Origin of the sequence: Pseudomonas sp. ICMP 10191, assembly GCF_001467335.1 — a bacterium.
Taxonomy (GTDB): Bacteria; Pseudomonadota; Gammaproteobacteria; order Pseudomonadales; family Pseudomonadaceae; genus Aquipseudomonas; species Aquipseudomonas cerasi.
The window spans coordinates 57,672-99,757 of record NZ_LKGW01000107.1 but is presented as its reverse complement, the minus strand read 5'-3'; the positions used below and the strand labels follow the sequence as shown (position 1 = coordinate 99,757).

Below are 42,086 nucleotides of genomic sequence, written 5' to 3'. Positions count from 1 at the left end.
ACGAGCGAAGGCAAGACAAGGCAAAAACAGGCGAAAACGGCCGGGGTCGCGACCGACCTTAGGTGTTCTAAATGAGCATTTTTCGCCTGTTTTTAACGCAGTATTGCCAAGCGCAGTAGTTTTTACACAGTCTGGGAAGGACGCTGCCCGAGCCTCTAAGGAGCAACCATGAGCCTGCCCGATCCCGCCGAACTGATTCGTCAGATGGCCACTGACCTGAACGCTCACCTGAGCAAGCGCGGCATCAGCGACCCTCGTTTCATCGGCATCCGCACTGGCGGTGTCTGGGTTGCCCAGGCGCTGCTCAAGGCACTGAACAACCCCGCTCCGCTGGGCACGCTGGACGTTTCGTTCTATCGCGATGATTTCAGCCAGAACGGCCTGCACCCTCAGGTGCGCCCTTCTGAACTGCCGTTCGAGATCGAAGGCCAGCATCTGGTGCTGATCGATGACGTGCTGATGAGCGGCCGCACCGTCCGCGCCGCGCTCAACGAACTGTTCGATTACGGACGCCCGGCCAGTGTCACGCTGGTCTGCCTGCTGGACCTGGACGCCGGTGAACTGCCGGTGCGTCCGAACGTGGTCGGCGCCACCCTGTCGCTGGCACCGAATGAACGCATCAAGCTGTCCGGCCCCGAGCCGCTGGCGCTCGAACTTCAAGACCTCTCCACCGCCCTTTAAGAGTCCATTGCGATGACGCCTCTCGACGCCAAGCGCCCGCTGCAGCTCAACCACTTGGGCCAGCTGCGCCATTTCCTGTCTCTGGACGGCTTGCCCCGCGAGCTGCTTACCGAAATTCTCGACACGGCCGACTCGTTCCTTGAAGTCGGCGCCCGGGCGGTCAAGAAAGTCCCGTTGTTGCGCGGCAAGACGGTGTGCAACGTGTTCTTCGAGAACTCCACGCGCACCCGCACCACCTTTGAGCTGGCAGCCCAGCGCCTGTCAGCCGACGTGATCACGCTGAACGTCTCGACCTCGTCCACCAGCAAGGGGGAAACGCTGTTCGACACCTTGCGCAACCTCGAAGCGATGGCCGCCGACATGTTCGTCGTGCGCCACGCCGACTCGGGTGCGGCGCACTTCATTGCCGAGCACGTATGCCCGGACGTCGCGATCATCAACGGCGGCGACGGACGCCATGCCCACCCGACCCAAGGCATGCTCGACATGCTGACCATCCGCCGTCACAAAGGCGGTTTCGAGAACCTGTCGGTGGCCATCGTCGGTGACATCCTGCATTCACGGGTCGCACGCTCCAATATGCTTGCGCTCAAGGCGCTGGGCTGCCCGGATATCCGCGTGATCGGGCCGAAAACCCTGCTGCCGGTAGGCGTCGAGCAATACGGGGTCAAGGTCTACACCGACCTCAACGAAGGTTTGAAGGACGTGGACGTGGTCATCATGCTGCGTCTGCAGCGTGAACGCATGACCGGCGGCCTGCTGCCCAGCGAAGGCGAGTTCTACCGCCTGTTCGGCCTGACCACCGCGCGCCTGGCGGCTGCGAAGCCGGATGCGATTGTGATGCACCCCGGCCCGATCAACCGAGGCGTGGAAATCGAATCGGCAGTGGCCGACGGCGCGCATTCGGTGATTCTCAATCAAGTGACTTACGGTATCGCGATCCGCATGGCGGTGCTGTCCATGGCCATGAGCGGACAAAACGCACAACGCCAATTCGAACAGGAGAACGCCCAGTGAAGCTCAGCATCCTCGGCGCTCGCGTCATCGACCCGGTCAGCGGGCTGGATCAAATCACTGACCTGCACCTTGAAGCAGGCAAACTCAGCGCCATCGGTTCGGCCCCGGCGGGTTTCGAGCCCACTCAGACCATCGACGCTACCGGGCTGGTCGCAGCACCGGGCCTTGTCGACCTCAATGTGTCCTTGCGCGAACCTGGCTACAGTCGCAAGGGCAGCATCGCCAGCGAAACCCGCGCAGCGGTGGCAGGCGGCGTGACCAGCCTGTGCTGCCCGCCACGTACCAAACCGGTGCTCGACACCTCGGCAGTGGCCGAGCTGATCCTCGACCGCGCCCGTGAGGCCGGGTTCAGCAAGGTGTTCCCCATCGGGGCGCTGAGCAAGGGCCTGGAAGGCGAACAGCTGGCAGAACTGATCGCCCTGCGCGACGCAGGTTGCGTGGCCTTCGGCAATGGTCTGAGCAGCTTCAGCAACACCCGCACGCTGTGCCGGGCACTGGAATATGCGGCGACCTTCGACCTGACGGTGATTTTCAACTCGCAGGATCGTGATCTGGCCGAAGGCGGTCTGGCACACGATGGTCCGACGGCCAGTTTCCTGGGTCTGGCGGGCATTCCCGAGACGGCCGAAACCGTAGCGATGGCTCGCGACCTGTTGCTGGTCGAACAGAGCGGTGTACGTGCGCACTTCAGCCAGCTGACCAGTGCCCGTGGCGCGGCGCTGATCGCCCAGGCACAGGCGCGCGGTCTGCCGGTGACGGCGGATGTGGCGTTGTATCAGTTGATTCTGACTGACGAGGCGCTGATCGACTTCTCCAGCCTCTATCACGTCCAGCCGCCGCTGCGCACCCGCGCTGACCGCGATGGTCTGCGTGAAGCGGTGAAGAGCGGTGTCATTCAGGCGATTTCCAGCCATCACCAGCCGCACGAACGCGATGCCAAGCTGGCGCCGTTTGGCGCTACGGAGCCGGGCATCAGCAGCGTCGAACTGTTGCTGCCGCTGGCCATGACCCTGGTGGATGACGGCCTGCTGGACCTGCCGAGCCTGATCGCCCGCCTGAGCAGCGGCCCTGCCGCCGCGCTGCGCCTGCCGGCCGGCAAGCTGAGCGCAGGAGCGCCTGCAGACATCGTCCTGTTCGACCCTGCCGCCTCGACGGTTGCCGGCGAGACCTGGCTGTCAAAAGGCGAAAACTGCCCCTTCATCGGTCACTGCCTGCCCGGTTCGGTACGCTACACACTGGTGGATGGACGGATCAGCTACAGCCGTTGAGCCCGCTCCGGGCTCTCGCTCCCACGTTCCTCGTTGCATCACTGTGGGAGCGAGCCGGGCGACGCTCTGCGTCAGCCCCTCTGCCCAAGCCTTACCTGCGTCGGGCGTTCTTCATCGAGATCTGGTCATTCAATGTCCAGAAGTCATAGAGGATGCCCACCAGAAACAGCCCGCCGGTAAACAGGTAGATAATCCCGGTAATCCACTTGCCCTGGTACATGCGGTGCACGCCGAACAGGCCGAGGAAGGTCAGCAGCACCCACGCAACGCTGTAGTCGGTGGAGCCGGGGGTAAAGCGCAGGTCGGCGTCACGGTCCATCGACGGGATCAGGAACAGGTCGATCAGCCAGCCAATGCCAAACAGACCGAACGTGAAGAACCAGATGGTCCCGGTGACCGGTTTGCCGTAGTAGAAGCGATGCGCTCCCAGGAAGCCGAAAATCCACATCAGGTAACCCATGACCTTGCTGTGTGTGTCTGAACGATAGGCGTTCATTTTTGCCCTCTTTGCGCTGATAGAAAAAAATACATAACAAAATTGTGACTTGGTTTCCCTATTCCGACGTATGGCACATGAGGCGGTTTAATGCCGCCAAGCCCTTGTCGCTAAAGGGATTAGCCCGAAAAAAGAAAGAGTCTGTCGCATAAAACGCAATGATGCCACTGTGATGCGCTCGACAAATGGGGTCAGTTTTTTTGAAAAAGCTGTTATAAAGTTGCGCGCTGACCACCATGAGCCCTGCCGAATGCGTCCTTTTTTCAAGACATGGCTAACCATTTGCCTATTTATGCCACTGGCCGCCCACGCCACCAATCGTGAGCAACAACTTCCTGCGAGCTTCACGGGCTACACCGCCAAAAGCCACTCTTCACCGGCACTCGCGACTCGCAATGCACCCAAGGAAGCCACCACCACCCGAACTCAGTACGGCGCTACCAGCGCCGTCCAGAAGCCGCTTTCACGCAAGAACGCCAAAAAAATCGCGGCCTTGCAGGCTTCTGCACCTGCCAAGCAAGGCAGCGCCGTTGTAAAACGCGCCTTGCAGGCTGTGGGCACGCCTTATCGCTGGGGCGGCACCACGCCCGGCAAAGGCCTGGACTGCAGCGGACTGGTCAAATACGCCTACACGGATGTCCGTGAGGTCGACCTGCCACGCACCTCCAATGCCATGGCCCAGGGTCATGGTCAGACGGTGGATCGCAAGGATCTGAAACCCGGTGACCTGCTGTTCTTCAATATCAAGAGCCGCAACATCAACCACGTCGCCATTTACCTGGGCGACAACAAGTTCGTTCATGCGCCGCGCCGTGGCAAGGCCGTAACTGTCGATACGCTGAACAAACCGTATTGGAACAGTCACTACAAGATCGCCAAGCGCGTGCTGCCCAAGCAACCAGGACAGATGCGTGTGGTTCAGCGCTGATCCTGGTGTGAATCCGCGGTCCGCAAGCCGCATCTGAAAAAAAGGGNCTGCAGCCTCCCTGCGATCAGAAGTTATCCGGCACCTTGGCACGTTCGCGCGCGCTTTCGCGGGTGATCAGCCCCTTCTTCACCAGATCGGCCAGGCACATGTCCAGCGTTTGCATGCCCATCGAGCCGCCCGTCTGGATCGACGAATACATCTGCGCCACCTTGTCCTCGCGGATCAGGTTACGGATCGCCGGGGTGCCCATCATGATTTCGTGTGCCGCCACGCGTCCGCCGCCGACCTTCTTGAGCAACGCCTGCGAAACCACGGCGTGCAGCGATTCGGAGAGCATCGAGCGAATCATCGATTTTTCCTGAGCCGGAAACACATCGACGATCCGGTCGATGGTCTTGGCTGCTGATGTGGTGTGCAGCGTGCCGAATACCAGGTGGCCGGTTTCAGCCGCGGTCAGCGCCAGGCGGATGGTCTCCAGGTCACGCATCTCCCCGACCAGAATCACGTCCGGGTCTTCACGCAACGCCGAGCGCAGCGCCTCCGAGAAGCCCAGTGTGTCGCGGTGCACCTCGCGCTGGTTGACCAGGCACTTCTTCGACTCGTGGACGAATTCGATCGGGTCCTCGATGGTAAGAATGTGGTGATGCTTGTTGTTATTCAGGTAGTCGATCATCGCCGCCAGGGTGGTCGACTTGCCTGAGCCGGTCGGACCGGTGACCAGAATCAGGCCACGCGCCACGTCGGTAATCTTCCGAAACACACTGCCCATGCCCAAGTCTTCCATGCTCAGGATTTTCGAAGGGATGGTCCGGAAGACCGCGCCAGCACCGCGGTTCTGGTTGAAAGCGTTGACCCGAAACCGCGCCACGCCCGGCACTTCGAAGGAAAAGTCGGTTTCCAGCCGTTCTTCGAAGTCCTGCCGTTGCTTGTCGTTCATGATGTCGTAGATCAGCGCCTTGACCTCCTTCGCGTCCAGCGGAGGCAGGTTGATACGCCGTACATCGCCGTCGACGCGGATCATTGGCGGCAGACCTGCAGAGAGGTGCAAATCCGACGCGCCCTGTTTGGCACTGAAGGCCAGCAGCTCGGTAATATCCATACAGCTCCTCAATCACATAGAATGCCGCAGACTTTAGCCCTGCTGGCGCAAATCAATGTCCACGATAGCAGCGAACATTTCAACGCTCGAACAGCGAATTCGCGACGCAGCGCTTGCTGCTGAGCGCGATCCAGCGTCCGTCGGCCTGCTGGCGGTGAGTAAAACCAAGCCCGCCAGTGACCTGCGTGAAGCTTACACCGCAGGTTTGCGCGATTTTGGCGAAAATTATTTACAGGAAGCACTGGGCAAACAGCTCGAACTGAGCGACCTACCCTTGTGCTGGCACTTTATTGGCCCCATTCAATCGAACAAGACGCGAGCTATCGCCGAGAACTTCGACTGGGTACATTCCGTGGACCGCCTGAAAATCGCTCAACGCCTGTCCGAGCAACGCCCCGAAGCGCTTGAACCGCTGAACATCTGCATTCAGGTGAACGTCAGTGGCGAAGCCAGCAAATCGGGCTGTACGCCTCAGGACCTGCCTGCGCTGGCCGCGGCCATCAGCGCCCTGCCGCGACTCAGGTTGCGCGGCCTGATGGCTATCCCCGAGCCTACAGACGATCCTGCGGCGCAGAACGCATCCTTCGCCGCAGTGCGCACGCTGCAGGAGCAATTGCACCTGCCGCTCGACACACTTTCCATGGGCATGAGCCACGACCTGGAAGCCGCCGTTGCACAAGGCGCGACCTGGGTGCGCATCGGCACCGCTCTTTTTGGCGCCCGCGACTATGGCCAGCCATAACCTCTTCATAAGGACCCCTTCATGAGCAAGACCCGTATTGCCTTCGTTGGTGCCGGAAACATGGCCGCCAGCCTGATCGGCGGCCTGCGCGCCCAGGGCGTGGAGGCGGCACTGATCAGTGCCAGTGCGCCGGGTGCCGAAACCCGCGAGCGCATCGCCAACGATCACGGCATCCAGGTATTCGCCGACAACGCCGACGCGATCAATGGCGCCGACGTGGTGGTACTGGCGGTCAAGCCGCAGATGATGAAAAACGTCTGCCAGGCCTTGAAGCCCAGTCTCGAACCTCACCAGCTGATTGTTTCGGTCGCGGCCGGCATCACCTGCGCCAGCCTGACGCAATGGCTGGGCGAGCAGCCGGTGGTGCGCTGCATGCCCAATACGCCCTCACTGCTGCGTCAGGGTGCCAGCGGGTTGTACGCGACCGACAACGTCACGCCAGAGCAGCGTGAGCAGGCCGAGGCGTTGCTGGCCGCAGTCGGCATCGCGGTCTGGGTCGAGCAGGAAAAACACATGGACGCTGTCACGGCAGTGTCCGGCAGTGGCCCGGCGTATTTCTTTCTGATGATGGAAGCGATGACTGCGGCAGGCGTGAAACTGGGTCTGCCGGAGGACATTGCTAAAAAGCTGACCCTGCAGACAGCGCTGGGCTCGGCCTTGATCGCGACTGGCAGTGATGCAGGCGCTGGCGAACTGCGTCGTCGCGTTACATCGCCGGGCGGGACCACTGAGGCGGCCATCAAGGCATTTCAGGCGGGCGGCTTCGAGGCACTGGTGGAAACGGCACTGACCGCCGCAGACCATCGTGCAGCCGAGCTGGCTGAACAACTGGGCAAATAATTTTCGGGTTTTCTGGAGCAGATCGATGATCGGATTGAACACCGCTGCAATTTACGTCCTGCAGACGCTTGGCAGTCTTTACCTGCTGATCGTGCTGTTGCGCTTCGTCCTGCAACTGGTACGGGCCAACTTCTACAACCCGCTGTGCCAGTTCATCGTGCGCGCCACCCAGCCGCTGCTCAAGCCGCTGCGACGCATCATCCCCAGCCTGTTCGGGCTGGACATGTCGTCGCTGGTGCTGGCGATCATCGTGCAGATGATCCTGATGGCCCTGACCCTGCTGCTGATGTTCGGCACCACGGGCGACCCGCTGCACCTGCTGCTGTGGTCGATCATCGGCGTGACCGCGCTGTTCCTGAAGATATTCTTCTTTGCCCTGATCATCAGCGTGATTCTGTCGTGGGTCGCACCGGGCAGCCACAACCCTGGCGCGGAACTGGTCAACCAGATCTGCGAACCGGCACTGGCACCGTTCCGCAGGATCGTCCCGAACCTGGGCGGCCTGGACATCTCGCCGATCCTCGCATTCCTGGTGCTCAAGCTGCTGGACATGCTGGTCATCAACAACCTCGCCGCCATGAGCGACATGCCGGATGTGCTGCGGCTGTTGATGTAAGCCACCTTGTTCCCGCGCTAGAGGTTCCCGCGCTGGAGCGTGACGTTCGAAAGAACGCCTATCGTGCCCATGCTCCGCGTGGGCATGCCGTTCTGGACGCTCCGCGTCCTGTCCGGAGCATGCGGCACGGCGCAGATCTGTGACGCGGAGCGTCACCCTAGGCATTCCCGCGCTGGAGCGTGAGGAACGATCACCTCGTAACTATCGTGCCGTTGATTTACGTCTCACAATATCCCTTATTGCCGCTGCACCCCGCGGTCTTTAGACTTACGCCTCATTTATGCGAGAGCAGGGTCGATGCCCACGGTATTCCCTCACGATTCTGTCGGACTGGTCACACCGCAAACGGCGCATTTCAGCGAGCCTCTGGCGCTGGCCTGTGGTCGTTCGTTGCCAGCCTATGACCTGATTTACGAAACCTACGGTCAACTCAACGCCGCACGCAGCAATGCCGTGCTGATCTGTCATGCGCTGTCCGGGCACCACCATGCCGCAGGCTTCCACAGCGCCGATGACCGCAAACCCGGTTGGTGGGACAGCTGTATCGGTCCCGGCAAGCCTATCGACACCAACAAGTTCTTCGTCGTCAGCCTTAACAATCTGGGCGGCTGCAATGGCTCCACCGGGCCGAGCAGCATTGACCCGGACACCGGCAAGCCGTTCGGTGCCAATTTCCCGGTGGTGACCGTGGAAGACTGGGTCAACAGTCAGGCCCGGCTGGCGGATCTGCTGGGTATCGACACCTGGGCAGCGGTCATTGGCGGCAGCCTGGGCGGCATGCAGGCGCTGCAATGGACCATCAGCTACCCGAATCGCGTGCGCCATTGCCTGGCAATCGCCTCGGCGCCCAAGCTGTCGGCACAGAACATCGCGTTCAACGAGGTGGCGCGCCAGGCCATTCTCACCGACCCCGAATTCCACGGTGGTTCGTTCCAGGAACGCGGAGTGATCCCTAAACGCGGCCTGATGCTCGCGCGGATGGTCGGGCACATCACTTATCTGTCGGATGACTCGATGGGCGAGAAATTCGGCCGTGGTCTGAAGAGCGAAAAACTCAACTACGACTTCCACAGCGTCGAGTTTCAGGTCGAGAGCTACCTGCGTTATCAGGGTGAAGAATTTTCCGGGCGTTTCGACGCCAATACCTACCTGTTGATGACCAAGGCACTGGATTACTTCGACCCTGCGGCGAACTTCAACGACGACCTTGCCAAGACCTTCGCCAACGCCACCGCCAAATTCTGCGTGATGTCGTTCACCACCGACTGGCGCTTCTCACCAGCCCGCTCGCGGGAACTGGTGGACGCGCTGATGGCCGCGCGCAAGGACGTCTGCTACCTGGAAATCGACGCACCTCAAGGCCACGACGCCTTTCTGATCCCGATTCCGCGCTACTTGCAGGCTTTCGGTAATTACATGAACCGAATTTCGTTGTGAGGACGCCATGAGAGCCGATCTGGAAATCATTCAGGAATGGATTCCCGCGGGCAGCCGCGTGCTCGACCTGGGTTGTGGCGACGGCGAATTGCTGACCTGGCTGCGTGACCACAAGCAGGTCACCGGCTACGGGCTGGAAAACGACGCCGCCAACATTGCCGAGTGTGTCGCCAAGGGCATCAACGTCATCGAGCAGGACCTCGACAAGGGGCTGGGCAACTTTGCCAGCAACAGCTTCGACGTCGTGGTCATGACCCAGGCCCTGCAAGCGGTACATTACCCGGACCGAATCCTCGACGAGATGCTGCGCGTCGGTCGCCAGTGCATCATCACCTTCCCGAACTTCGGTCACTGGCGCTGCCGCTGGTACCTGGCGAGCAAGGGCCGCATGCCGGTGTCCGAATTCCTGCCGTATACCTGGTACAACACGCCGAACATTCACTTCTGCACCTTCGGCGACTTCGAAGAGCTGTGTCGCGAGCGCGATGCGCAGGTGCTCGACAGGCTGGCGGTCGATCAGCAGCATCGTCATGGCTGGGCCAGCAAACTCTGGCCCAATCTGCTCGGCGAGATCGGCATCTACCGCGTCACCAGCCCTGGGCTGACGGACCACAGGATTGCCGTTTAACCGACCGTTTCCAAGCACCACGACAGGCCAACCATGAACCTCACACAACTCGTACTGGCCAGCCACAATGGCGGCAAACTCAAGGAACTCCAAGCCATGCTCGGCGGCAGTGTAACGCTGCGCTCGGTCAGCGAGTTCAGTCTGGTGGAGCCGGAAGAAACCGGCCTGTCATTCGTCGAGAATGCAATCCTCAAGGCACGCAACGCCACGCGTCTGTCCGGTCTGCCTGCGCTGGCCGACGACTCAGGGCTGGCGGTGGACTTTCTCGGCGGTGCGCCGGGTATCTATTCCGCACGCTACGCCGATGGCCAGGGCGATGCCGCCAACAACGCCAAGCTGCTGGAAGCGCTCAAAGACGTGCCGGACGACCAGCGTGGTGCACAGTTCGTCTGCGTATTGGCGCTGGTACGCCACGCCGACGATCCATTGCCGATCCTCTGTGAAGGGCTGTGGCACGGGCGCATCCTGCACGCCGCCAGCGGTGAACACGGCTTCGGCTATGACCCGCTTTTCTGGGTGCCGGAGCGCAACTGCTCAAGTGCCGAACTGGGCCCGACCGAGAAGAACCAGCTCAGCCACCGCGCCCGCGCGATGGTCCTGTTGCGGCAACGCCTGGGTCTGCAATGACCCACGATTCGCCTGCGCAGCCGCTGTTTCTCGGCGAGAGCGGCTTCTCGTCAGAGAGCCCGCGCCCTGCACTGCCGCACCTGCCGCCGTTGTCGCTGTACATCCATATTCCGTGGTGCGTGCGCAAATGCCCGTACTGCGACTTCAACTCGCACACTGCCAGCCCGGTGCTGCCGGAACAGGAATACGTCGACGCCCTGCTCGCCGACCTGGACCTGGACCTGCCGCACGTCTACGGCCGCGAGCTGCAATCGATCTTCTTTGGTGGCGGTACGCCGAGCCTGTTCAGCGCCGATGCGCTGGGGCGCCTGCTGCAAGGCGTCGAACAGCGCATCCGCTTTGCCAGCGATATCGAGATCACGCTGGAAGCCAACCCAGGCACCTTCGAGCAGGTCAAGTTCAGCGCCTATCGCGGCCTGGGCATCAATCGACTGTCGATCGGCATTCAGAGCTTTCAGGAATCCAAACTCAAGGCGCTGGGCCGCATTCACAACGGCGACGAAGCAATTCGTGCCGCCGATATGGCGCGTCAGGCCGGTTTCGACAACTTCAACCTGGACCTGATGCACGGCCTGCCGGATCAGTCCCAGGACGAGGCGCTGGCCGATCTGCGCCAGGCCATTGCCCTCGCGCCGACCCACCTGTCCTGGTATCAACTGACCCTGGAGCCCAACACGGTGTTCTGGAATCAGCCACCGGTGCTGCCCGAAGACGACATTCTTTGGGACATTCAGGAAACCGGACAGCAGTTGCTGGCCACTCATGGCTACGCGCAATACGAAGTGTCGGCTTATGCACAGCCCGGAAAACCGGCGCGGCATAACCTCAACTATTGGGCGTTCGGTGATTTCATCGGCATCGGCGCAGGCGCACACGGCAAGCTGAGCCACCCGGACGGGCGCATCATGCGCACCTGGAAAACCCGGCTGCCCAAGGATTACCTGAACCCGGACAAGCCGTTTCAGGCCGGTTCCAAGCTGTTGCCGCTGGATGAATTGCCATTCGAATTCCTGATGAACGCACTGCGACTGACAAATGGTGTGGACGCTGCGTTATTTCGCGAAAGAACCGGTCTAAGCCTCGATTCGCTGGCCGAGGCGCGTCGACAGGCTGAACAAAAGGGGTTGCTGCACCAGGACCCGACACGCCTGATCGCCACGCCACAAGGCCAGCTGTTCCTCAACGACCTGCTGCAATACTTTCTGATCTAAGGACCCTGCATGGATTTCGTACTCGATTTGCTCGCCACCGTCTCGCGCTGGAGCCGCAGCAATCTCTCGGAAATCGCGCTCGCGCTGGTGGGCTGCCTGCTGGTGCTGTTCGGCTCCGACATCAAAGGCTGGCTGGAACAGCGAATCAGCGGCATCACAGGTGCTCTGCGCATCCCGCTCATCGCCCTGCTGTGCGCCGTGGGCAGCGGCGCGGCGCTGATCTATGCCACGCCTTGGGTAGTGCGCGGCCTCAGCCAGTTCAACAACTACAGCCTGGCGCCGGTGCTGTTGGTGGTGCTGGTGCTGATCGGGGTAATTGCGGACCGCAAGTAAGCGCTGCTTTTTCAAACGCAGCAAAAAGCCCGGCATCTCTGCCGGGCTTTTTTGTGTTGCCGATGCAGATCAAGGCACCAATTTGTCCAGCAACGCCTTGTCACGCACCGCGCCCTTGTCGGCGCTGGTCGCCAGCAGGGCGTAGGCCTTGAGGGCGGTGGTCACTTTGCGTGGACGCGACTCGACAGGTTTCCAGCCTTTCTTGTCCTGTTCGGTGCGACGCTCGGCCATCTCGGCATCGTCGATCAGCAGGTTGATCGAGCGATTGGGGATGTCGATCAGCACCTTGTCACCGTCGCGCACCAGACCGATCGCTCCGCCTGCCGCAGCTTCCGGTGAGGCGTGGCCGATGGACAGGCCGGACGTACCGCCCGAGAAGCGGCCATCAGTCAGCAGTGCGCAATCCTTGCCCAGCCCCTTGGACTTCAGGTAGGACGTCGGGTAGAGCATTTCCTGCATGCCCGGGCCGCCTTTCGGGCCTTCGTAGCGGATGATGACAATGTCGCCCGCTTTGACTTCGTCAGCGAGAATCCCGCGCACCGCGCTGTCCTGGCTTTCGAAGATCTTCGCGTTGCCTTCGAAGACGTGGATCGACTCGTCGACGCCAGCGGTTTTCACCACGCAGCCGTCCAGTGCGATGTTGCCGTACAGCACGGCCAGGCCACCTTCTTGCGAATAGGCGTGCTGGACGCTACGGATGCAGCCGTTTTCACGGTCAGCATCCAGGCTGTCCCAGCGGGTCGACTGGCTGAACGCGGTCTGCGTCGGGATGCCCGCCGGGCCTGCCTTGAAGAAGGTGTGCACGGCCTCGTCGTCAGTCTGGGTGATGTCCCATTTGGCGATGCCTTCAGCCAGAGTCTTGCTATGTACGGTCGGCAGGTCGGTGTGCAGCAGGCCGCCACGAGCCAGCTCGCCGAGGATGCTGAAGATCCCGCCCGCGCGGTGCACGTCTTCCATATGGTACTTCTGGATGTTCGGCGCGACCTTGCACAGCTGCGGCACCTTGCGCGACAGGCGGTCGATGTGGCGCAGGTCGAAGTCGATCTCGGCTTCCTGAGCAGCGGCCAGCAAGTGAAGGATGGTGTTGGTCGAACCGCCCATGGCGATGTCCAGCGTCATGGCGTTCTCGAACGCCTTGAAGTTGGCGATGTTGCGCGGCAACACCGAGTCATCGTTTTCCTTGTAGTACTGACGGCACAGGTCAACGATGGTGCGGCCGGCCTGCAGGAACAGTTGCTCGCGGTCGCTGTGGGTGGCGAGTGCGGAACCGTTGCCCGGCAGGGCCAGACCCAGTGCTTCGGTCAGGCAGTTCATCGAGTTGGCGGTGAACATGCCGGAACACGACCCGCAGGTCGGACAGGCGCTGCGCTCGTACTCGGCGACTTTTTCGTCACTGGCTGTCGAGTCGGCGGCGATGACCATCGCATCGACCAGATCCAGGCCATGGCTGGCCAGTTTGGTCTTGCCCGCTTCCATTGGCCCGCCGGAGACGAAGATCACCGGAATGTTCAGGCGCAACGACGCCATCAGCATGCCCGGGGTGATCTTGTCGCAGTTGGAAATGCACACGATGGCGTCGGCGCAATGCGCATTGACCATGTACTCGACCGAGTCGGCAATGATCTCGCGGCTCGGCAGCGAATAGAGCATCCCGTCGTGGCCCATGGCGATGCCATCGTCGACCGCAATGGTGTTGAATTCCTTGGCCACGCCACCGGCGCGCTCGACTTCACGCGCGACCAGCTGGCCCATGTCCTTGAGGTGGACGTGGCCGGGTACGAACTGGGTGAAGGAGTTGGCGATGGCAATGATCGGTTTCTTGAAGTCTTCGTCCTTCATGCCCGTGGCGCGCCACAGGGCACGGGCGCCGGCCATGTTACGGCCGTGGGTGGACGTTTTCGAGCGGTAATCAGGCATTGAAACACTCCGGCAAAAATAAGGCTGATCAGGAAGGGAGTGAGCTTCTATTGACGTCGCGGACGAGCGGTAGTGACCGCAGGCAGCGAAGAAACCGAACACCACGGGATCACCGTGTATTCGGCCTGAGCTCATAAACCCGCCGGGGATGACTGGCGATGAATAGCGCCGATTCTACACCGCCGGGTGGTTTGGTGGGGTCCGAATATCGGTCTTGGCACGGCGTTGAAAATCCCGATGGACAAAAGGCTGTCAGCCCATCTATCTTCCTCGGCAGGCCGCCTCATGTGGCCACGTCGCTCGGACGGTTCCGGGCGCTTACGTACGCGAGATACTCATGGCAGACCAAGGTTCGCCGCGCCGCTTTGCGCGCATCGATCGACTCCCCCCTTACGTGTTCAACATCACCGCCGAGCTGAAAATGGCTGCTCGTCGTCGCGGTGAGGACATTATCGACCTGAGCATGGGCAACCCCGACGGGGCCACACCGCCGCACATTGTCGAAAAACTGATCACCGTCGCCCAGCGCGAAGACACCCACGGCTACTCCACCTCGCGCGGCATTCCACGCCTGCGTCGGGCGATTTCCAACTGGTACAAGAAGCGCTACGAGGTCGACATCGACCCTGAAAGCGAAGCGATCGTGACCATTGGTTCCAAGGAAGGCCTGGCCCACCTGATGCTCGCCACGCTGGATCAGGGCGACACGGTGCTGGTGCCCAACCCCAGTTACCCGATCCACATCTACGGTGCCGTGATTGCCGGCGCCCAGGTGCGATCGGTGCCGCTGGTGCCAGGCGTGGACTTCTTCGACGAGCTGGAAAAAGCCATTCGCGGCTCGATTCCCAAGCCGAAGATGATGATTCTGGGCTTTCCGTCCAACCCGACTGCGCAATGTGTGGAGCTGGATTTCTTCGAGCGCGTGGTGGCTCTGGCCAAACAGTACGACGTGCTGGTGGTGCATGACCTGGCGTACGCCGACATCGTCTACGATGGCTGGAAAGCCCCGTCGATCATGCAGGTGCCGGGCGCCAAGGACATTGCCGTGGAGTTCTTCACCTTGTCCAAGAGCTACAACATGGCAGGCTGGCGGATTGGCTTCATGGTCGGCAACCCCGAACTGGTGAATGCACTGGCGCGGATCAAGAGTTACCACGACTACGGTACCTTCACGCCACTGCAGGTGGCGGCGATTGCCGCGCTGGAAGGCGATCAGCAGTGCGTGCTCGACATTGCCGAGCAGTATCGCCAGCGCCGTAACGTGCTGGTCAAGGGCTTGCACGAGCTGGGCTGGATGGTCGAGAACCCCAAGGCCTCTATGTACGTCTGGGCGAAGATTCCACAGGCTTATGCGCACCTGGGTTCGCTGGAGTTCGCCAAGAAGCTGCTGGCCGAAGCCAAGGTGTGTGTCTCGCCGGGCATCGGTTTCGGTGAGTACGGCGACGATCATGTGCGCTTCGCCCTGATCGAGAACCAGGACCGCATCCGCCAGGCCGTTCGTGGCATCCGCAGCATGTTCAGGGCCGACGACAAGCTCAAGTCCTGAGTTCCTTCTGAGACACCGCGCCTGCTGACCGACTGCGCTCGGCAGGCGTGGACGCTGCAACCAACCGCCTCTCCACACCTGACCGACAGTCGCCTCGGCAATTTTTGATTTCTGCAAATCGCTGCAGACCGGTATGATCGCGCGCCCCGATACACCCGGAAGCCTGACCTGAAATGAAACCCACCTTGATCGCCGCCGCAGAACTCGATCGCATCGACACCTGGGCCAAATACTCCAGCCACATGTGCGGGGGCTGCGTGTCCAGTTGCTGCACGTTGCCGGTAGAAGTGAAGATCAAGGACCTGATCCGCATCGGCATCGTCGATGAGTTCGAACGCGGCGACCCGGCCAAGAACATCGCCAAGCGTCTGCAGAAAGAAGGCATCGTCGAGCGCTACAACCAGAAGTCCGAGATCTTCACCTTGCAGCGCATGAGCAACAACGACTGCCTGTACCTGGACCGCAAAAGCCGCCTGTGCACCATCTATGACAAGCGCCCGGACACCTGCCGCAACCACCCGAAAGTCGGGCCGCGTCCCGGTTATTGCGCGTACAAGCCCAAAGAAGTCGTGCGTCAGGAAAGCGGCTCACTGAGAAACGCCACCAGCGCGCCAGTGCCAAAATTCTGATTCGTGAAAGGCGACGCAGCACGCCGGACATCATCGCTATCAATCAAGCCCCGCACAGGGGCTTTTTTGTGCGCGATGGAAAAAGCCTATCGATGTTAATTTTTGTGAAAAATAAAAATACTTCACATTATTTACTCATTGATTCACTATCAGATTCACAGATCAGAACAATAACGTCCGAATGTCGGCTTCACAGGCATCGGCACTGACTTCGAGGATTACTGCATGACTGGCAAAAACGTTGGCGTTATCGGCCTGGGTGCGATGGGTCTGGGCATTGCCCGCTCGTTGCTGCGTAGCGGCTTCACTGTGCATGCCTGTGATGTGCGCACCAGCGTGACCGAAGCATTCGCCCAGGAAGGCGGGTTTGCCTGTGACTCTCCGGCCAGCATGGCCGCTGCCTGCGATGTGATCATCACAGTCGTAGTCAACGCCGAGCAGACCGAAACCGTGCTGTTTGGCGAAAACGGCGCCATTGCCGCCCTGCGCCCAGGCTGCCTGGTCATCGGTTGCGCCACCGTCGCGCCTACCTTCGCCGTCGAACTGGGCGAGCGTCTGGCCGCACAGAACCTGCTGTACCTCGATGCGCCTATCTCCGGCGGTGCCGCCAAGGCTGCCGCAGGTCAGATGACCATGATGACCTCCGGCCCTGCCGAGTCCTACTCCAAGGCAGAAGCCATCCTCAACGGCATGGCCGGCAAGGTCTATCGCCTGGGCGACGTCCACGGTCTGGGTTCGAAAGTCAAAATCATCAATCAGTTGCTCGCTGGTGTACACATCGCCGCCAGTGCCGAAGCCATGGCCCTCGGCCTGCGGGAAGGTGTCGATGCTGACGCGCTGTATGAAGTGATCACCAACAGTGCCGGTAACTCGTGGATGTTCGAAAACCGCGTGCCGCACATCCTCAATGCCGATTACACGCCGCTGTCGGCCGTGGACATCTTCGTCAAGGACCTGGGTCTGGTGCTGGATACCGCACGCAGCAGCAAATTCCCGCTGCCGCTCTCGGCCACCGCGCACCAGATGTTCATGCAGGCATCCAGCGCCGGCTTCGGTCGCGAAGATGACTCGGCCGTGATCAAGATTTTCCCGGGCATCGAGTTGCCGAAAGCCAAGCCAGAAAAAGCCTGAGGAGCGACTGATGAGCCTGAATAACGCTCGCCCGCTGCTGGGCTGCATTGCCGATGACTTCACCGGCGCCACCGACCTGGCCAACATGCTGGTGCGGGGTGGCATGCGCACCGTGCAGAGCATTGGCATCCCCAGCGCCGAGATGGCTGCCGGTCTCGACGCCGACGCGATTGTCATCGCGCTGAAATCGCGTACCACGCCCAGCGCCGACGCGGTGGCTGAATCCCTGGCGGCTCTGGAGTGGCTGCGCGAGCGCGGCTGCGAGCAGATCTTCTTCAAATACTGCTCGACCTTCGATTCCACCGCCGCGGGTAACATCGGTCAGGTCAGCGAAGCACTGCTGGAGCAACTGGGCAGCGATTTCACCCTCGCCTGCCCGGCCTTCCCGGAAAACGGCCGCACGATTTTCCGTGGTCATCTGTTCGTACAGGACCAGTTACTCAGTGAATCGGGCATGCAGAACCACCCGCTGACGCCCATGACCGACGCCAATCTGGTGCGTGTGCTGCAAGCGCAGACCCGCCACAAGGTCGGTCTGTTGCGCTATGACAGCATTGCCCAGGGCGTCGAAGGCGTGCGCAACAGAATTGCCGAGCTGCGCGACGAAGGTGTGAGCATGGCGATCGCAGATGCCCTGTCGGATGCCGATTTGTACACCCTGGGCGAAGCCTGCGCCGACTTGCCGCTGCTGACCGGTGGCTCGGGTCTGGCGCTGGGCCTGCCGGGTAACTTCCGCAAGGCAGGCAAGCTGCGCGATATCGATGCCGCCAAGCAGGTCGCCATCAGTGGCGGCGAAGTGGTACTGGCGGGTAGCGCATCGGTCGCCACCAACGGTCAGGTTGCGGCCTGGCTGGAAGCCGATCGCCCTGCGCTGCGCATCAATCCGCTGGACCTGGCCGCTGGCAAGCCAGTGGTCGAGCAGGCGCTGGCCTTCGCCAGAGATGCCGGGCAGACCGTATTGATCTACGCCACCAGCACACCGGATGAAGTCAAAGCCGTGCAGAAAGAGCTGGGCGTCGAACGCTCCGGAGCCATGGTCGAAGCCGCACTCGGCGAAATCGCCAAAGGGCTGCTGGACGCAGGCGTACGGCGTTTCGTGGTTGCCGGTGGCGAAACTTCCGGTGCCGTGGTTCAGGCACTGGGCGTGCAGTTGCTGCAGATCGGCGCACAGATTGATCCGGGCGTTCCGGCCACGGTGAGCAGCGGCGCACAACCGCTGGCTCTGGCCCTCAAATCCGGCAATTTCGGTGCGCGCGACTTCTTCGCCAAGGCGCTCAAGCAACTGGCGGGGGCGGCCTGATGATCGACGAAAACGCACTGCGTCAGGAAATCTGCGACGTCGGCCGTCTGCTGTATGGCCGTGGCTATACGGTGGGCAGCGCCGGCAACATCAGCGCACGACTCGACGACGGCTGGCTGATTACCCCGACCGACGCCTGCCTGGGCCGCATGGACCCGGCCGATATCGCCAAGGTCAATCTGGCCGGTGAATGGGTGTCCGGCAGCAAGCCGTCCAAGACCCTGGCCCTGCACCGCGAAGTCTACGACCGCAACCCGCAGGTCGGCGGCGTGGTGCATACGCACTCGACGCATCTGGTCGCCCTGACCCTGGCCGGAGTGTGGCAGGAGGACGACATTCTGCCGCCGCTGACGCCGTATCAGGTCATGAAGGTCGGGCATATCCCCTTGATCCCTTACGAACGTCCCGGCTCACCGAAAGTCGCCGAGCGCGTGGCGGAACTGGCCAACAGCGTGCGCGGCGTGATGCTGGAGCGCCTCGGTCCAGTGCTCTGGGAAAGCTCGGTGGCCAAGGCCTGCTATGCCCTGGAGGAGCTGGAAGAAACTGCCCGTCTGTGGCTGATGAGCAACCCCAAACCTGCACCGCTGGACCCGGCGGCGCTTGAAGAGCTGCGTCAGGTGTTCGGCGCCAGGTGGTAACGAGCACACGGTGATCGGGGAGCGCATTGCGCCTCCCGGTCGAAAAACAATAACAACAGGAATCGAGAGCATGACTCACCCCTACCCCGCTGTTTCGTTGTCAGTCTTTACCACCATTGACCGGAGTGCACGGGCATGACGCCGCTCATGTTGATGGTCGTGGCCGGTGCGGGCATCGCACTGCTGTTGTTTCTGGTGCTCAAATACAAATTCCAGCCCTTCGTTGCCCTGATGCTGGTCAGCATTATCGTGGCGCTGGTCGCCGGTGTTAAACCGGCCGATCTGGTTGCCACCATCGAAGGCGGCATGGGCAAGACGCTCGGCCATATCGCGATCATCATCGCGCTGGGCGCGATGATCGGGCGCATCATCGAGCTGTCCGGCGGGGCCGAAGCACTGGCCAAGACCCTGATCAACCGCTTCGGCAACAAGCGCACGCCTCTGGCGCTGACCGTTGCGGGTTTCATGGTCGGTATTCCGGTGTTCTTCGAGGTCGGCGTGATCATCCTCATGCCGCTGGCTTACGGTGTGGCGCGTGCGGCACGCAAGCCGCTGCTGATTTTCGCGCTGCCGATGTGCGCCGCACTGCTCGCCGTGCATGCGTTTCTGCCGCCGCACCCTGGCGCTGTTGCCGCTGCCAGCCAGTTGGGCGCGGACCTGGGCCGGGTGCTGATGCTGGGTATTCCGATCGTTGCCGTGCTGTGCATGATCGGCTACTTCGTCGCGGGCCGCATGACCCGCAAGACCTACCCGATGACCGATGACATCCGCGCCGAAGTCTATGGCCCGCACGTCACCAACGAAGACCTGGAAGCCTGGGCCCGTAACGATTATTCCGCTGCGCGCGAAGCGACCGAAACCCGAACAATGGGCGTCGAAGAAAGCGCCAGCAGCCTGGCAAGCAAGCTGCCGCCTGCGCCCGCACCGGGTTTCGGACTGATCATCGCGCTGATCCTGCTGCCGATCGTGCTGATTCTGATGGGCACACTGGCCACCACCATGCTGCCAGCCACGTCCACGCTGCGCGCAGTGCTGACCGTACTGGGTGCCCCCTTGGTTGCGCTGCTGATCGATACCCTGCTGTGCGCCTGGCTGCTGGGCTCGCGTCGCGGCTGGAGCCGTACTCAGGTGTCCGATGTGATCGGCTCGGCCTTGCCGGGTGTGGCGATGGTGATCCTGATTGCCGGCGCCGGTGGCGTATTCGGCAAGGTGCTGGTCGACACCGGCATTGGTGCCGTGGTCTCCGAGGCGCTGCGCAACACCGGTCTGCCGGTACTCGCGCTGGGCTTCCTGCTGACCCTTCTGCTGCGCGCCGTCCAGGGCTCGACCACCGTTGCACTGGTCACTACTGCAGGCATTCTCAGCCCGCTGATCGCCACACTGGACCTGAGCGCCAACCACCTGGCCCTGCTGTGTCTGGCCATGGGCGGTGGCGGTCTGGCCATGTCGCACATCAACGATGCCGGTTACTGGATGTTCACCAAGCTGGCGGGCCTCAACGTCGCCGACGGCTTGCGCACCTGGACCGTACTGGTCACGCTGCTCGGCACACTGGGCTTCGTGATCACCCTGCTGCTTTGGCCATTCGTCTGACCCTTTGAAGACTGGAGTTAACATGCCTCGTTTTGCCGCCAACCTCAGCATGCTGTACCCGCAGCATGATTTTCTTGAGCGCTTCGCCGCAGCCGCTGCCGATGGTTTCGGCGCGGTCGAGTACCTGTTCCCTTACGCCTACGGCACTCAGGAACTCAAGCAGCGCCTGAGCGACAACGGTCTGGTCCAGGCGCTGTTCAACGCTCCGCCGGGCGACTGGGAGGCAGGCGAGCGAGGCATTGCAACGCTGCCGGGCCGTGACGCAGAATTTCGCAGCGGTATCGAGCAGGCCTTGGAATATGCGCAGGTGCTGGGCAATGACCGAGTGCATGTCATGGCTGGCTTGCTGGCCGATGAAAGCTTGCGTGAGCGTCATCAGGCGGTCTATCTGGAAAACCTCGCGTTCGCGGCTGAGCAAGCCAAGGGCGCAGGGGTCACGATTCTGATCGAGCCGATCAACACCCGCGACATGCCGGGCTTCTTCCTCAACCGTCAGGATCAGGCACAGAACATCTGCAAGCTGGTGGGTGCCGACAACCTGAAGGTGCAGTTCGACTGCTACCACTGCCAGATCGTCGAAGGTGACCTGACCAGCAAGCTGCGTCGCGACTTTGCAGGCATTGGTCATATTCAGATCGCCGGGGTACCGGATCGCCATGAGCCGGACCTGGGCGAACTGAACTACGAGCACCTGTTCAACGTCATCGACGAACTGGGCTACAGCGGCTGGATCGGCTGCGAATACCGTCCGAAAGGCGATACCAGCGTGGGTCTGGCGTGGTTGCGCGAGTTACAAGCCAGGGGCTGAAACCAGCAGGATGGACGACGCGGAGCGTCGTGAACGGCATTCCCACGCAGAGCGTGAGGAACGATCATTCTGTAACGGTCGTGCCGATGCTCCGCGTGTTCAGCGACCTTAGCTTAGCCTCAGTCCTCTACGTCGAACTGGTCCTTGATGTAGCGGATTTCAGTCCGCCCATGCGGCGCAGGCTGACCGTCTTCGTCGAGGTTGACGAAGACAATCTTGTCGACGGTCAGAATGCTCTTGCGGGTGATCTTGTTGCGCACCTGGCATTTTAGGGTGATCGAGGTACGACCGAAATCCGTGGCGGTGATGCCCAGTTCGATGATGTCGCCCTGACGCGAGGCACTGACGAAGTTGATTTCAGAGATGTACTTGGTGACCACCCGCTGATTACCCAGTTGAACGATCGCGTAGATCGCCGCCTCTTCATCGATCCAGCGCAGCAGGCTGCCGCCGAACAACGTGCCGTTGGGGTTGAGGTCTTCGGGCTTTACCCACTTGCGGGTGTGGAAATTCATGGTCACTCCTGAGCGTCTGGCCGATGGATAGCTGCATGATGGCAGAGCCGGCGACCCGCGCCCATGCCTGCGTGATAGCGACTGTGCATCGACCCTATTACAGACAGATGGCAATTGGATGGCCTTTAAACCGACAGAAAGCCTTGGGTAGAATCGCGAGCACCGCTATACTGCCAAACGTTTCAAAACGGTCATCTACGCTTGATACCGTTCCCGCCACCTGTCCGAGGGGCGCTGCAGCAGGTTTTCCCTGTCAGGCTCGGATGGGGCGTTGTTTGCCAGGACGATCCTCGACCGGCAAACCTTAAACGCACAACGGCGCCCATTCGCATTTTTATGGAATGGAGACTCTCAATGAGTGCTGTAATGACGCCCGCAGAATTCAATGACTACAAGGTTGCCGATATTTCCCTGGCCGCCTGGGGTCGCCGCGAAACCATCATCGCCGAATCCGAAATGCCTGCCCTGATGGGTCTGCGTCGCAAATACGCTGGTGATCAGCCGCTGAAAGGCGCGAAGATTCTCGGCTGCATCCACATGACCATTCAGACCGCCGTACTGATCGAAACCCTGGTTGCCCTGGGTGCCGAAGTTCGCTGGTCGTCGTGCAACATTTTCTCCACTCAGGACCAGGCTGCTGCGGCCATCGCTGCTGCCGGCATTCCTGTGTTCGCCTGGAAAGGCGAAACCGAAGAAGAATACGAGTGGTGCATCGAGCAGACCATCCTCAAGGATGGCCAGCCATGGGACGCCAACATGATCCTCGACGATGGCGGCGACCTGACCGAGATCATCCACAAGAAATACCCGGCGATGCTGGACAAGATCCACGGCGTCACCGAAGAAACCACCACTGGCGTTCACCGCCTGCTGGACATGCTGGCCAAGGGTGAGCTGAAAATCCCGGCCATCAACGTCAATGACTCGGTGACCAAGAGCAAGAACGACAACAAGTACGGCTGCCGTCACAGCCTGAACGACGCCATCAAGCGCGGCACCGACCACTTGCTGTCCGGCAAGCAGGCGCTGGTGATCGGCTACGGTGACGTGGGCAAGGGCTCGGCCCAGTCCCTGCGTCAGGAAGGCATGATCGTCAAAGTGACCGAAGTCGACCCGATCTGCGCCATGCAGGCCTGCATGGACGGTTTCGAGCTGGTTTCGCCGTTCATCGACGGTGAGAACGACGGCACCGAAGCGAGCATCGACAAGGCACTGTTGGGCAAGATCGACCTGATCGTGACCACCACCGGTAACGTCAACGTTTGCGACTCCAACATGCTCAAGGCGCTGAAAAAGCGCGCTGTGGTGTGCAACATCGGTCACTTCGACAACGAAATCGACACCGCTTTCATGCGCAAGAACTGGGCATGGGAAGAAGTGAAGCCACAGGTTCACAAGATCCATCGTACCGGCCCAGGCTCGTTCGACGCACAGAACGACGACTACCTGATCCTGCTGGCCGAAGGCCGTCTGGTAAACCTGGGTAACGCCACTGGCCACCCAAGCCGCATCATGGATGGCTCGTTCGCCAACCAGGTTCTGGCGCAGATCTTCCTCTTCGAGCAGAAGTACGCCGACCTGGCACCGGCCAAGAAAGCCGAGCGTCTGACCGTTGAAGTGCTGCCGAAGAAACTCGACGAAGAAGTGGCCCTGGAAATGGTCCGCGGCTTCGGCGGCGTTGTGACCAAGCTGACCAAGACCCAGGCCGATTACATCGGCGTGACCGTCGAAGGTCCGTTCAAGCCGCACGCGTATCGCTACTGATTGAGCAGGCTCGGTCCGCTTCTTACGCAGAAGCGGATCGAGCGTGATCAGCCATCACCGGCAGCACTCGCTGCCCCGGTGATGCTCAGTATCTGAAGGCCGTTCCGGCCTTTTCGCGAACAAGTTCGCTCCTACAACGAGATCGGCTCCATGTCTCAAGAACGCCGCTTCAGCTTCGAGTTCTTTCCTACCAAGACCGACGCTGGACATGAAAAGCTGCTGACCGTTGCTCGTCAGCTCGCTACGTACAACCCCGATTTTTTCTCCTGCACCTATGGTGCCGGTGGCTCGACCCGCGACCGCACGCTCAATACCGTGCTGCAGCTGGAAAACGAGATCAAAGTCCCTGCTGCACCGCATTTGTCCTGCGTGGGCGACAGCAAGGACGACCTGCGCAACCTGTTGACGCAGTACAAGGATGCGGGCATCAAACGCATCGTGGCACTGCGCGGCGACCTGCCTTCCGGCATGGGCATGGCCAGCGGTGAGCTGCGTCACGCGAATGACCTGGTGAGCTTCATTCGCCAGGAAAGCGGCAGCCATTTCCACATCGAAGTCGCCGCCTACCCGGAAATGCATCCGCAGGCGCGCAATTTCGAAGACGACCTCAAGCACTTCGTCAACAAGGCCAACGCCGGCGCCGACAGTGCGATCACGCAGTACTTCTTCAACGCCGACAGCTATTTCAACTTCGTCGAGCGGGTCGAGAAGATGGGCGTCAGCATTCCGATCGTGCCGGGCATCATGCCGATCACCAACTACAGCAAGCTGGCGCGTTTCTCGGATGCCTGCGGTGCGGAAATCCCGCGCTGGATCCGCAAACAGCTGGAAGCCTACGGCGATGACGTGCAAAGCATCCAGGCGTTTGGCGAAGAAGTCATCACGCAGATGTGCGAACGACTGCTGCAAGGCGGCGCCCCCGGCCTGCATTTCTACACGCTGAACCAGGCAGAACCGAGCCTGGCGGTGTGGAACAACCTGCAACTGCCACGCTGAAAACGGCTGCGGCACCGCGGTCCGACCGGTAATTTCCGGGGGATCGCGGCCTCATACACCGTTGGGCAGCAGGAAAGCGGCGTATTGCGCTCGCTCTGTTATACTCCAGCCTTCCCGCCAGGCTTACGCCCGGACGCCCGGTCTTGCAATCGTCATCCGTTCACGCCAACAGCGCAATTTTCATCAAGCGCAGACGTCACGGAATGCACTGAAGACCCGGCAGGACCGGACGGGATCGCGTTGTCTTTACACGCCATTCGCGCCAGGCAAGACATCCCTTGAGCTTAAGCTCCAACAGAACAGGATTACTCATGTCCTTTGCTTCCCTCGGTCTCTCCGAGGCTTTAGTCCGCGCCATCGAGGCAGCGGGCTATACCCAGCCTACCCCCGTGCAACAGCGGGCCATTCCCGCCGTGTTGCAAGGTCGCGACCTGATGGTTGCGGCACAGACCGGTACTGGTAAAACCGGTGGTTTCGCCCTCCCTATTCTGGAGCGGCTGTTTCCCAATGGTGTTCCGGACAAATCCCAGCGTCACGGCCCGCGTCAACCACGCGTTCTGGTCCTGACCCCGACCCGCGAACTGGCCGCACAGGTGCACGAGAGCTTCAAGCTCTATGCCCGCGACCTGAAATTCGTCAGCGCCTGCATCTTCGGCGGCGTCGGCATGAACCCTCAGGTTCAGGCCATGTCCCGTGGTGTGGACGTCCTGGTGGCCTGCCCTGGCCGCCTGCTCGACCTGGCCGGTCAAGGCAGTGTCGACTTGTCCCACGTCGAAATCCTGGTGCTCGATGAAGCAGACCGGATGCTCGACATGGGCTTCGTGCATGACGTCAAGAAGGTCCTCGCGCGGCTGCCGGCCAAGCGCCAGAACCTGCTGTTCTCGGCTACCTTCTCCAATGACATCACGTCGTTGGCCGGCAAGCTGCTGCACAACCCAGAGCGCATCGAAGTCACGCCGCCGAACACCACGGTCGAGCGTATCGAGCAACGGGTTTTCCGCCTGGCAGCCAACCACAAGCGTTCGCTGCTCGCGCATTTGATCACTGTCGGCGCCTGGGAACAGGTGCTGGTCTTCACCCGCACCAAGCACGGTGCCAACCGTCTGGCCGAGTACCTGGACAAGCACGGCCTCGCGGCTGTCGCGATCCACGGCAACAAGAGCCAGAACGCCCGTACCAAGGCTCTGGCCGACTTCAAGGCAGGTGATGTACGCATCATGGTCGCGACCGATATCGCCGCACGCGGCCTGGATATCGACCAGCTGCCGCATGTCGTCAACTTCGAGCTGCCAAACGTCGATGAAGACTACGTTCACCGTATCGGTCGTACCGGCCGGGCCGGTCGTTCAGGTGAAGCCATTTCGCTGGTTGCGCCGGACGAAGAGAAGCTGCTCAAAAGCATCGAGCGCATGACCAAGCAGAAGATCGCCGACGGCGACCTGATGGGCTTCGACATCACAGCAGTCGAGGCTGAGAAGCCGGAAGTGCGTGAGCGTCCGGATGTTCGCAACTCGCGTGGCGCACGCCCTGCACGTGGCGATGGTGACAAGAACAACGGTGGTCGTCGCGACAAGGGCAAGGATAAAGGCAAGGAAAAACCTGCCGCTGCATCCGCTACTGGCGAACGCCCTGCAAGGCAGCCACGCGAAAAAAAACCTCGTGAGGGCACGCCTCGCAGCGAACAGCGTGCATCGCAACCCGCCATACCGCGTCCGGCAGCCGATCGTGCGCCAGACGAGTTTCGCGACGACGAAGTAGACAACTTCGGCAATCGCGCTGACTACGTCAGTCCTTATCAGGGCAAAGGTCAGAACCGTGGTCGTCGCCCTGCTGCCGCGCCTGGTGCAGCCGCACCGGCCGCTGGCGGCGCAGCTCGCCCGGCCAACCAGGGTCGTCCTGCCGGTGGCGCTCGTAACGGCTCCGGCAGCGGCGCACCAAAGCGCAACGGCTCGGGTTCATCGGCACCACGCTCGCGTGATGGTCAGCCACGTGGCCGTCGTCCGGCACGTGAAGACCAGCCTTTGCCACGTGAAGGTCAGGAGCCAGCCGCACGCGCACCACGCGACGGCCAGCCTCAGCCGAAGATCGTGCACAAGGAATCCAAGATCGACCGTTTCCCGTCTGCCGAGCAACTGGACCAGTTGCCGAGCCGCCCACGCGGTGAAAAACCGGCCCTGCTGACCCGCAACCGCGACAGCTGACAGCCACGCAACACTAAAAACGCCCCGACCTGTTCGGGGCGTTTTTGTTTGTGGGCCCGGAGGATATTGATCATCGCTCCCACGCTCCGCGTGGTAGCGCAGCCCTGGACGCTCCGCGTCCGATCTTAAGCGGGTGGCGCAGCGCCGATCTGTGACGCAGAGCGTCACGAAATGCATGCCAACGCGGAGCATTGGCACGATAGTCATCTCAGGAAGTTTCATCGCACCCACAAAAACGCCGACCCAAGGGTCGGCGTTCTGTCGATCAAGCGTGCAATTACTTCTTCTGTACGCCTTCGAAGCTGATGTCCAGATCCAGCGTCTGCGACGTCGGGCCTGGGCCCTTGATGCCGAAGTCGTTCAGGTTCAGCGTCGAAGTACCGTTGAAGCCGGCACGGTAGCCGCCCCACGGATCCTTGCCTTCGCCGTTGAAGGTTGCCTTGATGACGATTGGCTTGGTCACGCCGTGCAGGGTCAGGTCGCCAGTGACGTCAGCCGTTTTCTCGCCAGTCGATTTGACTGCGGTGGAAACGAATTTGGCTTCCGGGTATTTGGCAACGTCCAGGAAATCCTTGCTGGAGATGTGCTTGTCGCGCTCGGCGTGGTTGGTGAACAGGCTGGCGGTTTTCAGCTCGACATTGATTTTGCTGGCTTCAGGCTTGGCAGCGTCGAAGCTGAACGTGCCGTCCCAGTCCTTGAAGGTACCGTGAATGAAGCTGTAGCCCAGGTGGCTGATCTTGAAGTCAACGAATGCGTGTTGACCTTCCTTGTCGATAACGTAGTCGGCGGCCATGGCCTGGCCAGCAGACAACAGTGCGGTACCCAGAGCCAGAGCGGCGAGAGACTTCTTCAACATGCTTTTATTCCCGTTTTGGTTGAACAATCAATTACGACCCAGCATGCGCTTGAGGGTCACATCGCGATCGATGAAGTGGTGTTTCAATGCAGCAAGACCATGGAGCCCCGCGAATATCACGATGACCCAGGCCAGATACAGGTGAATCCAGCCCGCCGTTTCTGCCTGATCAGGAAGGCCCGACACCAGCGCGGGCACATCGAACAGGCCGAATACCGGAATTCCCACGCCGTCGGCGGTGGAAATGAGATACCCGGCGAACATCACGGCAAACAGTGCGACGTACAAAAACAGATGGCCGAATGCAGCACCGATGCGCGTCAACTTACTGTAGCTGGTCAACGGCGGCGGTGGCGGACTGAGCAGACGCCAGACCACGCGGATCAGCATGATCGCAAACAGCGTGATGCCGATGCTCTTGTGCAGATCAGGGCCCGCCTTGCGCCACGTATCGTAGTAATCCAGCCCGACCATCCACAGCCCCAGCGCAAACATTCCAAACACGACAGCAGCCACACCCCAGTGCAGCACCATGCTGACCAGACCGTAGCGAGAGGATGAATTACGTAGCTGCATTACCAGTACCTTGTCAGAAGTGTTACCAGACTAGCTTTTTATCTATCGAATGAAAGCGCAAAATTTCGCTCGGACGTATCGAACAATACGATAGGTCTGGTGGGCAGTTCGTACCTCGATTCTGTTGCTTCCCTCAACACCTGAACCACTGTTCAGCCGTGTCAGGCTGTCCGCGCTGCAGCAGCATCCCGATAATTTGCCGTCAGTAACACTTTGCAATGACCATCGGCCTTTCGATGCCGATGAACGGCACCATCAGGCTTGAGCACAGGGATATAACGAATCGAGCACGCATAAAAAAAGGGATGCGGTATGAACCGCATCCCTTTCAGTCAGCCATCGGACGGTCAGTTATTGGCGTCTGCAGGCGCTGCTTCAGCAGGGGTCTTGGCGGGAGCCGGTTTGCTCTGAGCCTTTTTCGCGGCCTCTTTTTTGGCCGCTTCCTTCTTCGCAGCCTCTTTTTTAGCCGCTTCTTTCCTGGCCGCTTCCTTGCTCTGCACTTTCTTCGCAGGCTCGGCCTTGGTCGCCGGCTTCTTCGCTGGCTCGGCTTTTACCGGTGGCTTGGCAGGCTGGACAACCGGCGCAACCACGGGTGCCGGAGCGGCAGCCGGTGCAGGCGCTGGAGCAGGCTCTACAGCCTTCTCTACCGGAGCAGGGGCCGGGGCCGGTGCTTCATCACCACCGAACAGGCGCGAGAAGAAGCCTGGCTTGTCAGCCTGCGGCTTGGCAGGTTCGGCCGGCTTGTCGGAGGAACCACCGAACAGATTGCTGAAGAAATTGCCTTCGGACTTCTGCGAAGCCGGGGCCGGTGCTTTCGGCGGTGCAACCTTGACCGGTTCGAACGACTTGCCAGCGGCCAGATCCTGCACCTGACCGGCTGCACGCTGACCACTGCGCAGGGCGCCTTCCAGAGTGCCGGGGTACAAGGTGTCGGTGTGCTCGCCAGCAAAGGCTACACGCAGAATCGGCCGTTCCCACAGACGCCAGTATTTGCTGATCTGACCGGGGCCGAACGCCAGGTAAGAACCGCCAGTGGACGGATCGACGCTGTAGCGGCGGATTTCATAACCGGTGTACGCACCGCGTGCTTCAGGGTAGAACGCATGCAGACGGATCAGCACCTGATCGACCATCTGCTTGTCGCCGAAGGCCTGCATGATGCGCGCGTTGTCGCCCGACAGGTTGATCACCACGTTGGCGCCACCTTTAAGCGCCGGCTCTACCCACAACATGCCCAGACCGGTGTTACTGAACACTTCACCGGACATGCGCGCCTTGCTGTCCCAGACCGGGGTCTTGAACTTGAGCATGATCTGATCGCGCCAGCCGTAGTTGGTGCTCTTGATCGCGCCCATGTGCTGAGCGTCCAGCGCAGGCGTCATCTGGATCTTGCCCAGCGAACGCAACGGCACGGCCATGACCACGTAATCCGCCGTGTAGCTGGTCGCGCCAGCCTTGACGGTGACCTTGTCCTTCTCCTGGACGACTGCCGTCACCGGCGAGTTGGTCTTGACGGTCTTGAGTTGCTTGACGAACGCCTGGGTCAGCACCGCACTGCCTCCGGGCAGGCGCGCAGCACGCAAGTCACGCTCGTCGACCGAGCGATAAACCCGCGATTGCTGGGCGAGGTACAGCAACGACAGGCGCGAAGGCTCGTCGTAGCGGGTACGGATCTGCTGATTGATCAACTGACGCGCCGTAGCAGGCAGGTTCAGACGGTCCAGCCAGTTGGCGACGTTGATCTGGTCCAGCGCAAACAGCGTGCTGTTGGACGCCGGGTTTTCCGGGTCGTCAACCGAACGCGCGAGGTTGTCCAGCGTGTCGTTGTAGCGCTTGATGGCTTCGGCGGTCGCCGGCTGTTTGACGGCCAGGTCAGCCTGGGTGAAGTACACGCCGTCGATCAGGTAGCTGGGCGTGCGCACGAATTCAGGCGCGGGCACGGTCGCCAGCTTGAAGCTGTCCAGGTAGCGGTTCAGCACAGGCTGAGCCTTGGTGTTGCCGATCCACTCGCTGGTCGCCAGACCGGAGCGTCCACCCAGACTCGGCTTGGCTTCCAGCACCGTCACCTGCCAGCCTTTGGCCTGCAGTTCATAGGCAGCAGTCAAACCTGCCAGACCACCACCGACGACAATGGCGGTTCGTTGTTTTTCATCGGCGAGCGTCGAAACGCTGACCAACCCTGCCACTATCAGCGCACAGGCGCGCAGCCAACCAGAAAGCATTCGGCGAACTCCAGAAAACATAGGGAAGATAGGGCAAGTCAGCCCGACACATCGACTCGCTGCGCAGGATACGCGAGCCATCAAATAGCCGCCAGCAATGTCCATCGCCCGTTAAAACTGCATCAAAGGTTGTTCCGCAGCCGGGCATTGCATAGGCTTGCGCGATTGTTCGTCCTCGCATCAGGCGAGTCGCTACCCGGAGATTGAAAATGGGCCTCAATGACCAGTGGATGCAGCGTGACCTGAAGGTCCTGTGGCACCCCTGCACCCAGATGAAAGACCACGAAAATCTGCCGTTGATACCGATCAAGCGTGGTGAAGGCGTATGGCTTGAAGACTTCGAGGGCAAGCGTTATCTGGACGCTGTCAGCTCCTGGTGGGTCAACGTTTTCGGACACGCCAACCCGCGCATCAATCAGCGCATCAAGGATCAGGTCGACCAGCTGGAGCATGTGATCCTCGCCGGTTTCAGCCATCAGCCAGTGATCGAACTGTCCGAACGGCTGGTCAAACTCACGCCCGAGGGCCTGACCCGCTGCTTCTACGCCGATAACGGCTCGTCTTGCATCGAAGTCGCGCTGAAAATGAGCTTTCATTACTGGCTCAATCGCGGCCAGCCGGACAAGAAACGCTTCGTCACCCTGACCAACAGCTACCACGGCGAGACCATGGCGGCGATGTCGGTCGGTGACGTGCCGCTGTTCACCGAAACCTACAAGGCGTTGCTGCTCGATACCATCAAAGTGCCGAGCCCCGATTGCTACCACCGCCCGGACGGCATGAGCTGGGAAGAGCATTCGCGCAACATGTTCGTCGCCATGGAGCAGACCCTTGCCGAACACCACGCCAGCGTTGCGGCGGTGATCGTCGAACCGCTGATCCAGGGCGCGGGCGGCATGCGCATGTATCACCCGATCTACCTAAAGCTGCTGCGCGACGCCTGCGACCGCTATGGCGTGCACCTGATCCACGATGAAATCGCTGTCGGTTTCGGCCGTACCGGGACCATGTTCGCCTGCGAACAGGCCGGCATCCGTCCGGATTTCCTGTGCCTGTCCAAGGCACTGACCGGTGGCTACCTGCCGCTGGCGGCCTGCCTGACCACCGATGATGTGTACGACGCGTTCTACGACGACTACCCGACCCTGCGTGCGTTTCTACACTCGCACAGCTACACCGGCAACCCGCTGGCCTGTGCGGCGGCGCTGGCGACCCTGGATATCTTCGAGGAGGACAACGTCATCGAAAACAACAAGGCCCTGGCGCAACGCATGGCGACGGCCACCGCGCACCTGGCCGATCATCCGCATGTCGCGGAAGTGCGTCAGACCGGCATGGCCATCGCCATCGAAATGGTCCAGGACAAGGCGAGCAAAACCGCCTACCCGTGGCAGGAACGCCGCGGCATGAAAGTCTTCCAGCATGCGCTGGAGCGTGGCGCACTGCTGCGGCCACTGGGCAGCGTGGTGTATTTCCTGCCGCCGTATGTGATTACGCCGGAGCAAATCGACTTCCTCGCCGAAGTGGCCAGCGAAGGCATTGATATCGCAACACGTAGCAGCGTCAGCGTTGCCGTGCGCGAGAACTTTCATCCGGACTTCAGGGATCCGGGTTAAAGGCTGGAATTAAATGCAGCCGGACTGGCGCCTTCGCGAGCAAGCTCGCTCCCACTGGCGGGGGCCTGTCCGGGCGACCTTCATTTGCTCGCGAATGCGTCATCACAAAACGAACACCAGAACCGAGACACACCATGAGACTGTCCCGCTTTTTTACTGAAACGCCGCTGAGTCTGGGCGAGCATGAACTGCCTGAGGCCCAGGCGCATTACATCAGCCGCGTGCTGCGCATGACCGAAGGTGACGCGCTGCAACTGTTCGACGGTTCGGGCCAGGAGTTTCGCGGCACCTTGCTGGAAGTCGGCAAGAAGCGCGTGCATGTGCAGCTCACCGAAAGCTTTGCCGGGCAGCAAGAGTCAGGCCTGCGCATTCACCTCGGTCAGGGCCTGTCGCGCGGCGAGCGGATGGACTGGGCCATTCAAAAGGCCACCGAACTGGGCGTCAGCGAAATTACGCCGATTGCCAGCGAACGCTGCGAAGTGCGCCTGAAGGACGAACGTGCCGAGAAGCGTCAGGCGCATTGGCAGCAGATCGCAATCAGCGCCTGCGAGCAATGTGGCCGCTCCGTGGTGCCGGTGATTCATGCGCCGATGCCGCTGGCCGAGTGGATCAAGCACACCGAGGCCGACCTGAAACTGGTCCTGCACCCGGTGGCTGAACCTCTGACCAGTCATGACAAGCCTGCCAGCCTGGCCTTTCTGATTGGTCCGGAAGGCGGTCTGAACGATGCGGAAGTCGATCAGGCGCAAGACGCCGGCTTCCACGCCGCACGCCTCGGCCCGCGCGTGCTGCGCACGGAAACCGCTCCCGTGGTCGCGCTCAGCGTGGCGCAACAGCTGTGGGGCGATTTTTGATCATTTGATGCGTCCTCAAACGCGCTGCACGCTCAGAATCAGACACCGGCTCGCTCCCACAAGGATTTGCATTTACCCAGCCATTGAGGCCTGAACCTGGCCACTTTCACAGCACATAAAAACAAATCGCCACGAAGTGCATCAAACTGCCGCCGATGACGAACAGGTGCCAGATACCGTGAAAGTGGCGGATCTGGTCATAGGCGAAGAACAGGATGCCGACGGTGTACAGCACGCCGCCTCCGGCCAGCCAGATGAACCCCGATACACCGAGTGCAGCCAGCAGTGGCTTGACGGCCACCAGCACGATCCAGCCCATCACGGCGTAGATCACGATGGACATGATTCGCGCTTCGGAGCGCGGTTTTATCTCTTGCAGGATGCCGATCAGCGCCAGCCCCCAGACAATTCCGAACAGGGTCCAGCCCCATGCGCCGCGCAATGTCACCAGACAGAACGGGGTGTAGCTGCCGGCAATCATCAGGTAGATCGAAAAGTGGTCGACCTTCTGCATGATCGATTTCGAGCGTCCCTTGACGCTGTGGTAGACCGTCGAGACGCTGTACAGCGTCACCAGACACGCACCATAGATGGCCATGCTGACCACTTTCCAGACATCGCCATGCAGGCTGGCCATGACCAATAGCCAGATCGCACCGACGGCTGCCAGCACAGCGCCGACCAAGTGCGACCAGGCATTGAATTTTTCTCCGTAGTACATCCGCTCGATACCCTCTTGTGGCGAAAACACTGGAAACAGAGACTCCGGGTTATTGAAACAAACCGCAACACCCATGTCAGTGACGGATATTTTAAGCAGCTATCGACGCATGAGTTGTGCACAATCAGCGCACCTCAACCATAAGCGCCACGACATGCAGATCGATGACGAACTGACGCTCAAGAAACTGGAAATATTCCTGGCCTTCATGCGCACCGGCAATCTGGCACGTGCAGCGGAGGAGCTGCAGACCAGTAACGTCAGCGTGCACCGCGCCATTCATTCGCTGGAAAGTGCGTTGCGTTGCCCGCTGTTCAAGCATGAGGGCCGCAACCTGACGCCGCTGGAAAGCGCGTATGTACTTGAAGAGCGTGCGCAGAAGCTGGTCCAGGACGTGCTCGCCACGGTGGAACTGACCCGTCAGGCGGCAGGCTTCTCAGCGGCGCGGTTTCGCTTGGGGGCGTTGTATTCGCTGACCGTCAAGACCGTGCCGCAGTTGATCATGGGCCTGAAGATCCGCCGCAGCGAGCTGAATATCGACCTGATTCTGGGCTCGAACATGGACCTGCTCTACAAGCTCAAGAACATGGAAGTCGATGCGATGCTGGTGTCACTGGATGAGAGCACCAACGACCCGGACTGCGAGCATCTGGCGCTGTTTTCCGACGACATCTTTCTCGCCGTCCCCACCGACTCACCGTTCGCCGAACACCCTGAAGTGGACCTGGGCGACCTGCGCGAAGCGACGTTCATCACCCTGACTCAAGGCTTTGCCACGCACCGCGACGGGATCCGCGTGTTCCGGCAGGCCGGTTTCGAGCCCAAGGTGGCGATGCAGGTCAATGACATCTTCACCCTGCTGAGCATGGTCAGCTCCGGCGTCGGCTATGCACTGCTGCCGGGAAGAATCGCCGCGGTCTATGAAAACCGCGTGCGCCTGATCCCGTTGCAGAGCCGCTACCGGATGCAGCAACACATCGGCATTGTTTTTCTCAAGTCCAAACAGCGCGATCCCAACCTGCTCGCGCTGTTGGCCGAGTGCCGGATGTACACCAACCGGCTGCTGGAACAGATGACCTGACCTAGGCTCTGTACGAAAAGTCGGCGAACGAAGCATCACCGAGCGCAGCCACTTTTAGTAAAGCGCCTAGCCGACGATGGCGCGCACGATGAAGTACAGCACCGATGGCCCGAGCAGGCAGCCCAGACCGGTGTGGAACGTAGCGGTCAGCGCGCCATAAGGCACCAGACGCCGGTCGGTTGCCGCCAGCCCTGCGGTAACGCCGCTGACAGTACCCGCCAGACCACCGAAAACCATCGCTGAGCGCGGATTGTCCAGCCCCATCCAGCGCGCCGCCATGGGCGTGCCGACCATCACCAGAATCGCCTTGATCAGGCCGGTGGCAATCGACAGCGCCATCACATCGGAGGTGGCACCCAGCGCAGCACCGGTCACCGGGCCGACAATGTAGGTCACCGCCCCGGCACCGATGGTGGTCATGCTGATCGCGTCCCGATAACCGAACAGCCAGGCAATGCTCGCGCCGACGATAAACGGCAGAATCGTGCCCAGCAGCAAGGCGATGGCGCCGATCAGCCCGGCCTTGCGCGCTTCGGTGGCCTGCACTTCAAAAGCCGTCGCCACGATAGCGAAGTCACGCAGCATCGCCCCGCCCATCAGGCCGATACCGGAAAACAGCGTGATATCCGCCAGCCCTTTCTGGCCGCCGGTCAAGGTGCCGCCGACCCAGGCCAGAATCAGCCCGATGACGATCGCAATGGCCGAACCATGCACCCGGCCGAACGTCAGGCGTTTGGACAGCACCACAGACAACCACATGATGATGCCGACGAAGGCGAATGCGGTGATCAGGCCGTTGTGTTCAAGTCCCTTCTCGATGAGATCCCACATATCAGCGACCTCCAGCCGGGGCGATTTCAGGCGTCAGCAGCGGCTCTTCCTTGGGTAACGGCTCGCCGCGATTGGTACGACTGATCACTGCGATGGTGCAGGCACACAGCACCACCGAACCCACAGCGGCCAGCACCGCCACCGGCCCGCCCTTGAGTGCGGTTACAACGTTTTGTTGTGCGGCCATCGCCACCACCACCGGGATGTACAGCGCGCCCCAGAAACCCACGCCCATTTCGCAGTCTTTGCTCATGCCGCCGTGTTTTTCCATCCACAGGCGCGCGCAGATCAACAGGATCATGGCGATCCCGACCCCGCCCACATTGGATTTCACGCCCAGCAGAACGCCGAGCATATCGCCGAGAATCACGCCCGCAAGCGTGCAGATGGCCAGTAGTGCAACACCATAGATAATCATTGTTGTTATTCCTCTGTTTGCATTGCTGAAGTTGTTGTTTTTGTCCTTCGTAGCAGCTGCACGGCGGCTCTATGGGGTGCGGCGACCCTCCTCGCGCGACAGCGCAACCAGGCTGTCCAGGCGCGCAGCCTGAAAAGCCAGCGCGGTGCCCTGCTGGAATACCTTGCGCGCCAGCCCGGTCAGCACGCTGCCGGGCGGCAACTCGATGTGCAGGCGCACGCCCCGCTCCCAGGCGGTTTCCACGGTGCTGCGCCAGTCGATGACCCGACACATGTTGAACGCCAGGTCGTCACGCAGCTTCTCGGCATTGCGCACAGGTCGCGCCGTGCTGCCGCTCAGGTAACGTATGGTGGGTGCCTTTAGCGCGACCCTTGAAAAGGCCTCGGCCAGTTGTTGCGCGGGAGCGTCCAGCAAGGCGCAATGTGACGGCACGCTGACCGCAAGACGCTTGACCGCTGCCGCTCCGGCAGCCTTGGCCAGTTGACCGACCTGATGCATCGCCTCGGTACTGCCGGAGATCACCATCTGGTTGTCGGCGTTGATATTGGCGAGAAATACCGGTGCCTTCGCGCTGTGTACCTGCGCGATCAGCGCTTCTACCTGCGTCTGGTCCAGACCGATGAGCGCGGTCATACCGTAACCCTGCGGCCAGGCGCTTTGCATCAGCTCGCCACGCAGCGCGACCAGGCGCACGGCGTCGTCAAAAGCCAGCGCTCCCGAAATCACTGCTGCCGGATAAGCGCCGATGGACAGCCCTGCCAGGTAGTCCGGCACACACTCACGCGCCTGCAGCACGCGCGCGCATGCGACGCCAGCGATCAGCAGGCAAAGCTGAACGGCACGGGTGGCTTGCAGTGCCTCGGCAGTGTCCAGCGCCAGCACGTCTTCGCCCAGCGCATCGGCGGCTTCCTGCAGGCAATCGCGCACCACGGCCTCGTCCGGCAACTGATGCAGCATGCCGGCTTGCTGGGCGCCCTGGCCGGGAAATACCCACAGGCTGCTCATGCGCACACCTGCCCCAGGTGCCATGGGTCTGCAACCAACCGCGCGCCGCTGGCGGTCTTGAGCAGCACCCGCCCCGTTGGCCGCGCCCACTCACGCAGCGCCACGGCACCCTGCTCGAGTTGCAGCTGGACGTCGACCCGGCAGACCGAGGTTTCCAACGCCTCGACCAGCTCGGCGGCACAGCGGCGACTCAGGCGTCCAGGGGTGCGAAGAATCAGGTCCAGATCGCTGTCCTGATGCAACGCGGCAATACCGCTGGCCAGCTCGAATCCGGCACTGCCGCCGACGCCCCAGTCCAGCTCCAGCGCCTCCATGACCGGACGGATCTGGCGCAACGCCTGCAACGCCGGCCATTGCTGAAGGCTCTCGGTCGGGGCTTCGATCAACTGCTCGGGCATGACCCTTCGGCAGACGTCGGCCAACGACATGCTTGCGGCATAGCGTTGCTCCCGACCGCGACCGCGCAAGCCCACCGCCACCTGCCCGGCGGGCATTGCCTGACGCCGGACCACCACCGGTTGCCCGGCCAGCACGGCCTCGACCGCCCATTTGGGCGCGTCGTCAGGCAACGCAGACAGCGGCATGCCCCACAACAAATCATGGGGCAGCACTGCGCCAGTGTTGCTGATCACCATTGCGCCCGCAGCAACTGACGCACATTGGCCGACGCCGCACGGTTGCTCGCACCCAGACGGCTGCTCAGATCGACGCCGCGGGCCTGCACGTCCTTGATCGCACTGCTCAGCACGTTGCGCACCTGAATCAGGTCATCTGCAGCGGGCTGTTCGATCTGGCTGACCGCCAGGGTTTCCCACAGCAGACCGAGACTGGCGTAACTGTCGATGTCGTAAGCCATCGGCGGGATGCTGGCGGCGAGCTTTTCCAAGTCCTCGACGCTGCGCAGGGTTACGCGGGCTGCCGAGGCTTTGCCCATCGCATGCACCATCACGCCGGGATCACGCAGCGCGATCAATCGATTGGCCTGATAGCCGTGGGCCAGGAATGCGCCGGACATGGCTTTGCCCACCAATAGACCGATCACCGGATGTCCCGCCAGACGCGCTCGCGCGTAACTGTCCACAGCTCCGGCCAATGCCTGATGGATACCGAGCGCCTCCTCGCGACGCCCGTAGGCCTGGCTCGGCACGTCGACGATGGCAATCAATGCACGTTTTTCGGCGCGGTCGCGATCCTGCTCGATGGCCTCGTCCACCGCCTTGGCCAGGCCCCAGCCTTCCAGCAGGCCGACTTCGCCCTGACGCGCCCGGGGAAAGCGGTTGTCGGTATCGGCAATCACTGCAACAAAACGCACCGCCTGCTCGCCGAGAAAACCGTCGGCGACCTTGAGTGAGGCAGGCAGGCCAGTGACCTCACGGGCGCCTGCGCTCAAGGCGTTGAACCAGTTCAAACCCCGCTGTGAATGACTCATGACCGGGCTCCTTGATAGAGGGTACGCACGCTTTGCGGATCAATTTGCGGCTCGGTGTCCAGGCTTGCCAGTCGCTGCAGGAACAGTGGGTACTGACTGCTGCGATGCGTGTCGGGCACGCCCTGTTTGAGCCAGCCGCTGACCTGCTGGCGGACATCGGCGACATCATCGGCAGCAAAACCATCCACCAGAGCGCTGGCAAAGCGTTGCTCGCCACCGGTCAGGCTCCAGATGAACGGACGGTCACGGGAGTCGTATTCTTCGATGCCGGCTTCCTGCTCGATCACCTGCGGACCGTTCAGGCCCAGACGTGCTTCCTGGGTCACCAGCAGGTAACTGCACAGCCCTGCGGCGATGGACATCCCGCCAAAGCAGCCGACGCTGCCTGCCACCACACCGATCACCGGCTGGTACTGACGCAGATCGACTATCGCGGCATGAATCTCAGCAATCGCGGCCAGGCCCAGATTGGCTTCCTGCAAACGCACACCACCGGTTTCCAGCAGCAAGATAGCAGCGGTGGGAATACCGTTGCGGTTATCTTCGGCAGCCAGTTCCAGCGCACCGGCCATTTTCGCGCCGCCGACTTCGCCCATGCTGCCGCCCTGAAACGAGCCTTCGATGGCGGCGATGACCACTGGCCGACCATCGACAGTGCCTTTGGCGACCACCACGCCGTCATCCGCCTGAGGCACCACGCCCTGCATGGCCAGCCACGGCGACATGACCCGATCGAACGGCCCCAGCAGTTCGCGGAAGCTGCCTGCATCCAGCAAGGCGCGGGCGCGCTGTCGGGCACCCAATTCGATGAAACTGTGCTGATTCAGCAAACGTGCGCTATCAGTCATGACCGATCTCCTCGAAGCCTTGCTCCAGGCGCAAACGCACGACGCCGGGCGTCGCGCCGAAGTCATGAATATCGATGCTCAGCGCAGGCGGGGTCTGCCCCTCGAACATGCGCTCGAACAGGTGTTGCCAGCGCAGCGAGGCACCGTTGACCGACGTCACCACCTGAATCGACAAGGTGCCCGGTTTACCGGGTTCCAGCAGCACCTCCAGATCACCGGAGCCCACCACCCCCACCAGCGCACGGCCCTTGGGCGGCTGTCCGGCAGGAAATTCAAAAGACAGGGTTTCCATTTCAGGCACTCCTCGAAACAGGGCCGAGCGCAGGCTCAAGACCATCGATGAACAGGCAGGCAGCCAGCAGATCCGCCGCGCCACCGGGCGAAGCATTGAGGGCCAGCAAGTGCTGATCAAGCTCGTTCAGTGCGCGGCGGCCCGCCAGACTGGCGCTGCCTCCGGCGTCCAGCACGCGCTGTGCCCCGTGCTGCATGGCATTCAGCCCTTCGATGCCGGCGCGATGCAGCACACAGGTGTCGTCCAGCGTAGTCATGATCGCCAACAGCGCATCCAACCGGGCGTTCTGCTCGCCGCTGCCTGCCGCACGGCTGCGTTGCAGTTGTGGCAAGGCGAACAGCCTGACCGCCGGGAACCCTTGCTGCGCCTGCTCTCTGGCGCCCATGACACCGTAACGCCGAACTACCTGATCACCGTGGCTATTCTGCGTGAGCACCTGGCGGTCCTTGATCTGGGCCAAAGCGGCAGCGCGCGCGCAGATGGCATCGGGCGCACAATCCCGAGCCTCCAGCGCGGCAGCGGTCACCAGCAGACCCAGCGCCCAGATCGCGCCGCGATGCGTATTCACCCCGCTGGTGGTGCGCAGCATGGTGGCTTCGCCTTCACGGCCAAGCCTGCCCAGTGCCTCACGCAATGGCCGGTCCACAACAGCGAACTGCGTGGCGGCGTCAGCCATCAACTTGAAAGTCGGCCACAATGACAACGCCGAGGAATGCATCAGCCCCAGGTGCAAATCGCTGTGCGCGCCGCTGCCACGCCGGTCCACCAGGGCCGGTTTGGGCGACAGGTCGGCTTCGTCGATCAAGGCGTCGACGGCCAGATCGGCCAGTCGTACTGCCAGCGAGGCCGATTGCGGTGCCAATTGAAGTGCGCTCATTACCAGCTCCTGAATTTGGCAGGCGGGTTGTAGAGGCCACCGGACCACTGAACCAGATCGGCAATGCTCTTGGCGGCCAGCAGTTCACGACTGGCGTCGGTGCGACGAATGCCGAGGTCTTCGGGCAGCGCGATCAGCCCTTCACGGCGCATGCGCGCGGTGTCCTTGGGGTTGTGGCGCAAACCGATCACAGTCACGCCCGCCACTGCCGCGATCATCGCCTGGCGTTCCTCAAGGCTGCGCGCCTTGTAAAGATAGGCGATGCCTTCTTCGGTCAGCAGGTGGGTCACGTCGTCGCCGTAGATCATGATCGGCGCCAGCGGCATGCCGCTTTTCTTCGCCACTTCGACGGCGTCCAGGGTTTCGACAAAGGTCGGTTTGCCGCCTTCCTGAAACGTTTCGACCATCTGCACCACCAACTTCTTGCCGCGCTCCAGGTAGGCAGAAGGGCCGTCATCGTGCTGCTGACGCATATCGAGCCAGGCGGGCGTGGCGTGACGCCGGCCGCGTGGGTCATGGCCCATGTTCGGCGCGCCGCCAAAGCCGGCCAGACGACCACGGGTGACTGTCGAGGAGTGCCCGTCGCCATCGACCTGCAGGGTTGCGCCGATGAACAGGTCCACGGCGTATTGCCCGGCCAGCTGGCAGAGCTGGCGGTTGGAACGCAGCGAGCCATCGCGTCCGGTGAAGAACACATCCGGGCGGGCAGCAATGTAGTTCTCCATGCCCAGCTCGGTGCCAAAACAATGCACGCTCTCGACCCAGCCGCTTTCGATGGCCGGGATCAGCGTCGGGTGCGGATTGAGTGTCCAGTTGCGGCAGATCTTGCCCTTCAGGCCCAGCGACTCGCCGTAGGTCGGCAGAATCAGCTCAATGGCGGCGGTATTGAAACCGATGCCGTGGTTCAGCGACTGGACATTGTGTTTCTCGTAGATGCCGCGAATCGCCATCATTGCCATCAGCACATGCACCGGCTTGATGTGGCGCGGGTCGCGGGTGAACAGCGGCTCGATGTAGAACGGCTTGTCGGCCACCACCACAAAATCGACCCACGAGGCCGGGATATCCACCCGTGGCAGCTCGCTGACGTCATCGACCAGCTGATTGACCTGGACGATAACGATGCCGTCGCTGAATGCCGCCGGTTCGATGAGTGCGGGGGTGTCTTCGGTACTGGGCCCGGTGTAGATGTTGCCGGCGCGGTCGGCCATGAAGCCTGCCGCCAGCACCACGTTGGGGATGAGGTCCACCACCAGCCGTGAATAGAGTTCGATGTAGGTGTGGATCGCGCCGATTTCCAGCAGGCCGTCTTCCAGCAACTGACTGATGCGCAGGCTTTGCGTGCCGGCAAACGAGAAGTCCAGCTTGCGCGCGATGCCTTGTTCGAACAGGTCAAGGTGCTCGGCGCGGCCGACGCTCGGCATGATCATGTGCAGGTCATGCACCTTGCCCGGATCGACTTTGGCCAGCGCGCGGGAGAGGAAGTCAGCCTGCTTCTG

General features: G+C 61.5%; 42 protein-coding genes and 1 riboswitch (1 of these 43 only partly in view). Of the genes, 25 read left to right on the top strand and 17 right to left on the bottom strand.

The window, feature by feature from the left end:
• The first annotated feature begins 168 nt into the window (after positions 1–168).
• From pyrR to AO388_RS12910, 3 genes are read left to right on the top strand one after another with little or no spacing between them, the layout of a single operon-like run.
• Positions 169–681 (top strand): bifunctional pyr operon transcriptional regulator/uracil phosphoribosyltransferase PyrR, encoded by a 513-nt coding sequence (pyrR, locus tag AO388_RS12920; protein WP_003366144.1) that lies wholly within the window; start codon positions 169–171, stop codon positions 679–681.
• Between the two features lie 12 nt (positions 682–693).
• Complete coding sequence (locus AO388_RS12915; RefSeq protein WP_003366142.1) at positions 694–1,698, top strand: aspartate carbamoyltransferase catalytic subunit; 1,005 nt, start codon at positions 694–696, stop codon at positions 1,696–1,698.
• The gene (locus AO388_RS12910; protein ID WP_058416561.1) at positions 1,695–2,966 is read left to right on the top strand and encodes a dihydroorotase; all 1,272 of its coding nucleotides are present in this window, start codon (positions 1,695–1,697) and stop codon (positions 2,964–2,966) included. The genes AO388_RS12915 and AO388_RS12910 overlap by 4 nt, the downstream gene beginning before the upstream one ends.
• Positions 2,967–3,057: 91 nt before the next feature.
• On the opposite strand, the gene AO388_RS12905 is transcribed toward AO388_RS12910, so the two are convergent.
• Entirely contained in the window at positions 3,058–3,462 is a 405-nt protein-coding gene (locus tag AO388_RS12905; RefSeq protein WP_058416560.1) for an NINE protein, read from the bottom strand.
• 250 nt (positions 3,463–3,712) lie between these two features.
• On the opposite strand from AO388_RS12905, the gene AO388_RS12900 reads away from it, so the two are divergent.
• Positions 3,713–4,390 carry a C40 family peptidase gene (locus AO388_RS12900; RefSeq protein ID WP_003432065.1) on the top strand — a complete coding sequence of 226 codons (678 nt, stop codon included), beginning with the start codon at positions 3,713–3,715 and terminating at the stop codon, positions 4,388–4,390.
• 64 nt (positions 4,391–4,454) lie between these two features.
• Here the strand turns inward: AO388_RS12900 and AO388_RS12895 are convergent, their stop codons facing one another.
• A complete protein-coding gene (locus tag AO388_RS12895; RefSeq protein WP_003366137.1) occupies positions 4,455–5,489 on the bottom strand; it encodes a type IV pilus twitching motility protein PilT in 1,035 nt (344 codons plus the stop codon).
• 55 nt (positions 5,490–5,544) lie between these two features.
• Here AO388_RS12895 and AO388_RS12890 point away from each other — a divergent pair, with 55 nt between their 5' ends.
• The 8 genes from AO388_RS12890 to AO388_RS12855 all read left to right on the top strand — a co-directional run bounded on the left by AO388_RS12890 (position 5,545) and on the right by AO388_RS12855 (position 11,923).
• Positions 5,545–6,231: a YggS family pyridoxal phosphate-dependent enzyme gene (locus AO388_RS12890; RefSeq protein ID WP_003366136.1), complete on the top strand. Its 687-nt coding sequence runs from the start codon at positions 5,545–5,547 to the stop codon at positions 6,229–6,231.
• 21 nt (positions 6,232–6,252) lie between these two features.
• Entirely contained in the window at positions 6,253–7,071 is an 819-nt protein-coding gene (gene proC / locus AO388_RS12885) for a pyrroline-5-carboxylate reductase (RefSeq protein ID WP_003366134.1), read from the top strand.
• Between the two features lie 25 nt (positions 7,072–7,096).
• Positions 7,097–7,687 carry a YggT family protein gene (locus tag AO388_RS12880; protein WP_058397749.1) on the top strand — a complete coding sequence of 197 codons (591 nt, stop codon included), beginning with the start codon at positions 7,097–7,099 and terminating at the stop codon, positions 7,685–7,687.
• Between the two features lie 297 nt (positions 7,688–7,984).
• Positions 7,985–9,124, top strand: coding sequence for a homoserine O-succinyltransferase MetX (metX, locus tag AO388_RS12875; protein ID WP_058416559.1), 1,140 nt, complete (start codon positions 7,985–7,987; stop codon positions 9,122–9,124).
• A gap of 7 nt (positions 9,125–9,131) precedes the next feature.
• On the top strand, positions 9,132–9,752 hold the full coding sequence (gene metW / locus AO388_RS12870; protein WP_003316724.1) for a methionine biosynthesis protein MetW: 621 nt from the start codon (positions 9,132–9,134) through the stop codon (positions 9,750–9,752).
• Between the two features lie 33 nt (positions 9,753–9,785).
• Positions 9,786–10,379 (top strand): RdgB/HAM1 family non-canonical purine NTP pyrophosphatase, encoded by a 594-nt coding sequence (gene rdgB, locus AO388_RS12865; RefSeq protein ID WP_003432074.1) that lies wholly within the window; start codon positions 9,786–9,788, stop codon positions 10,377–10,379.
• Complete coding sequence (gene hemW, locus AO388_RS12860) at positions 10,376–11,590, top strand: radical SAM family heme chaperone HemW (RefSeq protein ID WP_003366127.1); 1,215 nt, start codon at positions 10,376–10,378, stop codon at positions 11,588–11,590. Before rdgB ends, hemW begins: the two co-directional genes overlap by 4 nt.
• Positions 11,591–11,599: 9 nt before the next feature.
• Complete coding sequence (locus tag AO388_RS12855) at positions 11,600–11,923, top strand: DUF3392 domain-containing protein (RefSeq protein ID WP_002551720.1); 324 nt, start codon at positions 11,600–11,602, stop codon at positions 11,921–11,923.
• Positions 11,924–11,992: 69 nt separating this feature from the next.
• Here AO388_RS12855 and ilvD read toward each other — a convergent pair whose 3' ends face one another.
• Positions 11,993–13,840: a dihydroxy-acid dehydratase gene (gene ilvD / locus AO388_RS12850; RefSeq protein ID WP_044308688.1), complete on the bottom strand. Its 1,848-nt coding sequence runs from the start codon at positions 13,838–13,840 to the stop codon at positions 11,993–11,995.
• Positions 13,841–14,177: 337 nt separating this feature from the next.
• On the opposite strand from ilvD, the gene alaC reads away from it, so the two are divergent.
• The 7 genes from alaC (at position 14,178) to otnI (ending at position 21,485) form a co-directional block, all read left to right on the top strand.
• Positions 14,178–15,386: an alanine transaminase gene (gene alaC, locus AO388_RS12845; protein ID WP_003346356.1), complete on the top strand. Its 1,209-nt coding sequence runs from the start codon at positions 14,178–14,180 to the stop codon at positions 15,384–15,386.
• 173 nt (positions 15,387–15,559) lie between these two features.
• Entirely contained in the window at positions 15,560–16,015 is a 456-nt protein-coding gene (locus AO388_RS12840) for a YkgJ family cysteine cluster protein (RefSeq protein ID WP_002551717.1), read from the top strand.
• 225 nt (positions 16,016–16,240) lie between these two features.
• Positions 16,241–17,146 carry an L-threonate dehydrogenase gene (ltnD, locus tag AO388_RS12835; protein WP_058416558.1) on the top strand — a complete coding sequence of 302 codons (906 nt, stop codon included), beginning with the start codon at positions 16,241–16,243 and terminating at the stop codon, positions 17,144–17,146.
• 10 nt (positions 17,147–17,156) lie between these two features.
• A complete protein-coding gene (otnK, locus tag AO388_RS12830; protein WP_058416557.1) occupies positions 17,157–18,446 on the top strand; it encodes a 3-oxo-tetronate kinase in 1,290 nt (429 codons plus the stop codon).
• The gene (gene otnC / locus AO388_RS12825; protein ID WP_058416556.1) at positions 18,446–19,084 is read left to right on the top strand and encodes a 3-oxo-tetronate 4-phosphate decarboxylase; all 639 of its coding nucleotides are present in this window, start codon (positions 18,446–18,448) and stop codon (positions 19,082–19,084) included. Before otnK ends, otnC begins: the two co-directional genes overlap by 1 nt.
• Before the next feature lie 135 nt (positions 19,085–19,219).
• Complete coding sequence (locus AO388_RS12820) at positions 19,220–20,677, top strand: GntP family transporter (protein ID WP_003432081.1); 1,458 nt, start codon at positions 19,220–19,222, stop codon at positions 20,675–20,677.
• Positions 20,678–20,699: 22 nt separating this feature from the next.
• On the top strand, positions 20,700–21,485 hold the full coding sequence (gene otnI, locus AO388_RS12815) for a 2-oxo-tetronate isomerase (protein WP_058416555.1): 786 nt from the start codon (positions 20,700–20,702) through the stop codon (positions 21,483–21,485).
• 119 nt (positions 21,486–21,604) lie between these two features.
• Here otnI and AO388_RS12810 read toward each other — a convergent pair whose 3' ends face one another.
• Entirely contained in the window at positions 21,605–22,000 is a 396-nt protein-coding gene (locus AO388_RS12810; RefSeq protein ID WP_003316713.1) for an acyl-CoA thioesterase, read from the bottom strand.
• A gap of 220 nt (positions 22,001–22,220) precedes the next feature.
• A riboswitch (S-adenosyl-L-homocysteine riboswitch) is annotated at positions 22,221–22,331 on the top strand.
• A gap of 23 nt (positions 22,332–22,354) precedes the next feature.
• Here AO388_RS12810 and ahcY point away from each other — a divergent pair.
• The 3 genes from ahcY (at position 22,355) to AO388_RS12795 (ending at position 26,961) form a co-directional block, all read left to right on the top strand.
• A complete protein-coding gene (gene ahcY, locus AO388_RS12805) occupies positions 22,355–23,764 on the top strand; it encodes an adenosylhomocysteinase (protein ID WP_003366112.1) in 1,410 nt (469 codons plus the stop codon).
• A 150-nt stretch (positions 23,765–23,914) separates the two neighbouring features.
• The gene (gene metF, locus AO388_RS12800; protein WP_044308697.1) at positions 23,915–24,760 is read left to right on the top strand and encodes a methylenetetrahydrofolate reductase [NAD(P)H]; all 846 of its coding nucleotides are present in this window, start codon (positions 23,915–23,917) and stop codon (positions 24,758–24,760) included.
• A gap of 311 nt (positions 24,761–25,071) precedes the next feature.
• Positions 25,072–26,961 (top strand): DEAD/DEAH box helicase, encoded by a 1,890-nt coding sequence (locus AO388_RS12795; RefSeq protein ID WP_003366109.1) that lies wholly within the window; start codon positions 25,072–25,074, stop codon positions 26,959–26,961.
• A 277-nt stretch (positions 26,962–27,238) separates the two neighbouring features.
• Here the strand turns inward: AO388_RS12795 and AO388_RS12790 are convergent, their stop codons facing one another.
• The 3 genes from AO388_RS12790 to AO388_RS12780 form a co-directional block, all read right to left on the bottom strand.
• On the bottom strand, positions 27,239–27,817 hold the full coding sequence (locus AO388_RS12790) for a YceI family protein (RefSeq protein WP_002551707.1): 579 nt from the start codon (positions 27,815–27,817) through the stop codon (positions 27,239–27,241).
• A 27-nt stretch (positions 27,818–27,844) separates the two neighbouring features.
• Positions 27,845–28,393, bottom strand: coding sequence for a cytochrome b (locus tag AO388_RS12785; protein WP_002551706.1), 549 nt, complete (start codon positions 28,391–28,393; stop codon positions 27,845–27,847).
• 347 nt (positions 28,394–28,740) lie between these two features.
• Positions 28,741–30,615 (bottom strand): flavin monoamine oxidase family protein, encoded by a 1,875-nt coding sequence (locus tag AO388_RS12780; protein ID WP_058416554.1) that lies wholly within the window; start codon positions 30,613–30,615, stop codon positions 28,741–28,743.
• A gap of 209 nt (positions 30,616–30,824) precedes the next feature.
• Between AO388_RS12780 and AO388_RS12775 the strand changes: the two genes are divergently transcribed.
• Positions 30,825–32,231 carry an adenosylmethionine--8-amino-7-oxononanoate transaminase gene (locus tag AO388_RS12775; protein WP_058416553.1) on the top strand — a complete coding sequence of 469 codons (1,407 nt, stop codon included), beginning with the start codon at positions 30,825–30,827 and terminating at the stop codon, positions 32,229–32,231.
• A 134-nt stretch (positions 32,232–32,365) separates the two neighbouring features.
• On the top strand, positions 32,366–33,085 hold the full coding sequence (locus AO388_RS12770; protein ID WP_058416552.1) for a 16S rRNA (uracil(1498)-N(3))-methyltransferase: 720 nt from the start codon (positions 32,366–32,368) through the stop codon (positions 33,083–33,085).
• A 106-nt stretch (positions 33,086–33,191) separates the two neighbouring features.
• Here AO388_RS12770 and trhA read toward each other — a convergent pair whose 3' ends face one another.
• Positions 33,192–33,806 carry a PAQR family membrane homeostasis protein TrhA gene (gene trhA / locus AO388_RS12765; RefSeq protein WP_003432091.1) on the bottom strand — a complete coding sequence of 205 codons (615 nt, stop codon included), beginning with the start codon at positions 33,804–33,806 and terminating at the stop codon, positions 33,192–33,194.
• A 154-nt stretch (positions 33,807–33,960) separates the two neighbouring features.
• Here trhA and AO388_RS12760 point away from each other — a divergent pair, with 154 nt between their 5' ends.
• Entirely contained in the window at positions 33,961–34,887 is a 927-nt protein-coding gene (locus AO388_RS12760; protein ID WP_044308702.1) for a LysR family transcriptional regulator, read from the top strand.
• 66 nt (positions 34,888–34,953) lie between these two features.
• Here the strand turns inward: AO388_RS12760 and madM are convergent, their stop codons facing one another.
• The 9 genes from madM to mdcA all read right to left on the bottom strand — a co-directional run.
• Positions 34,954–35,718: a malonate transporter subunit MadM gene (gene madM, locus AO388_RS12755; RefSeq protein WP_054081273.1), complete on the bottom strand. Its 765-nt coding sequence runs from the start codon at positions 35,716–35,718 to the stop codon at positions 34,954–34,956.
• Between the two features lies 1 nt (position 35,719).
• Positions 35,720–36,136, bottom strand: coding sequence for a malonate transporter subunit MadL (gene madL, locus AO388_RS12750; RefSeq protein WP_003366092.1), 417 nt, complete (start codon positions 36,134–36,136; stop codon positions 35,720–35,722).
• A gap of 69 nt (positions 36,137–36,205) precedes the next feature.
• On the bottom strand, positions 36,206–37,141 hold the full coding sequence (mdcH, locus tag AO388_RS12745; protein WP_003432095.1) for a malonate decarboxylase subunit epsilon: 936 nt from the start codon (positions 37,139–37,141) through the stop codon (positions 36,206–36,208).
• On the bottom strand, positions 37,138–37,776 hold the full coding sequence (locus AO388_RS12740; protein ID WP_058416551.1) for a malonate decarboxylase holo-ACP synthase: 639 nt from the start codon (positions 37,774–37,776) through the stop codon (positions 37,138–37,140). Before AO388_RS12740 ends, mdcH begins: the two co-directional genes overlap by 4 nt.
• Entirely contained in the window at positions 37,770–38,570 is an 801-nt protein-coding gene (gene mdcE / locus AO388_RS12735; protein ID WP_044308705.1) for a biotin-independent malonate decarboxylase subunit gamma, read from the bottom strand. The genes AO388_RS12740 and mdcE overlap by 7 nt, the downstream gene beginning before the upstream one ends.
• Entirely contained in the window at positions 38,567–39,418 is an 852-nt protein-coding gene (locus AO388_RS12730) for a biotin-independent malonate decarboxylase subunit beta (RefSeq protein ID WP_054081272.1), read from the bottom strand. Before AO388_RS12730 ends, mdcE begins: the two co-directional genes overlap by 4 nt.
• Positions 39,411–39,710 (bottom strand): malonate decarboxylase subunit delta, encoded by a 300-nt coding sequence (locus tag AO388_RS12725; protein WP_003414308.1) that lies wholly within the window; start codon positions 39,708–39,710, stop codon positions 39,411–39,413. The genes AO388_RS12730 and AO388_RS12725 overlap by 8 nt, the downstream gene beginning before the upstream one ends.
• 1 nt (position 39,711) lies before the next feature.
• Positions 39,712–40,587 carry a triphosphoribosyl-dephospho-CoA synthase gene (locus AO388_RS12720; RefSeq protein WP_003432101.1) on the bottom strand — a complete coding sequence of 292 codons (876 nt, stop codon included), beginning with the start codon at positions 40,585–40,587 and terminating at the stop codon, positions 39,712–39,714.
• Positions 40,587–42,086: the 3' portion of a malonate decarboxylase subunit alpha gene (gene mdcA / locus AO388_RS12715; protein WP_054081271.1), read on the bottom strand. Its footprint extends 177 nt past the window's final position; only the last 1,500 of its 1,677 coding nucleotides appear in the window; its start codon lies off the right edge, out of view; the stop codon is at positions 40,587–40,589. Before mdcA ends, AO388_RS12720 begins: the two co-directional genes overlap by 1 nt.

Coding starts and splice junctions, on each gene's coding strand:
- pyrR (WP_003366144.1), top strand. CDS start 169: ATGAGCCTGCCCGATCCCGCCGAACTGATTCGTCAGATGGCCACTGAC.
- AO388_RS12915 (WP_003366142.1), top strand. CDS start 694: ATGACGCCTCTCGACGCCAAGCGCCCGCTGCAGCTCAACCACTTGGGC.
- AO388_RS12905 (WP_058416560.1), bottom strand. CDS start 3,462: ATGAACGCCTATCGTTCAGACACACACAGCAAGGTCATGGGTTACCTG.
- AO388_RS12900 (WP_003432065.1), top strand. CDS start 3,713: ATGCGTCCTTTTTTCAAGACATGGCTAACCATTTGCCTATTTATGCCA.
- AO388_RS12895 (WP_003366137.1), bottom strand. CDS start 5,489: ATGGATATTACCGAGCTGCTGGCCTTCAGTGCCAAACAGGGCGCGTCG.
- AO388_RS12890 (WP_003366136.1), top strand. CDS start 5,545: ATGTCCACGATAGCAGCGAACATTTCAACGCTCGAACAGCGAATTCGC.
- proC (WP_003366134.1), top strand. CDS start 6,253: ATGAGCAAGACCCGTATTGCCTTCGTTGGTGCCGGAAACATGGCCGCC.
- AO388_RS12880 (WP_058397749.1), top strand. CDS start 7,097: ATGATCGGATTGAACACCGCTGCAATTTACGTCCTGCAGACGCTTGGC.
- metX (WP_058416559.1), top strand. CDS start 7,985: ATGCCCACGGTATTCCCTCACGATTCTGTCGGACTGGTCACACCGCAA.
- metW (WP_003316724.1), top strand. CDS start 9,132: ATGAGAGCCGATCTGGAAATCATTCAGGAATGGATTCCCGCGGGCAGC.
- rdgB (WP_003432074.1), top strand. CDS start 9,786: ATGAACCTCACACAACTCGTACTGGCCAGCCACAATGGCGGCAAACTC.
- hemW (WP_003366127.1), top strand. CDS start 10,376: ATGACCCACGATTCGCCTGCGCAGCCGCTGTTTCTCGGCGAGAGCGGC.
- AO388_RS12855 (WP_002551720.1), top strand. CDS start 11,600: ATGGATTTCGTACTCGATTTGCTCGCCACCGTCTCGCGCTGGAGCCGC.
- ilvD (WP_044308688.1), bottom strand. CDS start 13,840: ATGCCTGATTACCGCTCGAAAACGTCCACCCACGGCCGTAACATGGCC.
- alaC (WP_003346356.1), top strand. CDS start 14,178: ATGGCAGACCAAGGTTCGCCGCGCCGCTTTGCGCGCATCGATCGACTC.
- AO388_RS12840 (WP_002551717.1), top strand. CDS start 15,560: ATGAAACCCACCTTGATCGCCGCCGCAGAACTCGATCGCATCGACACC.
- ltnD (WP_058416558.1), top strand. CDS start 16,241: ATGACTGGCAAAAACGTTGGCGTTATCGGCCTGGGTGCGATGGGTCTG.
- otnK (WP_058416557.1), top strand. CDS start 17,157: ATGAGCCTGAATAACGCTCGCCCGCTGCTGGGCTGCATTGCCGATGAC.
- otnC (WP_058416556.1), top strand. CDS start 18,446: ATGATCGACGAAAACGCACTGCGTCAGGAAATCTGCGACGTCGGCCGT.
- AO388_RS12820 (WP_003432081.1), top strand. CDS start 19,220: ATGACGCCGCTCATGTTGATGGTCGTGGCCGGTGCGGGCATCGCACTG.
- otnI (WP_058416555.1), top strand. CDS start 20,700: ATGCCTCGTTTTGCCGCCAACCTCAGCATGCTGTACCCGCAGCATGAT.
- AO388_RS12810 (WP_003316713.1), bottom strand. CDS start 22,000: ATGAATTTCCACACCCGCAAGTGGGTAAAGCCCGAAGACCTCAACCCC.
- ahcY (WP_003366112.1), top strand. CDS start 22,355: ATGAGTGCTGTAATGACGCCCGCAGAATTCAATGACTACAAGGTTGCC.
- metF (WP_044308697.1), top strand. CDS start 23,915: ATGTCTCAAGAACGCCGCTTCAGCTTCGAGTTCTTTCCTACCAAGACC.
- AO388_RS12795 (WP_003366109.1), top strand. CDS start 25,072: ATGTCCTTTGCTTCCCTCGGTCTCTCCGAGGCTTTAGTCCGCGCCATC.
- AO388_RS12790 (WP_002551707.1), bottom strand. CDS start 27,817: ATGTTGAAGAAGTCTCTCGCCGCTCTGGCTCTGGGTACCGCACTGTTG.
- AO388_RS12785 (WP_002551706.1), bottom strand. CDS start 28,393: ATGCAGCTACGTAATTCATCCTCTCGCTACGGTCTGGTCAGCATGGTG.
- AO388_RS12780 (WP_058416554.1), bottom strand. CDS start 30,615: ATGCTTTCTGGTTGGCTGCGCGCCTGTGCGCTGATAGTGGCAGGGTTG.
- AO388_RS12775 (WP_058416553.1), top strand. CDS start 30,825: ATGGGCCTCAATGACCAGTGGATGCAGCGTGACCTGAAGGTCCTGTGG.
- AO388_RS12770 (WP_058416552.1), top strand. CDS start 32,366: ATGAGACTGTCCCGCTTTTTTACTGAAACGCCGCTGAGTCTGGGCGAG.
- trhA (WP_003432091.1), bottom strand. CDS start 33,806: ATGTACTACGGAGAAAAATTCAATGCCTGGTCGCACTTGGTCGGCGCT.
- AO388_RS12760 (WP_044308702.1), top strand. CDS start 33,961: ATGCAGATCGATGACGAACTGACGCTCAAGAAACTGGAAATATTCCTG.
- madM (WP_054081273.1), bottom strand. CDS start 35,718: ATGTGGGATCTCATCGAGAAGGGACTTGAACACAACGGCCTGATCACC.
- madL (WP_003366092.1), bottom strand. CDS start 36,136: ATGATTATCTATGGTGTTGCACTACTGGCCATCTGCACGCTTGCGGGC.
- mdcH (WP_003432095.1), bottom strand. CDS start 37,141: ATGAGCAGCCTGTGGGTATTTCCCGGCCAGGGCGCCCAGCAAGCCGGC.
- AO388_RS12740 (WP_058416551.1), bottom strand. CDS start 37,776: ATGGTGATCAGCAACACTGGCGCAGTGCTGCCCCATGATTTGTTGTGG.
- mdcE (WP_044308705.1), bottom strand. CDS start 38,570: ATGAGTCATTCACAGCGGGGTTTGAACTGGTTCAACGCCTTGAGCGCA.
- AO388_RS12730 (WP_054081272.1), bottom strand. CDS start 39,418: ATGACTGATAGCGCACGTTTGCTGAATCAGCACAGTTTCATCGAATTG.
- AO388_RS12725 (WP_003414308.1), bottom strand. CDS start 39,710: ATGGAAACCCTGTCTTTTGAATTTCCTGCCGGACAGCCGCCCAAGGGC.
- AO388_RS12720 (WP_003432101.1), bottom strand. CDS start 40,587: ATGAGCGCACTTCAATTGGCACCGCAATCGGCCTCGCTGGCAGTACGA.